Raw genomic sequence first — 56365 nt, forward strand, 5'->3', positions numbered from 1 at the left:
CCCCGCGCTGGCGGGCAGGGGGACTACTGCGACGGCAGGACATGCAAACTCCTCACCTCGCCCAGACCATCCAGCTGCAAAACCCACTCCAGTGCCAGCGGCGGCGCCAGCGCATCCCCGGACTGCATGGGGTCCGGCGCCCAGCTCTCGGGCCAGTTGCGCGTATCGATCGACACCCCGCGGCTGGCCGCGCCCAGGTTGCCGGGCTGGTCGAGGAAGAACAGGCGCAGACCGGTGACGCCCCCGAGCAGGCGTACCCGCTGCGCTTCGGTATTGCCGGCGCGATCGAGTACCGGGTAGCTCTCGCGCCACAGGGCGTCCTCCTCCCAGACGTAGTTGACCCGCTGCAGGTTGCTGCGCGGGTGGTTGTTCGGGTTGTGCCAGCCGCTGCGGGTCAGGCTGAAGGTAAAGCGCGCCGCCGGTCCGCCCATCAGGGCGGGCTCCGCCTCACCGAACTCGTCGCGCACCGGCCGGGGCACGACATGGCGCAGGTCGCGGGCGATGATGCGCAGGGCGCGGGTCAGTTCCCAGTGGCGCTCCGCTTCGGCGCGGCTGCGCTCCACCCCGTCGATGGCCGCGGACAGGCCAGCGTAGGCCGCCGCCGCGACAAAGGCGGTGATGGTCAGGGCAATCAATACCTCGACCAGGGTGAAACCGCGCTCAGCCCGCACCCGGCACCTCCGCCGCAGCGGGCGCATCGAGATCGGCGAGGAAGGCCACCAGGGTGTGCAGTGGCGAGCCCTCTGCTTCCGCCCCGGCGTAGACGCGAATTTCCACCCGCTGAAAACCCTGCACCGCGGTGTCCTCGGTACGCAGTTCCCAGGCCCAGTCGCGTCCGACCATCTGGCTGACGCCGCTGTCGCTGCCGCGGAACAGTCCCCCGCGGACCTGCTGCAACAGGCGCAGCTCACTGAGCTTGTTCCCCGCCACCAACTGGGCGTGGGTCTTGTCGCGCAGGTAGCCAGTACCGTCCAGCTGCTGGTGCAGGGTAAACAGCAGTGCCGGCAGCGCCAGGGCCACCACGGCCAGGGCCACCATGACCTCGACCAGGGTGAAGCCGCCCTCAACGCCCGATTTCACGCTCACCTCCCCCGCTGTCGTCCTCGGGCCGCCCCTCGGGCAACATTTCCCAGCGACCCAGGCCATCCCATTGCAGACGCCAGAGCAGTGTATTGCTCTCTCGATCGTAGATGTCCAGGGTGCCGGCGCTGACTTCTCCGCTGGCCTGGAACAGCACCTGCGGCGTGGCATCGGGGGCCACCGGAGCCGGCAGCGCCGGGGTGTCCGGCACCGACTCCAGGGTCAGCTCCAGCAGCAGGCCCTCCACCAGCGTGCGCGGGCGGAACAGCTCGCCGCCGATTTCCGGCCGGCGCCAGCCGCCCGGACGCTGCTCGCGCCAGTGGTATTGATAGACCGGTTCGCCGTCCACGCTGTCCAGTGCCAGCAGCAGGCCGTAGCTGCGACCGCTCAGCTCGGCCTCCTCCTGGGCGTGCCGGGCCAGGTTGCTCAGCTCCCGCAGCTGGGCCTCGAGGGTGCGCTCGCGGGTGCCGACATTCATGCCCAGGGTGGCCAGGGAAGTCATGATCACGATCACCAGCAGCACCACCAGCAGCTCGATCAGGCTGAAGCCCCGGGCGCGCCGCACGGCGCCGGGGGCCGGGCAGCCTGAAACAGGCAGGGCCGGAGGGCTCACGCTGCCTCAGTCCTCCGCCTTCCAGTTGCCGATGTCGGCGTTCTGATCTTCGCCGCCCGACAAACCATCGGCGCCGAGGGTGTAGATATCCACTTCGCCCTGTTCCCCGGGGCTGAGGTAGAGATAGGGCCGGCCCCAGGGGTCCACCGGCACCTCGGCGAGGTAACCGCCGGTCTTGAAGTTGCGCGGCTGGGGCTCCAGGCCACTGGGCTCCACCAGGGCCTGCAGGCCCTGTTCGGTAGTCGGGTAGGTGTAGTTGTCCAGGCGGTAGATTTTCAGGGCCGTCTCGATCGCCTTGAAATCCGCGTAGACTTTCTGCACCCGGGCTTCGTCGGCGCGGTTGAGCACCGTGGGGGCCACGACACTGATCAGCAGGCCCATGATTACCAGCACCACCAGGATTTCCACCAGGGAGAAACCGCCCTGGCGATTCGCCGTCACTCGCTTGTCTCGCATCACGCTATCGCACCATTGTGTTGAGATCGAAAATCGGCAGCAGGATGGCCATCACGATGATCAGCACCATCCCGCCCATGACCACCACCAGCAGGGGTTCGAGCAGACCCATCACCGTACCCAGGGTCATTTCCAGCTCGCGCTCCTGGTTGGTCGCGGAGCGCTGCAGCATGGTTTCCAGCTCGCCGCTGGCCTCGCCGCTGGCGACCATGTGCACCATCATCGGCGGAAAACGCCCGCTTTCGCGCAGGGCGCGGTTGAGGCTGCTGCCCTCCTGTACCCGCGCCGCCACCGCGGCACTGTCCTCCCGCAGCACCCGGTTGGTCAGCACCTGCCCGGCAATGCGCAAGGCCTCCAGCAGCGGCACGCCGCTGGCCATGAGGATACTCAGTGTCGAGGCGAAACGGGCCGTGTCCACCGCGGTGACCAGGCCCGACACACCGGGCAGGCGCAGCAGGAGCGCATGCCAGCGCCGGCGGTTGCGCGGCACCCGCAGCCAGTAGCGCAGACCGAACACCGCGAGGACAATGCCCGCCAGCAGCCACAGGGCGTAGTCGCGGAAGAAATCGCTGGTGGCGATCAGCCCCCGGGTCAGCAAGGGCAGCGCCTTCTGACTGTGGGCGAAAATTCCCACCAGTTCCGGCACCACAAAGACCATCAGCGCCACCACCACGGCGATGGCCACCGCGACCAGAATGAAGGGGTAGATCATCGCCATCTTCAACTTCTGCGCGGTGTACTGGCGCTGCTCGTTGTAGTCCGCCAGCTGTTCCAGCACCGGCCCCAGGAAACCGGCGTGCTCCCCGGCATTGACCATGGCGCGGTACATGTCGCTGAACACCTGGGGAAACTCCCCCATCGCGTAGGCCAGCGTGTGCCCCTCGGCCACCCGCGAGCGCACCTGCAGCAACAGGGCCTTGGTGCGCGGCCGCCGGCTCTGCTCGGCCGCGGCCTGCAGGCACTCGTCGAGGGGCAGGCTGGACTGGACCAGCGTCGCCAGCTGGCGGGTCAGCAGGGCCAGTTCGGCGGTACTGATGCGCGGCCGAAACAGGTTCAGGCGCAAACCGCGGCGCGGCAAGGCTTCGCGGTTGGCCTGGGCCACCTCCACCGGGCGCAGTTTCTGCTGGCGCAGCTGCTGGCGTACCTGGCGCTCGGAGTCCCCCTCGAGGACCCCCTTGACCAGCTTGCCGCCGGGATTGAGTGCGCGATAACGGAAGGCGGTCATGAGATCAGTTGACCGCGGTCACCCGCAGCACCTCCTCGATGCTGGTTTCCCCGGCCAGGATGCGGCGGCGGCCGTCCTCCTGAATACCCGGGTAGTGCTGACGCGCCAGCAGCAGCATTTGCTGCTCGCTGGCGCCCTCGTGAATGGCATTGCGCAGGGCGTCGTTGATCTCGATCAGCTCGTAGATCCCGGTGCGGCCGCGGTAACCGCTGTCGTTGCAGTGCTCGCAGTGGCCGGCGTGCCAGATCTGCGGCGCCTGCGCCGGGTCCACGCCGAGCAGCGCGCATTCACTGGCAGTGGCCGTCGCCGGCTGACGGCAGTGACTACAGAGCAGGCGCACCAGGCGCTGGGCCATTACGCCGATCAGGCTGGAGGAGAGCAGGAAGGGTTCGATCCCCATGTCCTGCAGGCGGGTCACCGCGCCGATGGCCGTATTGGTGTGCAGGGTGGAGAGCACCAGGTGGCCGGTGAGTGAGGCCTGCACCGCAATCTCCGCCGTCTCCAGGTCGCGGATCTCCCCCACCATCACCACGTCCGGGTCCTGGCGCAGGATGGCGCGCAGGCCGCGGGCGAAGGTCATCTCCACCTTGGGATTGACCTGGGTCTGGCCCACACCGGGAAGCATGTATTCGATCGGATCCTCGATGGTGAGGATGTTGCGGGTGCTCTGGTTGATGTGGGACAGCCCGGCGTAGAGTGTGGTGGTCTTGCCCGAACCGGTGGGGCCGGTGACCAGGATGATGCCGTGGGGGCTGTGCAGGGCCTTCTGGTAGGCCTGCAGCACCTGTGGGTTCATGTTCAGCTGCATCAGCTCCAGCTGTCCCGCCTGCTTGTCCAGCAAGCGCAGCACCACCCGCTCGCCGTGGGCGGAGGGAATGGTGGACATGCGGATGTCGATCGCGTGGCCGGCAATGCGCACCGAGATGCGGCCATCCTGGGGCACGCGCTTTTCGGCGATGTCCAGGCGGGCCATCACCTTGAGGCGCGATACCAGCAACGGCGCCAGCATGCGCTTGGGCGAAAGCACCTCGCTGAGCACGCCGTCGATGCGGTAGCGCACACTCAGGCGATCCTCGAAGGTCTCGATGTGGATGTCCGAGGCCTGTTCCCGCACCGCCTGGGAGAGGATGGCGTTAATCAGACGAATGATCGGCGCATCGTCCTCGGCATCCATCAGGTCGCCGGCCTCGGGAATTTCATCCGCCAGGCGGCTGAGATCGACATCCGCCGAAATGTCCTCGGCCATCTGCACCGCTTCGCTGTTGTCGCGCTGGTAGGCCCGGGTCAAACGCCGCTGGAATTCGGCTTCGCTCACCGCTTCAAGCTGGAAAGGCCCGCCCAGCCAGCGGCGCAGCTCCAGCAACACCGACAGCGGCGGCGCATCGCGGTGGGCGACTATCGGCGCATCCACCTCCGCTGCCTGCAACAGCACGCCGTGCTGCTTGGCAAAACCGAAGGGCAGCGGCCGCGGAGCCGGGCTGGCGGCAGCCAAGGTCACGGACCCGCGCCCTCGCGCTTGCCGGCATCCTGCTGCATCTGCTCAAGCTGGCGGACCTGATCCTCCCACTCCGGCAGCACCGGAATGTAACTGTCGTCCAGGAAGCGGATACCCCGGCGCTGGCGCTCCAGCTGCTGGTCGCGGATATAGCGGTATTTCTCCGCGGTGGCACCGTGCAGCTGGTGATCGTCGCGAATGATGGTCGGGCGGATGAAAATCAGCAGGTTGGTCTTCACCACCGAGGTGGCGTCGCTGCGAAACAGGCGGCCCAGCAGGGGAATATCACCCAGCAGGGGCACCTTCTGGCTGCCGTCCTGGACGTCGTCCTTGATCAGCCCGCCCAGCACCACCGTGCTCTGGTCCGCGGCCAGCACCTTGGTCTGCAGGATGCGCTCGTTGGTGATCAGGTCCGAGGCATCCAGCACCGCCGAGGTATTGCTGAGGCTGGAGACCTCCTGGGAGATATCCAGTACCACCGCATTGCCCTCGTTGATGTGCGGCGTCACCGTGAGCGTGATGCCGACGTTTTCCCGCTCGATGGTCTGGAAGGGATTCTGGGCACCGTCACTGGCGCCAGTACTGGTGTAGGAGCCAGTCACGAAGGGCACGTTCTGGCCCACGGTGATGTAGGCCTCCTGGTTGTCCAGGGTCAGCAGGCTCGGGGTGGAGAGGATATTGGCGTTGGACTGCTCGCGCAGGGCGTTGAGGATCACCGTCATCGACAGGTCGTCATCCACGACGCCCCAGCCCAGGGACAGCCCCGGCGACTGCGCCAGGGCGCCGGCCAGGGCACCGACATTGAAATCGCCCGTGGTGGTGCCGCCACTGCCATCCTCGCTATCGCTCGGCAGAATGGCACCGGCGATGCGCCGGGCCCGCAGGTCGTCGGGGTTGATGCTGCTGCCGTAGAAGCCGTCCTCATTGGCGAACAGCCACTGCAGGCCGAGATCCTGCCCGTCGCGCACCTCCATCTCGACGATGATGGCCTCCACCAGGACCTGGGCACGGCGGATGTCCAGCCGCGCAATCACCGACTCCAGGGACGCCATTTCATCGGGTTCGGCAGTAATGATCAGGGCGTTGGTGCCGGGATCGGCTTCGATGGTCGGGCCGTCCCCCCTGCGCGTGGTCGCGCTGCTCTCGCCGCTGTCGCGCCGGCGCACGTTCTGGACCACCCGGGAAAGCACCTCGGAAACCTCTTCGGCCTTGGCGTATTCCAGGTAGACCACCTTGACGTTGCCGGTCTGCTCCTGGGGGCTGTCGAGGAAGCGGATCAGACGGTTGATACGGGCCCGCTCCAGCTCATCGGCGCTGACCAGGATACTGTTGGTACGCTTGTCCGCCACCAGCAGGGTTTCGCTCTCACTGCCCTCGCCGCCCGCGACCTGCCGGTTCAGGGCATTGAGCTTCTCCACCACATCCTCGGCCACCCCGTAGCGCAGCTTGATCATCTCGGTTTCCTGCACCGCGCTGCGGTCCATGCGCTCGATGATCGCCGCGATGCGGGCAATATTCGCCGCCACGTCGGAGATAATGATCGCGTTGCTGGGCGCATAGGCGGCCATGTGGGCCTGCTGCGGCACCAGCGGGCGCAACACCGGAATCAGCTTGGCCGCGGAAATGTTCTCCAGGCGCATCACCTGGGTTACGTACTCGTCCCCCGAGGCCCCCTCCCGGGTGTCCCCGACCGCAACCGGAGCGGAGCGCGCATCCTTGTTCTGGATCACCCGGACCACACCGCCCGAGCGCACCGCGGTGTAGCCGTGGACTTCCAGGATGGACAGGAAAAGATCATAGAGCTCGCTGCGTGAAACCGGCTTGGTCGAGACGACCTTCACCCGGCCCTTCACCGCCGGATCGACCACGATGGTGGTATCCGTCGCCTCGGCGACAAACTTGATCAGCTCCTGGATATCGGTGTCCTTGAGATTGACCGTGAACTCCTGGGCATGGGCGGTGCCGATGGACAGGACGGCGCCCAGCAACAGGCAGTATGGCAGGGCGCACAGGGCGCGGATCTTGGCGGTCACTCGCGGCATATCCTCAGCAGTCGGTCATGTCAGGCATCCGGGGCAGCATCGCCCAGGCTGATACTCACTGCAAGCGGCTGGCCGTCACGCTGCAGTTCAAAGGTGGCTTCGATGGCCGTGCGCATCAACTGATACAGGCGCATGGCGTTCGCCGGGTCCGAGAGGGGCATGCCGTTGACCGCGACCACCAGGTCGCCGGCCCGAAAGCCCAGCTGCTCGAACTGCTGACGGTTTTCCCCCGGGGTGATCCGGTAGCCCTGCAGCTCCCCCGCCTGGCGAACCGGGGCGATGCGCACCAGGGAGGCCAGTGACTGCGGGTCGCGGTAGAGCTGTTCGCGGTAGCGACCGGCGAGATCGGCCACGCCGGCATCGTCGCGGCGATCCACGATCTGCGGTGCCGCCGCGGGCTCTCTGTTCGCCGCAGCACCGAGCTGCCGGTCCAGTTCGGACTCCGCATAGAGGCGCAGCAGTTCATAGGTGCCGGCGTTATCCAGTACCACCCGGTCGGGCAGTACCTTGGCCAGGGTCACGCGGCCGGGCAGCGGCAGCGCCTGGTCCACGCGAAACACATGCTGCTGGCCGCGCACCTCGATCACGGCACTGCCCTGCCCCTCCACCGGAGAGGCCGCCACGCCACGCAGCACCAGATCCAGCCGGGTCTCCCGGGCGCCCTCCTCGATGCCCTCACGCGCCTCGCGGGGCGTCGGGGCGGGCGTCGCCGCGACGTCAGAGGCATCGCGACGACCAAACAGCGCCGCGGCACGCAGGGCCTCCAGGTCCACGGCCGGGCCCGCCACGGCGCGGCGTGCGGCCCCCTGGGCCGGGTTGAGTGGCGCCGCCGCCGGCGTCACGTCCGGCTGCGGCCAGAAGGCCCAGAACAGCTGTGCCAGCGACGCCAGCAGCCACAGCGCGGCCAGAGCCAGGCAGAGTGCCTTGAGCCGGGCTACCTGACGGGGCTGGCGCAGACGTTGCCACAGTCCGGCGAGGGAGCGCGACCCCGGAAACTCGCGCAGACGCGCGCCGGATTCGCTGCCGCTGTGGAGCCAGGATATGGCCAAGAGGGTCTCCCGAACCTGTGCCGGGCAGAGATCTGTCCCGGTCGTTTTACTGCCCGATTATAGGGACCGCCATTAAAAGATAAAACCGTGACAGCGGGATGACAGTCAGATGACGAAACGATGACAGGGGCGCCGCAGGCGCAGGGAGAGGAGGTGCGACCACCGCGGAGGCGGTGGCCGCTGCAGGCGCATCAGGCGGACGCGGCGTCCTGACGCTGGTAGTAATCCATCAGGATCTGCGCGACTTCCGGGCGGGAGAACTCGGGGGGCGGCGCAATGCCGTTGCCGAGCATTTCTCGGACCTTGGTGCCGGAGAGCAGCACGAAGTCCTCAGGGCTGTGGTCCGGTGCGTCGCGCATCATCACCACCCGATCCAGCTTCTTGCTGTAGGCGGTGTGATCGGCGCGGTAGATCTCCAGCTCCAGGGCACCCGCGGGCACTTCCTCGTCGAAGATCGTCTGCGCGTCAAAGCCGCCGTAGTAGTCGCCGACACCGGCGTGGTCGCGACCCACGATCAGGTGGGTGCAGCCACAGTTCTGACGGAATACCGCGTGCAGCACCGCTTCCCGGGGACCGGCATAGAGCATGTCGAAACCGTAGCCGGTAATCATTACGGTGTTTTCCGGGAAATACACGTCGACCATCTTGCGGATGGCGGCGTCGCGCACGTCGGCGGGGATGTCGCCCGGCTTCAACTGGCCCAGCAGCATGTGGATCAGGATGCCGTCGGCACCCAGGTCCTGCATGGCCATGCGGCACAGTTCCTCGTGGGCGCGGTGCATCGGATTGCGGGTCTGGAAGGCCACCACCTTGTTCCAACCGCGCTGGGCGATCTCGTCGCGGATCTGGTAGGCGGTGCGGAAGGTCTCGGGGAAGTCCTTCTCGAAATAGGAGAAGTTCAGCACCTGGATGGGGCCGGAGAGCAGGGTGCGACCCAGGGCCTTGAAGGTCGCGACACCGGGGTGCTTGTCGTCCAGGGTGCGGAACACTTTCTCACAGATGAAATCCACCTGCTCTTCGCTGACCGTCTCCACGGCTTCGACGTCCATCACCGCCAGCACCGGGTTGCCGGCGACATTGGGATCGCGCAGGGCAATGCGGCTGCCGGCCTCAACGCCCGACTCCTTGGTCAGGTTGACGATGGGCACCGGCCAGAACAGGCCGTCGACTGTCTGCAGCTTCTCCGCCACGCTCAGGGTGTCGGCCAGGTTCATGTAGCCGTTCAGGGGGTTGAAGTAGCCCGCGCCGAGCATCACCGCGTTGGCGGCAGCGGCGGAATTCAGCAGCAGCGAGGGCAGGCCCTCGGCTTCCTGCTGCAGGGCGGCACGCGCCGCATCATCGGCCACGTAGAGCGGGTTCAGTTGTTCGGAACCGTGGGGTTTGATCATTGCAAAACTCCTTGAAACTGTTGTCGCCGGATCAGGCCGGGAGGATGCCGCGCTCGCGCAGTGCCGAGAGGATCACGTCCACTTCCTCGGCCACGCTCATCTGGTCGGAGCGCAAGTGTACCTCCGGCTTTGCCGGGGCCTCGTAGGGGTCGTCGATGCCGGTAAAGTTCTTGATCTCGCCGGCGCGGGCTTTCTTGTACAGGCCCTTGGGGTCGCGATCTTCGGCCTCGGACAGGGGGCAGTCGACGAAGACTTCGATGAAGTCCATGCCGGACGCTTCGTGCAGCGCACGCACCCCGTCGCGATCCGCGGCGTAGGGGCTGATGAAGCTGCTCAGGGCGATCACGCCGCAGTCGGCGAACAACTTGGCCACCTCGCCGATACGGCGGATGTTCTCGGTGCGGTCCTCGGCGGAAAAGCCCAGGTTCTTGTTGATGCCGAGGCGTACATTGTCGCCATCCAGGCGGTAGGCGAGGATACCCATCTCGTTCAGGCGCCCTTCCAGCTCTACTGCCACGGTGCTCTTGCCGCTGCCGGACAGGCCGGTGAACCACAGGGTTGCCCCCTTGTGGCCCAGCAGTTTCTGCCGGTGGTCCCGGGTGATGTCACCCTCGTGCCAATGTACGTTGGTCGCTTTCTGCTCTGCCATGTCGTCCTTTCTCACAGGTGAATGAAATTGCCGCGGGCCGCCGCTGTCAGTGGCCCTCGATGAATGCCTCGCGATAGTCGCGGAACTGCGCCTTCAGGCCGGCCTCGGTATAGCCGAACTGTTCCAGGGTGTACTCGTGGGGCGGGCGCAGCTCGCGGCGATTGAAGTCCTGCCACTTTTCCATCTCGGCGCGGGCCTCGGGGGTGAGATCCATGCCCAGGAAATCGTACACTTTGCCGATCTCGACCAGCGGCTGGCTGACCGTGTCGCGGAACCAGAGATCGAGAAAACGCTCCTCGCCCACCTGCTTGCGCACGGCCATGGTGTGGCGCATGCCGTTGGCGAACTTGCGCGCCCACTGCTCGCCGGCCTTGAGCGGGTCGGCCTGATCCGAGTAGATCTTCCAGACCGCGGTGATCATGCTGGCGATCGACGGAATGGTATCCAGCGGGTCGCGGTGGGATTGTACCACCTTCGCATCGGGAAAGACCTTGAACACCAGGTCCATGTAGTGCAGGTGGTGCGGTGCCTTGAGCGCCCAGCGCTCGCCCTGCTGACCGCTGCGCTTCTTCTGCCACTGCAGGAACTGCAGCAGCAGCTTGAGGTATTCGTAACCCGGGGTGTGGTCCTGTGCCTCGACCCAGGCATCAAAGGTGGGAATCCAGGCACAGGCCTGGGTATTGAAGCTGTAGAAGGACTGCTCCAGGAGCATGATGTCCTCGTCCGGCCCCAGGGCATCCATCGGGTGGATCTTGATCAGGTCGGGGCTGCCGTCGAGCATCTGCTGCACTTCGGCCTTGCCGTCGCGGATACGGCGGTCGTTCTCCAGGGTGAAATCCCAGTCCAGGTTCGGGCAGGGGAAGCGGGTTTCGTACCACAGCGGCGCATACATGCGATGGTCGGCGGCGATAGTGCGGTGCAGCATGGTGGTGCCGGTACGCGGCAGCCCCACGATCACCAGCGGCGCGTGCATTTCCTCGTCGCGGATCTCGGGGTAGCGCTTGAGCCACTCCTGCACCCGCAGCTGGGTAGCCAGTATGTCGCGCACGCGGTAGTACATGGCCGTGCGGCCGATGGCATTCAGTTGCGCCTCGTGCTCCAGGGACCAGAGCAGCTTTTCCAGGGGTTCGCGGTAGCTGTCGTCGCCGAAGTCTTCCAGACCGTCCACGGCCTTCGCGGCCGCTACCAGAGCATCCGCATCAAATTGAATCTCATCCTGCATGTTTGCTTCCTGTGCTTGTGTTGCTTGCTGTGCTTGTCTTACCCGGCGCTGCCCGCGGCGGCCAGTTCGTCCAGCGACACCACACGCGTGGCGATCGGCGGATGGTCCTGGGCTTCCACGTAACGCAACAGCAGACTGCCGCAGACATGGCCCGCAGTGGTCAGCCAGTTCGGCCAGGCCTCCCCGGGGTTGCCCTCGGACACCACGATGCGCACGGAGCCGTCGGCCTCGTAGTGGGCGTTGTGCCGATTGATGCAGATGCGGTGATAGCGGTAATCCAGCGACTCCATCCAGTAGTTGGACACCTGCAGGTTCCACACGCGGCACACTTTCGGCGGCGTGAACTCGATCAGCAGGGCCTGGTCGGGCGCCAGCTCCCAGTAGGTGTTGTGGTAATAGATGGACGGATCGCCCCCGGCCCGCAGGCACATGCTCTGGTCATTGGGGGGCAGCTGGTTGGTGTGGGTGCGGAAACCCGCCATCCACTCGCGGAACAGACCCGCCGTGCCGGTCACGAAGGGCACCACGCCCTCCAGCTGCGCGGCGAACTGCGCCGGGTCGAGCACGGCGCTGCCGCGGGGGTCCAGGCACTCGATCTGCAGCTCTGCCCGGCGCTCGCTGGCGCGGTCGCGGAAAGTCTGGCGCACCAGGATATTGTCGCTCTGCTCGCTCATCGACAGCCAGTTGCCGGGCTGTTCGCTGGCACTGACCAGCAGGGTAAAGTTGCCCTCGGCATCGGTGTCGATCTCGCCCAGGGCGATGTGACCGGTGGGCTGCATGTCACCGCCGCCGACGTAGGACCCGGCCTTGGTCTCGATACTCAGGTAGTCGACCGTACCCACATTGCCGCTGATGCGGTAGGTGCAGCGGCCGTCCACGGCGCAGTTCTGGTAGAAGTTGTCGGGGTTGTCGTTGCCGATCTTCGCCGTCTCGTGGGACAGGGAGTAGAACTGCGGGTGCCAGGGATCGCCAAACTCGAGGTTCTTCTCCAGGCTGAGACGCAGCAGCCGGGTCAGGTAGCGGAAGCCCTCGGCCCGGCTCAGCGGGTCGTCGGGAGTATCCTCGGCCAGCACCTGGTTGCCCGCCGCTTTCAGGGAGTCGCAGAATTCGTTCCACAGGTCGCCGCGGAGCAGCGCCTGCAATTTGTCATTATCGGACATGGGCCTTCACCTGTACTGTGGGAACGTGGGGGAGTATGGCAACCCGGGGCCCGGCGCACATCACCCTTGTGGGTGGTTGGCCGCGCGTCGGGCCCGGGCAGTGACGAGACTCAGTTGCCGAACGTGTGATTGAGCAGGGAAAGCACCAGCATCAGGCCCACCAGCGGCCACAGCCAGCGCTGCAGACGCGCCATGCGCTCCGGCTCCATCGGGGAGGCAAAGCGCTCCCCGAGGAAGACCATCAGGCCGACGCCGACGAAGATCAGCAGCAGGAGCAGTAACAGCGTCTCCACGGCGGCGATCCCTCAGCCTGCGTCGCGCAGCAACTCGGGGGCCAGGTTGGCCACCATGCGGCGGATGCCGTCTTTCCAGTCGACCCGGGTGGGGCCGATCAGCTCGTGCATGCGGGTGGGGTCGATGGCCAGGCTGCCGAAGGCCTTGGGGTTGTCCTGGAACACCGGCTCGAAGCCAGTCAGCTCCTGCAGGTAGGCGCACCACTCCTCGATGCTCACCGCCTGGGAGCCACCGAAGTTGACGGTCGGCACCTCGGTCCCGGCAGCGGCCAGCAGGCGCGGCAGCTTTTCCATGTAGTCGTCGACATGCAGCAAGTTGTAGGTGTTCGGTCGCTCCGGGTGTACATCGATCGGCACACCACCCTGCATCATCAGCAGGTGGTACCAGGGCCAGCCGCCGTTATCACCGTAGGGCACGCTGAGGCGGGCAATGATCGCGGGCACACCGAATTCCTTGGCGGCGTAGCGACATACCGCCTCCGCTGCGATCTTGCTGATGCTGTAAGTGGGGAACATGGACCGGTGGTTGTCCCCGAGGGGGGAGTCCTCGGCCCGCGGCTCGTGGCCGGCGTATTCATAGACCGCGGTGGACGAGAGGTGGAGGAAGGCTTTTGCCTTGCGACAGTGGGAAATCAGCCGCCCCACGCCCTCGGCGTTGGCGGCCAGGTCGTAGTCGAAACTGTCGGTCTTCACCACGGCAAAATTCAGCACATAGTCGAAGTCATCCGGCAGGCCGCGCAGGCCATCCGGTGCCGCGAGATCGGCCTTGAGGGTGTGCACCCCGGCCTGTTCCAGGGCCTCGCGCTGGGCCGGGTCGCTGAAGCGGGCCAGGGCGAAAATCTCGGCCTTGTCGGCCCAGGCCTGGACGACCGGCTGGGCCACCTGGCCGGTGGGCCCAGTGATGAGAATACGGGCTCCACTCAGGTCAACGGGTTCTGCGGGCATGCTGTGACTCCTTTATTGTCGCTGCTCGGGTTGCGGCCAGAAAGCATAGCGCGTTTGCCGCGGCGGGGAGTCACCCGTTCGGGGGGGAGGGACTAACCCCCCTCCAGACCGGGGATGACCCGGTAGACTTCGGAGATCTGATCGGCCTTGCTGACCGTGCATTGGAGATCGGTGATCAGGCCGTCCTTGAGACTGTAGACCCAGCCGTGCACCGACAGCGGTTGCCCGCGACTCCAGGCGTTCTGCACGATGGTGGTGTGGCAGACATTGGACACCTGGCTGATCACGTTCAACTCGCACAACAGGTCGACCCGGGCATCGTCGCTTTCCAGGGCGGCAATCCGCTTGTGATAGCGCTGCTGCACATCCTTGATGTTGCGCAGCCAGTTGTCGATCAGCCCGTTGTCGCGACCCTCGTAGGCAGCGCGGACACCACCACAGTTGTAGTGTCCCACGACCAGGATGTGCTTGACCTTGAGCACGTCCACCGCGAACTGCAGCACCGACAGGCAGTTGAAATCCGTGTGCACCACCATATTGGCGACATTCCGGTGCACAAAGACCTCACCCGGCAGCAGGCCGACGATCTGGTTGGCCGGCACGCGGCTGTCGGAGCAGCCGATCCACAGATACTCCGGACTCTGCTGGTTGGCCAGCTTCTCGAAAAAGTCCGGGTCGGAGGTCTTGATACTCTGGGCCCAGGCCCGGTTGTTGGCAAACAGCTCGTCGACACCGCTCACGGCCGTCAGTCCCCCTCGGTCAGATGATCAAAGTCGACAGCCGGGCCACCTTGACCTGGTTGCCGTTGTTGGCAGCCGCGGATTGTACCGCTTTTACACCGACACTTTGAATCTGTTTGGCCAGCTGGGCCATGTCCACCGCGGGATACTGCTGCGGCTCCCAGGTCACCAGGCCGGTACTCAGGGTGACCTGCAGCACGGCACCGCGCCCGTCATCGATCAGGAATTGCTCGATATCCCGGCGCAGGCGCTCGGCCACTTCACGTGCGCCCACCTCCCCGGTGCCGGTAAGCAGGACCGACAAACGGGCATCTCCCAGTCGCGCCAGGTAGTCCGTGGCCCGCAGGCTGGAGGAGACCCGCTCGGTGACTTTTTTCAGCACGAAACGCGCCGCGATTTCGCCGTAATGCTGGTAGAGGTCGACATATTCGTCGATCTCCATCATCAGCACGGTCAGGGGCTCCCGGGCGCGCCGGGCGCGGGCGATCTCGCGGGCAATATCTTTCTCAAAGCCGCGCAGATTGCTGATCTGGGTGAGCGGGTCGAGCATGGTCAGCTGGGAAATTTGCTGGCGACTGACTGCATTGCGGAAACAGCGGGAGACCAGGCGCCCCAGGTGCTCGATCATCTCGGCGTCCGCGGCATTGTGGGGCATCGGCGCCTCGACAAAACCGCAGTGCAGGCTGCCCATGAAGCGCCCGCCGTCCAGCAGGGGTATCAACAGGGCGTGCTGGATGCCCTCGTCCGACTTCAGCACCTGGAACATGCGGGAGTCGGTGGCATCCACCATCACCGACACCGGTTCCACCGGGTAGAGTTCCTGCATCTCGAAGACGTCGTGGTGCAGCTGCAGGGAGTGGCCGTAGCGCTGGGCCGAGGAGATCAGGCCGGAGAGGACGTGCTCGGGATCGTAGAGCCACAGCTCGGCGGCCCGAAAGCCGAAATAGCGCGGCGCCGCCACCAGCAACAGCTCGAGGAGCCCGTGGAGATCGGTGATCTCCATGAGTTGCAATTCCAGATCCCGTGCCACCTGGTAGAGAAAGCGGTTGAGGGTGACCGTCTCCTTGACGCGCTGCTCGCGGACCTCGCTTGCGGTCCCCACGGGCGGTGCCGCTTCAATCTCTTCGACAGGCAGACCGTCGTACTCAAAAGGCTCAGTCATCCGGGGTTCCCGCGGTAATGAGGCACTAACGCCAGCGATGGTTGCGAATCGTTATTGTCTCCGGAGTGTACTGCCGACTATACTGGCCGCGCAAATGCAGATGCATTTTGTGTGACCTAAGGGGTGGCTTCGGCCTGAGACGCCTGCGCGGCGAACCCTTTGAACCTGATCCGGTTAGAACCGGCGTAGGGATAGGTGTATCAACTCCTGTTTCCAGCCCGCTCTTCTCAACCGGTTCTCTTTATTGTTTGTTGAGGAGAACCCATGATCCACTGCTACACCCCCAAACGCACCGCCCTGGCGGCTCTGGTCCTCGCGGCATCCCTGCCCGCCACCGCCCAGCCCCTGGAAGAAATCGTTGTCACCGCCAGCCTGCGGGACACCCCCCTGCTCGACCAGGCGGCGAGTACCAGCGTGGTCAGTGCCCAGACCGTGCGCGAGCGTGCGGCCAACCACCTGGAAGATATCCTCCACGCGATTCCCAACCTGAACTTCGCCGGGGGCACCTCCCGTGCACGCTTCTTCCAGGTGCGCGGCATCGGCGAGCGCAGCCAGTACCAGGAGCCGCTGAATGCCTCCGTCGGCCTGCTGATGGACGGCGTGGATTTCAGCGGCCTCGGCACCGCCGGCGCTCTGTTCGACATCGAACAGGTGGAGGTCCTGCGCGGGCCCCAGGGCACGCTGCATGGGGCCAACGCCCTCGCCGGCCTGATCAGCATCCGCAGCGCCGCACCCGAGGCCGAACCGGGCCTACGCCTGGAAGCCGGGGTCGGCAACTACGACAGCCACACGCTGGGACTGGCGGGTACCGGTCCGCTGGTGCAGGACCGCCTGCTCTACCGCATCGCGGTGCACCAGCACCAGAGCGACGGTTTCTACCAGAACGACTTCCTCGACCGCGATGACACCAACAACCGCGACGAACGCGGGGCCCGCCTGCGCCTGCGCTGGCTGGCGGGAGACGCCGACACCCTCGATCTGACCCTGCTGCACACCGACATCGACAACGGCTTCGACGCCTTCTCCCTGGACAACAACCGCCGCACCCTGTCCGACCAGCCCGGACGGGACCGTCAGCAGTCCACCGCCCTGAGCCTGCACTGGCAGGCGGAGCGCGACAACGTCACCCTGGAATCCCGCCTCAGCGTGGCCCGCTCCGACACCGAATACAGCTTCGACGAGGACTGGAGCTTTGTGGGCATCGCCCCGGAGCTGGAGTACTCGTCCTTCGACCGCTACCTGCGTGACCGCGACAGCGTCAGCGCCGAGCTGCGTCTCCTCTCGAACGACAGCAGCCGGCTCTGGGGACACAGCGACTGGGTGCTGGGCGCCTACTACCTGGGGGACCGCGAGGACCTGCAGCGCCAGTACACCTACCTGGAGAGCGACTTCTTCAGCGACTACGACACCGACACCGGCGCCCTGTTTGGCCAGCTGGAGACACCCCTGACCGAGGCACTGACGCTGGTCAGCGGGCTGCGGGTCGAGCGCCGGCGCACCGACTACAGCGACAGCAATGGTGTCGCGGCCGACCCGGCGCGCACCCTCTGGGGCGGCCGCCTCGCCCTGGAGCATCAAACGGATGACGGCCCGCTTTATTACGCCAGTATCTCCCGGGGCTATCGCGCCAACGGCGTGAACGCCCGAATACTGTCGAGCCAGAGCATTTATGACGACCCGCGCCTCGACGGCCTGCAGACCTACGACGAAGAGGCCCTGGTCAACTACGAGCTGGGCTACAAGGCGCGCCTGCTCGAGGGCCGCCTGCAGCTGCGTGGGGCCCTGTTCTGGATGGACCGCCGGGACCAGCAGGTCAAGGGTTCACTGGTAATCCCGCGCGAGGACGGCAGCACCGCCTTTATCGACCACATCAACAACGCCGCCAGCGGCTTCAACCGCGGCCTGGAGCTGGAGCTGGACTGGCAGGCCAGCGAGCGCCTGCGACTCGACGCCAGCCTGGGCCTGCTGGATGCCCGCTTCGACCGCTACGTGAATGCCGATGGCGTCGATCTGGCCGACCGCGAGCAGGCCCACGCTCCGGACTACCAGGCAGCGATCGGTGCGCGCTACGCCTTCACCGAGGCCTGGTACCTGCGCCTGGACGCCGAGGCCCGGGACGACTTCTTCTTCTCCGACCGCCACCGCGCCCGCGCCGAAGGCTACGAACTGCTCCACCTGCGCCTGGGCTACACCGCAGAGCGCTGGGAAGTGGCACTCTGGGGGCGCAACCTGACCGACGAGGACTACGCCCAGCGCGGCTTCGGCTCCTTCGGCAACGACCCGCGCAAGGGCTACGCCCTGGAACCCTACTATTCCTTTGGCGAACCGCGCACCTTTGGTGTCAGCGCCAGCTACCAGTTCTAGAGGAGCAAAAGCATGCAAGTCACGGCGGAACTGAGCCTTTACCCCCTGCAGGATGACTACCTGCCGATCATCCAGGCCTTTATCGACTCCCTGCAGGGCCGGGAGGGGATCACGGTAGTGACCAACGCCATGAGCACCCAGCTCTGCGGCGAGGCGCAGGTCGTCTTCGACCTGGTGCGTGAGGCCCTGGAGGAAAGTGAACGACGCTGGGGTCGCCAGGTATTGGTCTGCAAGTTTATTCCCCGCGAACTGGAGATCGCCGGGTGAACCTGGAGACCCTGTGGCAGACCCTGGGCAACCTGCACGCCTGGGAGGCCTTGGCGGTGACCCTGGGCGTCGCCTACCTGCTGCTGGCCGTGCGCGAGAGCCTGTGGTGCTGGTACGCGGCCTTTTTCAGCACGGCCATCTACCTGTGGCTGTTCTGGCAGGTGCAGCTGCCCATGGAGTCCGCCCTGCAGCTGTACTACCTGGTGATGGCGGTCTATGGCTGGTACCAGTGGCGTCACGGTGGCAGCCAGGACAGCGCCCTGGGCATCTCCACCTGGGGCGCCCGGCAGCACCTGCTGGCCATCGCCTGCGTGCTCCTGGCCAGTGGCGTCAGTGGCGCGCTGCTGGCGCGCTACACCGAGGCCGCCCTGCCCTATCTGGACTCATTCACCACCTGGGGCAGCATCCTCACTACCTGGATGGTGGCGCGCAAGGTGCTGGAAAACTGGGTCTACTGGCTGGTGATCGACAGCGCCTCGATCTGGCTCTACCTGGAACGGGGCCTGCTGATGACCGCGGGGCTGTTCGCGGTCTACCTGGTCATCGTCTGCTTTGGCTGGCGGCAATGGTTGCTGCACTACCGCGCCCAGTACAGCTGAGGCTGGAACAGGCCCTGGCCCAGTGGCGCCACTGGCGCTTGCCGGGGCCGCCGCGGCCACCGGAGGTGGAGTGTGCTCTGGGCAACGGACTCAGCAACTACAACTTCTTGCTGCGAGCGGGGGAGCACCGGCTGGTACTGCGACTGGACCGTCTCGACCCCCTGCAGCACAGCCTCAACCGCCAGGCCGAGTGGCGCGTCCTGCAACAGGCCCACGCCGCCGGGCTGGCGCCGGCACCCCGCTGGCAGCACGCCGAGCTGGGTGCCCTCCTGTGCGACTACCTGCCACCCGACACGGCGCCCCCCGCCGAGGAGACCGAGGCTCTCGGCGCACTCCTGCGGCGCATCCACGCCCTGCCGGGAATTCATTTACGCCTGGATCTCGGCCTGCGACTGAGGCGCTACGAGCGCCAGACTCAAGCCGCCAGCCCCGGCCGCTGGGCGGCTCTCCAGGGGCTGCAAACCAGCCTGCAGCGCTGCCTGCAGGCTGCCTCGGCCGAGGACGGCCCGCCCCGCCTGTGCCACAACGACCTGTTGCGGGCCAACCGGCTCCACAGTGGCGGCCGGCTCTATGCCCTGGACTGGGAGTATGCGGCCATGGGGCCGGTCTGGTTTGAACTGGCGGCGCTGCTGGCGGGGGACGACTGGCCGGCAGCCGCCGAGGGGGCCCTGCTCGAGGCCTGGCTGCAGCGCCCTCCCAGCGGCGAGGAAGGCCGGCAGCTCAGGCGCTACCAGGTGATCTACCGCTATCTGGAACTGCTCTGGCACTGCCAACCTGGCGCGGAGATGTCGACCGCGGCCTGGGAACACCGGCGCCAGCAACTGGTCACCGGCCTGGCAGGCCTCAGTCGCGGAAGTTGCTGAACTGCAGCGGCACACCGATGTCGGTATCCCGCAACAGCGCGATGGCCTGCTGCAGGTCGTCGCGCTTCTTGCCGGTAACCCTGACCTGCTCGCCCTGAATCTGCGCCTGGACCTTGAGCTTACTGTCCTTGATCGCCTTGGCGATCTGCTTGGCCTGGGCGCTGTCGAGCCCGTGCTGGAAGGTCATGACCTGGCGCACGCCCTTGCCGGACGCCTCCGGGCTGCCCTCCGACATGGCCGCGGGCTCGATGGAGCACTTGATCAGGGTGCCGCGCAGGATATCCGCCATCTGCAGCAACTGGAACTCCGCCTCGGCGCGCAGAATGACCGTGCGCTCCTCGCGCTCGAAGCTGGCGTCGACGCCCTTGAAGTCAAAACGGTTGGTGATCACCCGCTGGGCCTGATCGACCGCGTTGGTCAACTGGTGCAAGTCGACTTCCGAAACCACGTCGAAAGATGGCATAGTCCGCATTCCCGCTGCTGAAAGAAGGAGCCCATGGTAATGGGCCGCACCCGCTTTGCAATCCCCCTCGTCCGCTGAACACCGACGCCACTGGTACATTCTGGGCGCCGGCGCCATCGGCAGCCTGTTCGCCAGCTTCTTCCTCGAGGCCGGTCGCCCGGTCACGCTGATTGGCCGGCGAGGTCGCGGCAAGGCCACGCTGCGGCTGCAACGCGGGGACTCGGTGCATCGCTACCCGCTGAACCTGCAGACCGCGGACAGTGACGGCCGGATTGACTACCTCCTGGTATGCACCAAGGCGGGCGAGGTGGAAGCGGCCCTGGCCGACCTGGCGCCGAGGCTGGCCAAGCATGCCACGGTGGTCGTGCTGGCCAATGGCATGGGCTACCAGGAGCGGCTGCAGCGTCGCTGGCCGGCGTGGCGCTTCACCTGGGGCACCACCACCGAAGGCGCCTGGCGGGAGGCGTCACTCGCGGTGCGCCACGCCGGCAGCGGTGAGACCCTGCTGGGCTCGCCCGGCCAAGCGATGCCCGGCTGGTTCGCCGACTGGCAGTCCCTGGGTATCCGCTGCCGCTGGGAAACGGAAATCCTGACGGCCCTGTGGCGCAAACTGGCCATCAATTGTGCCATCAACCCCCTCACTGCCCTGCACCAATGCGCCAACGGCACACTGCTGCAGCCGCCTCTCAGTCTCGAGGTCGCCGCCCTCTGTGAAGAAATCACTGCCATTGCCAGTGCCGAAGGCCAGGCCGCGGCGGTGAAGGACCTGCCGGCACGGGTCGACAGCGTGCTGCAGGGCACCGCCGCCAACCGCTCCTCCATGCTGCAGGACGTCATGGCCGGGCGCGCCACGGAAATTGACTACCTCAATGGCCACCTGGTCGAGGTCGCCCTTCGGCATGGCGTGGAAGCGCCGCGCAACCGCGAGATGCTGCAGGCGGTGCGCGAGCTCGTCCGCTGACGGAGATCAGGGCTCCCGGTAGAGCCTTGCCAGCGCCTCGCCTATCAGGCTCTCCCAGGCCGCGGCACCCGCGGCGGGGGGCAGCAGCGCCTGCTGATAGCGGCTGGCACCTCCTTCGACACGATCCCGTGTCATGCCCAGCAGACAGAGCCCTTCCTCGCACTGCAGAAACAGCTGCAGGGTCTCGTCGGCAGCCGCCCGCGGCTCCACCAGCAGACACAGCTCCAGCGCCTGAAGCTGCTCCCGCACGACCCCTCGCAACCAGGACGGGCCCGACGCCTCGGGTAGTGCGACGCCAGGCGCCAGGCTTAGCTGCAGGGGTTGGAGTTGCACCGCGGGAGGCGGCAGCTGCTGCCGGTAGAGCGCACCCGCCGCCACCAGTAGCAACACACTCAGCAGGGAGAAGGACAGGACCGCCGGGCGCGGTCCCGGCCACCACGCCAGGCGGCTCCGCCACCAGTCCCGATGACTGGCTCCCCGCCGCAACAGGTCCGCCGGCAGCGGCAGCGGCCGGTCGGCGGCGGTCTCCTCGCGAAAGACCGGCGTCGCCACCCGCAACAGACCGCCGTTCACCCGGCGCGGCAAGGCGCGACGCAACTGGTGCAAACGCTGTCGCAGGGCGGCGATGCTGCCGGGCCTCCGGGCCGGGTCGCGGGCCAGCAGTTGTGCCACCAGGGTCTGCAGTGCCGCGGGCACCGGCTCGCCGCAGGGGGTGAGAGGGGCGAGCGGCGGGTAATCGGCGCTCAACAGGGCCGCCCGGTCCAGTCGCCCGCCGCGGTAGAAGGGGTATTCCCCGTCGAGCAGGCGGTAGAGCAGACAACCCAGCGCAAACAGGTCGGTGCGCGTGTCCAGCGGCGCCCCCCGGGCCTGCTCCGGTGACAGGCAGGACAGGCTGCCGCGGCCGCCACGGGCCTCCCCAACCAGGCCGGCAATGCCAAAATCCGCCAGTTTGATATGCCCCTCCCGGTCCACCAGCACATTGGCGGTCTTGAGGTCGCCGTGAACAATCTGGCGGGAAGCCGCCGCCCCCAGGGCGGCGGCAATCCCTTCGATCACCTCCAGGCTTTCTGCCAGGCACAGATCCGTGTGTGCCAGCAATTCGTCCAGATCACAGCCCGAGACATACTCCATCACCATCGCCAGATGCTGCTCACTGGCGATGACATCGTGGATCTGCACCACGCCCGGATGTTGCAGCCGCGCCAGCAGGCGCGCTTCGGTAAGCACCTGCCGGCGCGCGGAGGGTGCGTCGGGCAGCGCGTGAATCTTCACCGCCACCGGTCGCTGCAGTCGGTCATCCTGCCCCAGGAACACGCGCCCCTGCCCGCCTTCATGCAGCAGCCGGAGCAGGCGGTAGGGACCAATGTGCGGCTCAGCCATGCCCGTCACTCACCCCTCTCGCGCCGCACAGCGCGCCTGCAGGGCCGCCCGGGAGACTTTCAGCGCACGGGCGGCAGCGGCCACATCACCGGATTCCGCCGCCAGTGCGCGTTCGATTTCCGCGCGGGGAATATCCCGGGCCAGGCGCAAGCCGAGACCGGGGAGGCGACGGTACAGGCTCCCGCGGCTGACACCCGCAGCCCGGGAGACAGCCGCCAGGTCATAGTCGTATTCCGCCAGCAGGGCGCGCAGTGCCGCATCGGTGAGCGGGGCCGCCGTCTGTTCGGGCCCAGGCTTGACCGGCACGGCGTCACTGTCCCTGTGGCGGGGCTCGTTCACCGCCCCGCCGCGGCCACTGGCCAGCATCGACGGCAGCATCGGCCCCCGCTCTGCGGCGAGTGCCAGTTGCCGTGCACAACTCTGCAGTTCGCGCACGTTGCCAGGCCAAGTGTGCTGCAGGCAGCGCGCAAACAGACTGGCCCAGCGGGCCGCCCGGCGCGGATCCTGTGTCAGGCGACCGAGGGGGAAAGCATGGCCCATCTCGGTACAACTCTGAGCCAGGGCGTGACAGAGCAGTTCACCGATGTCCTCCGGACGTTCCCGCAGCGCGGGAACCCGAACTTCGAGCCCTGCCAGTCGGTAACGCAGGGAGCTGCGAAAGCCGCGCTCCGCATCATCCAGATCCAGTTCCGTAGCGGCTATCACTCTCAGGTCCACCTGCCGGGCTTCGCCACCCACCGGCTGGATCTCACGCTCCTGCAGTGCCCGCAGCAGCAGTGGCTGCACCTCGGGCGGAGTGTCACCGACTTCGTCGAGGAACAGGGTGCCACCCTCCGCGCGCTGAAAGTAGCCCCGCCGTTGACGGTCAGCCCCGGTAAAAGCGCCGCGTTCGCTGCCAAACAGCTCCGCCGCCGCGACCCCCACCGGAACCGCCGACATGTTGACCGCCACCCAGGGACCACCGGACCGCGAACTGGCCCGGTGCAGGGCCCGGGCGACGCCCTCCTTGCCACTGCCGCTTTCTCCCAGCACCAGCACATCCCGATCGACCGCTGCGGCGCGATGGATCGCCTGGCGCAACTGACGCATGCTCTGGCTGCCACCCAGCAAGCCCTCCACTGCGGCGACCGCCGGTGCGCCCTCCTGACAGCGGGGCTGCTCGCGCAGCAGCAATACCACGCTGTGTGCCAGCTGCAGGGTAACCCCGGCGGCCAGACGCGTCGGTGACAGGGTCAGGCTGCCGCTCAGGGGCATGCCATCCACCAGACAGCGACTGGCGCCGTCCGGCCGGGACAATCGCAGCCCCTCGGGCCGAAGGTGCAATGAGAGTGCCAGCCGGCTGATATGCCGATCGCCCAGGGTGAACTCACTGGCGGCATCACCGTGGCGAAAGACCGGGTGTTCGCGCCCGATGTTCTGGCGTCGATCGGCGTCGGCAAACAGCGAGCAGGCGGCCCCGATAAGCTCGGGGTCGGGATGAAAGACCAGGGTCAGATAGAGGCCGCGCCACTCACCCGTGGTCGCATCGGCCGTGTCGATAGCGGGAAGCGTCCCGTCCCTGGACCAGGTATCTGGCATGGCGTGGCGGGGTGAGCCAGTTCACCCCCTCCCGTTAGTCCCTTTACAGGCAGTGTAGCAGCGCCTTCCGGACTGTACAGGTCAGCTCACGCGAGGATGGTCAGCAAGGCCACGACCGCCAGCCAGGCAACCTTGCTGCGCGACAGCAGCTCCGAGAGCGCGTCCACCCGCAGGGCCGCCTCGGCCCCGGCTCGCGGGGCCGGCCCCTGGCCCGCGGCTGCCAGGGCGAGCTCTCCCAGCCAGGCGGCGTGATCCAGGCGGGGGCTCAACAGACCCTCGGTCAGCGGTGCCCGGCTGCGGACGAAATCTCCCGCCAGGGCAAAGGCCAGGGCCAGCAACTGCACCGGCACCCAGTCCAGCAGATAGCGTGCGCGACGCGCCGTGTCACTTTCGACCTCGCGACCAAACCACTGCAGCAGGCGGTAGGCGAGCCCCCCCGCCGGCCCCAGCAGCAGAAACCAGAACACCACGGCGAACCAGCGCTGGTAACCCTCGTAGCAAAGACGCTTCTCCACCTCCCACTGCAGCGCCACAAAATCCGCCGCAGGCAGGTCGCCGCGGGCATTGAAAGCGGCCTGGGCATGCAGCCAGGCCCCCTCCGCATTGCCCTCGGCACAGAGGTCGCGATAGCGACGCAGGTCGGCCTGGAAATCCCCGCGTCCAAAACTGAACAAGAGCAGCCAGGTGGCCAGTGCCAGCCAGGGCAGGCCAAACAGCAGTGTGTCGATGGCCGCCAGCAGCCAGGCAAGCAGCAGCGCCGGCAGCGCCACCGCCATCAACAGCTGCAGGACCTCCCCGGAGACCTGCCGGCGGCACCAGGCCAGCCATCGCCACCAGGGCGTACTGCGATCCAGGGTCGCGGGGACGCCCCGGGACTGTCGAATCAACAGGGCAATGATCAGGGCCAGAAAATTCATGCCAGCTCCCCTTGCGCGGATGTCGGGTCCAGGCGCGACCAGTCAAAGGCCGGACCGGGGTCGGTCTTGCGCCCGGGAGCCACGTCCGCGTGCCCGGCCAGGCCTCGCGGGCCGATGCCCGGGTAATGCCTGCGCAGCAACTGGATCAGCCCCTGGAGGCCGAGGTACTGCGCCTCCGTGTAGGCATCCGTGTCGGTGCCCTCCAGCTCGACGCCGATACTGTAATCATTGCAGTTATCGCGCCCCTGCCAGGAGGAAACCCCCGCGTGCCAGGCACGTTCGTCGGTACTCACGAACTGCAGCAATTCGCCGTTGCGGCGCAGGAGGAAATGTGCAGAGACCCGCAGGCCGCGAATACTCTGGTAATAGGGGTGGGCGTCCCAGTCCAGGGTATTGGTGAACAGCTGTTCGATCGCCGGCCCACCGAATTCCCCCGGTGGCAGGGAGATGTTGTGTATTACCACCAGCTCCGGCGCAACCCCCAGCGGGCGCGGCTCACAGTTTGGCGAGGGCACGTGCCGGGCCGTACTGACCCAGCCGGCGACAAGTGTGGCGGACATGGCGGCCCCTGACCCTGATTCGGACCCCCATCATAGTGGCAGCGCCGCCGGGCCTCAATCGGCGCGCAGGCAGCGCAACCACCGCCGGGTGACCTGCGGCGAGCAAGCACTGACGCCGGCCCGGGCGCTTGCTACAATCCGCCCTCCCACAGCCAGCGAGACCCAGCCCAGCATGCCCGCCCTGACCGATACGGATATTGCCGACAACGTCCGCGCCGCCCTCGCCGAGGACATTGGCAGCGGCGACATCACCGCCGCCCTGATCGCTGCGGATACCCGTGCACAGGCCCGGGTGATCACCCGCGAGGACGGTGTGCTTTGCGGGCGCGCCTGGGTGGACGAGGTGTTCCGCCAGGTGGACGCCGACAGCCAGCTGGACTGGCACGCCGAGGACGGCCAGCAGATCGAGGCCGGCGCCACGCTGTTTGAGGTGCGTGGTCTGGCGCGCAGCCTGCTCACCGCCGAACGCGCCGCCCTGAACTTTCTGCAATTGCTGTCGGGCACGGCCACCCGTTGCCACCACTACGCCAGCCTGGTGGCGGGCACCGGCGTCAGACTGCTGGACACCCGCAAGACCATCCCCGGCCTGCGCCGGGCGCAGAAATACGCGGTACGCTGTGGCGGTTGCCACAATCACCGCATCGGGCTCTACGATGCCTTCCTGATCAAGGAAAACCACATCAGCGCCTGCGGGGGTATTGCCGCCGCCGTGCGCGAGGCCCGGCAGATCGCCCCCGGCAAGCCCGTGGAGGTGGAAGTGGAGAACCTCGTGGAGTTGCAGCAGGCCACCGAGGCCGGCGCCGACCGGGTGATGCTGGACAACTTCAGCCTGGAGGACATGCGCCAGGCGGTCGCCCTGGTGGCCCGCCGCCTGGAGCTGGAGGCCTCGGGCAACATCACCGAGCGCAATCTGCGCGACGTGGCGGAAACCGGTGTCGACTTTATCTCCATCGGCGCCCTGACCAAGGACTGCAAGGCGCTGGACCTGTCCATGCGCCTGTCGATCTGAGGCTACGCCGCCGCTACAGCCAGGCCTCGGGGATATCGGCAAGTTGCCCGCCGCTGCCCTTGACCGCGCCCGCGTGGGCGGCGCAGCGGGGCAGGATCAGTTCCCCATAGGCCACTGCGGTCGCCACCTTGCGCGGGTAGAAGGGATTGTCACTCCCCGCCGCCCGTGCGGCCGCCACCAGTGCGCCCCGGGCCAGCTGCCAGCCGCCGAACAGGTAGCCGCACTGCATCAGGAAATCGAAACTGCCCCCCAGCGCCCGGGCCGGGTCCTGCGCATGTCGCTGCAGCAACAGGTCGGCACTGGCCTCCAGGGCAGACCGCGCCTGTTCCAGGGCGCTGCCGAGCTGGCACAAGCCGGGATCGGCGTGCTCCGACAGCTGTGACGTGGTGCCCCCCACCGCCTCGAGGACGGTTGCGAGCGCGCCCCCCCCATCCCGGGCCAGCTTGCGGGCGACCAGGTCCGCCGCCTGGATACCGTTGGTCCCCTCGTAGATGGAGGTGATGCGCACATCCCGCAGGAACTGTGCCGCGCCGGTTTCCTCGATGTAGCCCATGCCACCGTGCACCTGGATACCCAGGGACGCCACCTCCTCCCCCAGTTCGGTCATCCAGGCCTTGATCACCGGAATCATCAGATCGATGCGCGCCTGCTGGGCCGGGCGCTCCGCCTCCGGTCCGCGATGCGCCAGGTCGAGGGTCAGGGCCTCGCTGCAGGCCAGGGCCCGCATGGCTTCCGTGAGCGCGCTCATGGTCAGCAGCATGCGCCGCACGTCGGGGTGATGAATGATCGCGACACCGCCCTGAACCCGCTCCCGGGCGTAACCCAGGGCCTGCTGGCGAGCGCCCTCGGCGGCGGCCAGCCCCTGCACGCCGACCTTGAGACGGGCCTCGTTCATCATGGTGAACATGCAGGCCAGACCGCGGTTTTCCTCCCCCACCAGGTAACCGATGGCCCCCTCCTTGTCGCCGAAGGCCATCACACAGGTGGGGCTGCCGTGGATACCCAGTTTGTGCTCGGTGGACACCGGCCACACATCATTGCGCTCGCCCAGGCTGCCGTCGTCATTGACTCGATACTTCGGCACCAGGAACAGCGAAATGCCGCGACTGCCCTCGGGGGCATCCGGCAGGCGCGCCAGCACCAGGTGAATGATGTTCTCCGCCGCCTCGTGGTCACCCCAGGTGATATAGATCTTCTGGCCGCGGATGCGGTAGTGGTCCCCCTCGGGCTCGGCCCGGGTCTTGAGAACTCCGAGATCCGAGCCGGCACCGCCCTCGGTGAGGTTCATGGTCCCGGTCCACTCGCCGCTGTGCAGTCGGGGCAAGTAGAGGCGCTTGAGCGCTTCGCTGCCGTGGGCGTGGAGTGCCAGGGCCGCCCCGGTGCTCAGCATGGGCGCCAGCCCGAAAGCCAGATCGGCTCCGTTCCACATTTCAAAGGCAGCCGTGTTGTACAGCTCCGGCAGGCCCTGGCCACCGTACTCCGGGTCCGCGGCCACCCCCAGCCAGCCACCCGCCGCCAGCTGCTGCAGCGCCTCGGCGTAACCCGGGGACAGGGTGATGCGCCCGTCGTCACAGGTCACCGGGTGCTGGTCCCCGGCCCGCCGCAGGGGCGCGACCACCTCGGCGGCAAGCCGCCCGGCCTCGGCGAGCAAGGCGCCAGTGAGATCCGGCCCGACCTCCAGTCCCGCGAACTCGGGCAGCCCACCGAGGGCGTCTTCCGCCCGCAGTACGTCATCGATCAGAAACTGCAGATCTTCCAGGGGGGCCTGGTACATGCCGGGATTCTCCTCTGCTTATTGGCGCTCTTTATTGGCGCTCTGCGGACACAACGGTGGGCTCCGCGGTCGACCGACAAGGCGCAACCCTCTCACCGCCCGCACGGATCGGGATTATGCGTCCAGTGTAGCGCCACACTGCCATCCGCCCAACAAATGCATTACATTGCCGACATTCTGTTCATGAATGGAGCCGCCCGTGAATCTCCACCGCATTGATCTGAACCTGCTGGTCTACCTGGATGCCCTGCTGCGGGAGCGCAATGTGACCCAGGCCGCCAATCAGCTGAACCTGTCGCAGCCGGCCATGAGCAACGGGCTGCGCCGGCTGCGTGAGCTTTTCGACGACCCCTTGCTGGTGCGCACCTCCGATGGCATGACACCCACTGACCGCGCTCTGGAACTGGAACCCCTGGTACGCGAAGTGCTCACCGGAGTCGAGCGGGCGGTACAGCCGCGCACCCCCTTTGAACCGGACAAGGCCCAGCGGGTGTTCCGCATCATGGCCAGCGACTACGCCGAATCGACGCTGCTGCCGGAGGTGCTGGCACTGCTCCGCCAGCAGGCGCCGGGTGTCACCCTGGACATCATGAACCCCTCGGATGTGAGTTTCCTGGACGTCGAGCGCGGCAAGGTGGACATGGCCATCAACCGCTTCGACAGCCTGCCCCAGTCTTTCCACCAGGTCCTGCTGTGGCGGGACAGCTTCAGCTGCCTGATGAGCCGCGACAATCCGGTGCTGGAAAACTTCACCCTCGACAGCTACCTCGAGGCCGGCCATGTCTGGGTCAGCAAGACCGGCATGGGCGTGGGTGTCGGCGTCGACCCGGACGACGTCCAGCGCCTGGGCTGGGTGGACAGTGCCCTGGCCCGGCTGGGCAAGAAGCGGCAGATTCGCGTGTTCACCCGCCACTACCAGACCGCGATGCTGCTGGCGGAGCAGCACGACCTGATCGTCACCCTGCCCTCCCGGGCGGCCCAGCTGCGCGCAGAAGATCCAAAGGTGGTCATGCGCGAGCCGCCACTGCCTATCCCGCCCCTGGAGCTGACCATGGCCTGGAGCCCCCTGCTGCAACACAACCCCGGCAACCGCTGGCTGCGCCGGCTGATCACCGACACCGCGCACCGGCTGGATGGGCGGGAGCCACTGCCGTGAATTCACGCAGCTGAGTCATGTTCGATATCCCAGCCAGGGAAAACCAGTACGGCCGGGTGACAACGCAAGGCCCTGGCAAGAACTTTAGCGCGCTCAACCCCGAGGCGAACGCGATCATTTTCAATGGCAGAAATGGTTGATTGCGGGATACCAGTGGCTTTAGCCAGTTCGTTCTGACTCATTTCCTGCAGTTCGCGCAGGATTCGTACCGAGTCACCGACAGATACATTGACCCTTTTTACCGATTTACGAGAGTTGCTCATTGATCTTCACCCTCAAACCTTTTGCGCCAGTAATGTGGCCTCCGGCTTTGGTGCGCAACGGCGAGTATCAATACGGCGCCAGCACGCTCCCGATAGATAAGTGAGAGAGGAAACCGCCGGAGAGGGACCATCCGAATATCGGGTTCGACTTCGACTCTCCAGGCACTGGGCTGCTCGCATATCAGTTCGATTAAAGTCTCGAACTCATCCAAAAATAACCGACCCAGACCAGGAGCCTCGGATTCATAATAGCCAACTGAATCCAGAAACTCGGACTCCGCAGCGGGATGAAAACTGAAGGTCACCCCACCATTGCTCGCGCCTTGGACAGAACTGCACTTCCAGGGACAGCCGAGAGGAGCTTGTCGTCGATTTCTTCCGCACGGCGAGCAGCCTCCTGCAGCCAGGCTTTCCGGAGTTCCTCTTTGGAGAGAGAATCCAGGCTCAGAATCAGTTGCTTAACCAGTCTGGCTCGCTCCTCCTTCGAGAGATGCAATGCCTCCTGTTCAATTTGTTGCAGATCCATTGCCTGCCTCCCAAGTAAACTATTATTCAATTTTGGCACGATTGAATAGAGTCTGCATGCCACAACGGCAATCAAATCAGCTCGCCAAAAGCTACCGCAGCATCTGGCGAAAACACGCACAGCCGTTCATGCAACAAATACCCGGGATCAAAACGATAAATTAGACGAATACCCACCCCTCCCCTAGACTCGCAGGCAACGCCCGCAATCTAAAGATACAGGAACCAGCCATGACCGAGCGCATCCGCCGCGGTGGCCTGCAGATCGCCGCCCCCCTGTTCCAGTTGCTTGAGGAGGAGATTAGCCCCGGCACCGGCGTGGAGGTGGCAACCTTCTGGCAGGGCCTGGAGGCCATCGTCAATGAACTGGCACCGCGCAACCGCGAGCTGCTGGCCAGCCGCGATCAGATGCAGGCGCAAATCGATGCCTGGCACCGGGAACACCCGGGTGCCGACTACGACCGCGCTGCCTATCGCAGGTTTCTCGAGGAGATCGGCTACCTGCTGCCCGAGCCCGACGATGTGCAGATCAGCACCGCCAATGTCGACCCCGAGATCGGTCAACTCGCCGGGCCACAGCTGGTGGTGCCGGTGATGAACGCCCGCTATGCCCTCAACGCCGCCAACGCCCGCTGGGGCAGCCTCTACGACGCCCTCTATGGCACCGATGTGATCCCCGAAAGCGAAGGCGCCACACGTTCCGGCGACTACAACCCGGTGCGTGGCCAGAAGGTCATAGACTGGGCCCGCGACTTCCTCGACCGTTTCTGTCCGCTGGCTAGCGGCAGCCACCGCGACGCACACCGCTACCAGGTCGTTGATCAGCAGCTCATGGTCAAACTGGCCAGTGGCGAATCCAGCGGGCTCCGGGACCCGGCACAGTTCCGCGGCTACTGCGGACTGCCCACCGCCCCGGGCAACCTGCTACTGCGCCACAACGGTCTGCACATCGACATCCAGGTCGACCCGCAGCACCCGGTCGGCGCCACCGACCCGGCCGGGGTCAAGGACCTGGTGCTGGAGGCCGCCCTGACCACCATCCAGGACTGCGAGGACTCGGTCGCCGCGGTGGACGCCGAGGACAAGACCCTGGTCTACCGCAACTGGCTGGGCCTGATGCGCGGTGACCTGGAAGAGCGTTTTGACAAGGGCGGCCGCCAGCTGACTCGCTGTCTGCACAAGGACCGTACATTTACCACCCCCGACGGCGGCGAGCTGGTGCTGCCGGGGCGCAGCATGATGTTCGTGCGCAACGTCGGCCACCTGATGACCAGCGATGCGATTCTCTGGGGCGACGGCCAGGAGATCCCCGAGGGCATCCTCGACGGCGCCTTCACTGCCCTGATCGCCCTGCACGACCTGCGCAAGAGCGCGGACAACACGCTGCGCAATTCGCGCACGGGCAGCGTCTATATCGTCAAACCGAAAATGCACGGACCCGAGGAAGTGGCCTTCACCTGTGACCTCTTCGCCCGCCTGGAAGACCTCCTGGGACTACCCCGCTACACCCTGAAGCTGGGCATCATGGATGAGGAACGGCGCACAACGGTCAATCTCAAGGCCTGCATCGCGGTGGCAAAAGAGCGGGTGGTCTTCATCAACACCGGCTTCCTCGACCGCACCGGCGACGAGATCCACACCAGCATGGAAGCCGGCGCCATGACCCCCAAGGGGGCGATGAAGCAGGAGGCCTGGATCCACGCCTACGAGGATCGCAATGTCGACGTCGGCCTGGCCTGCGGCCTGCCCGGACGCGCCCAGATCGGCAAGGGCATGTGGGCCATGCCCGACCTGATGGCGGACATGCTGGCCAACAAGGGCGCGCACCCCCGCGCCGGCGCCAGTACGGCCTGGGTTCCCTCACCCACGGCGGCGACCCTGCACGCCATCCACTACCACGAGACCGATGTCGCCGACCGCCAGCGCGAACTGCGGGCACGCCCTATGGCGGCCCTGGATGACATCCTTAGCATTCCCCTGAAGGGCGCCGCCGGGCTCTCCGAAGCGGACATCCAGCGGGAGCTGGACAACAATGCCCAGGGCATCCTCGGATACGTGGTGCGCTGGGTGAACCAGGGCGTCGGCTGCTCCAAGGTGCCGGACATCCACGACGTCGGCCTGATGGAAGACCGCGCTACCCTGCGCATCTCCAGCCAACACATCGCCAACTGGCTGCGCCACGGCGTGTGTAGCGAAGAACAGGTCAGGGAAACCCTGCAGCGCATGGCGGCAGTGGTGGACCGACAAAACGCCGGGGACCCGGCCTACCGGCCGATGGCCCCCGACTTCGACAGCAGCATCGCGTTTCAGGCAGCGCTGGACCTGGTGCTCAGGGGCCGCGAGCAGCCCAACGGCTATACCGAACCGGTACTGCACGCCCGGCGGCGGCAGGCCAAGGCGGCTCGAGCCGCCTCTGCTTGAGTGTGTCAGGTACCCAGCGCGCGCATGGGCTCCACGAAGTCATAGCCCAGGGCCTCCGCAACCGCCCGGTGGGTCACCTGGCCGGCATGCACGTTGAGACCATTGCGCAGGTGCTCGTCGTCTTTCAAGGCCTGCACCACGCCCTTGCGCGCCAGGTCCACCGCATAGGGTAGCGTGGCATTGGTCAGGGCGATGGTGGAGGTACGCGCCACACCGCCCGGCATGTTGGCCACGCAGTAGTGCACCACGCCGTCAACCACAAAGGTGGGATCCTGGTGAGTGGTGGGCTTGCTGGTCTCGAAGCAGCCGCCCTGGTCGATGGCCACGTCGACCATCACCGCGCCGCGTTTCATGCGCTCCACCAACTCGCGACTGATCAACTTGGGCGCCGCCGCCCCGGGAATCAGAACCGCGCCGATCACCAGGTCGGCCTCGAAGGCGTAGCGCTCGACCGCCTCCTTGGTGGAATACACGGTTTTCAGACGCCCGCCGAAGAACATGTCGAGCTCCTTCAGGCGACGCAGGTCCCGGTCCAGCAGGGTCACGTCGGCCTCCATACCCATGGCCATGCGTGCGGCGTTGATGCCCACCACGCCGCCGCCGATCACCAGCACCTTCGCCGGCTCGACGCCGGGCACGCCACCCAGCAGCACCCCGTTGCCGCCCTGGGCCTTTTCCAGGTTGTGGGCACCGGCCTGGATCGCCATGCGCCCAGCCACTTCACTCATCGGCGCCAGCAGGGGCAGCCCGTTGTTGGGGCCGGTCACCGTTTCGTAGGCAATGCAGGTGGCGCCCGAGGCAAGCAGGCCCTTGGCCTGCTCCGGGTCCGGGGCCAGGTGCAGGTAGGTGAACAGCACCTGTCCCTCGCGCAGGCGCGCATACTCCTCCGGCTGGGGCTCCTTGACCTTGATCAGCAGCTCGGCGCGCTCGAAGATCTCCTCCGCGCCGGCGACAATCTCCGCACCGGCATCGCGGTACTGGTCGTTGTCAAAACCGATCGCTGCGGCGCCATCCTTCTCCACCATCACCTGATGGCCGTCGTGCACCAGCTCGCGCACCCCGGCGGGGGTGAGGCCGATGCGGTATTCGTGATTCTTGATTTCCCTGGGTACCCCGATCAGCATGTCGACAAGCTCCTCGCTGAAAACGGTTGATGGATGTCCGGGACTAGGATGACACAGCAGGGGGGGCGACTTCATACCCCCGGGTGGGTAGGAGCGTCAGGCGGGTGGGTTATCCTCCTCCACATCCGAGTCGACATCCTTGTATTGCAGATTGGTCAGCTGCTCGGATAGCAGGCCGATGAAAAACACCACCATGCCCGCAAGCACCAGCAGTGAACTCATGTTGGAGAAGCGCAGCAAGCCGCTGCCGATGGCCCCGGCGACATAGTTCACCACCCCCATGCCCGCCAGCAGCACGGCCAGCGGAAAGTAGACCTTGAGGGGCGAATACAGGGTGCCGATCTTGAAGATGATCAGGAAGAAGCGCACCCCGTCGCGCAGGGCATTGATGTGGCTGCGACCCACCCGCTGGGCCGCCTTGATCGGCACGAAGCCCACGGAGTAGCCGGCGCGGAAGAAAGCCATGGTGGAGGTGGTCGGATAACTGAAGCCGTTCGGCAGCAGGTAGAGGAAACTCATGAACTTGCGGCGATTGACCAGACGAAAGCCGGAAGTGAGATCGTCGATGCGCCGGTTGACCATCCAGCTGGCGAAGCGATTGTAAAAGGTATTCGCGCTCCAGCGCGCCAGGCTGGCCTGGGAGTCGCGTCCGGCTCGGGCACCGACCACCAGGTCATAGCCCTCGCCCGCCTTTTCCCGCAGGCGCGGAATGTCCGCCGGGTCATGCTGGCCATCGCCGTCCATGAACAGGATCCAGTCGCCGCTCGCCGCCCGCGCGCCAGCCTTGATCGCGGCGCCGTTGCCCTTGGAGTAGGGGTGCGACAGCACGCGCACACCCGCCTCGCGGCAAATCGCCACCGTGGCATCCCGCGAGCCATCGTCGACCACGATGATCTCGCTGTCGGGACACTGCTCGCGCAGTCGGGGCAAGAGTCCGACGAGGGCTTCCGCCTCGTCCTTGGCGGGTATGACGATGGAAAGATCCACTCAGTCCTGCTCCGGTTCCAGATAAAGGGCCAGGGTCTGCCCGTCGCCGACACTCAGCTCACCGGCGGCCCGCTTCTCCAGCAGACGCGTCTTCAGAGCCTCGGCCTCCGCCACTTTACCCAAGGCGGTGGTGAAATGCAGCTGCATCAGCTGGCCGCGGGTGTTATCGGGCAGCATGGCCAGGTATTGATCGGCATAGCGATAGGCCATGTCATAGCGCTGCAGGGCATTTTCCAGCACCGCCAGGCTGAAGTAGATGTTCGGCGCGGCGCGGCGGCGGAAGTCCCCCACCAGGAACAGGCTGGCCATGTGGTTGGCGAAACGCACGCGGTCCAGACCCGGACAGCGGTCGTCCTGCAGCATGCGCACCAGGGTCAGCAGCGTGGTGACCGAGCTGACCGGGCGCTGGGGGTTGTGGCGCCCAATGCGCTCGATCTCCTCGGCCGGGATGGCACTTCCCGCCATGCAGCCCAGGGCGATGTTGCGCAGCGCCAGATCCGCCACCCGTTCACCACGACTGTGGGCGAAGGCCTGCTCGGAGTAGTGACGCGCCTCGGAATAGGCGCCGGCATCCGCCAGCAGCACCGCCATGTCGGTGTTGGCCCGGGGGGACGCGGGATGGCCGTTTAGCTGGTGCAGCGTCAACAATGGTCGGCTGGACCAGAGCTGCACCAGGGGCGAGGTCTGCAGGGCCAGCCAGCCCACCCACACCCCGAGGTAAACCAACAGTGGCAGAACCAGGGGGCGACCCAGCCGCATGGCCTGCGCCAGGAGCAGGCCGAGGATCAACCACAGACCCACCGCGGGAAAATAGTTGCGGTGCTCGAAATAGAGCTCCAGGGGCAATACGCTGCTTTCCACTGCGTGCCCCAACAGGTACCAGGCAAGCCCCGCGAGGAAGCAGCGCCCCGAGGTCGAGCGCCAGGCCGCGAGCCCGGCAAGCAGCAACAGCCCCCCCCACGCCAGAGCCGCCCAAAGCGTTGACAGCGGCTCGGTGAAGGACGTCGAGATAGCGATATCGTCATGGTAAATACCCAGCCGCTGTACATCGGGCCACCACAGTTGACCAAGATAGTCCCAGAGAATCCGCAGTTGAGTCAGCAACCGCTCTTCCAGCGTGAAAGGCCGGTGATCAAAGCGCGCCGCCAGGGACTCCCAGCGCAGCAGAGCAACAGCCACCAGACCCAGCGCACCCAGTCCGATACTGCCCCACACCGCGTTACGCAGACGCGGCATGACCCGCCCCGCCGCATCCCGGCACTCGAACCACAGGGCCTCCAGCACCAGCAGGACCGGAATCACCACCACGGCGTTTTCCTTGGCAAACGGGCCCGCGAGCGTCGCCAGCACCGCAAGTAACAGCCAGACATGGCGGGGACGGCCGCGCGCCAGTGACTGGCGCCAGAGGATCCATGCCAGCAGGGCCAACAGCATGCAGGTGGTCGCCAGCATGGCCATGCGCTGCACCACATAGAGCACACTGCTCACCTGCAGCGGCGCCAGCAGCCAGCCGCCAGCCAGCAATGCCGCCAGCACGGGCACCGCCGGAGCCCGGACGTGCCCAAGGAGCAGGCGCAGGACAAGGAACACCAGCAGACCGTTGCCGAGGTGCAGGGCCAGATTGACCCGCTTGCTGATCGTCAGGCTGTCCCCCAGCCAGAGCTTTTCCGCCACGAAGGTCGCCATGCTCAGCACGCGACCCAGGGGCCCCGAGTCGTCGCCGAGGATCGCGTCCATGGCGCGCTCCGGGTTGTCCTGCAGGTTGTCGATCACCAGCACGCTGGAGACATCATCCAGCAGCGCAGGCCCGCTGGTCCCCGGCCAGTACAACCAAGCTGTAAGCGCCAGCAGGGCCAGCAGCACGACACCCGCGGCCGCGTCCCGTCGGAGGAGATTGTGGGACGGCCTAGCCTTCATGGCTGGCTCCCGGCTGCGCGAAAAGCGCGCGCAGCCGGCTCAATTGACGAAAATCATCGTCAGCCGCCAGCACCGCGCGCATCTGCTCGTAGACGCTGCCGTAATCTCCCTGTTCCGCAGCTTCCTCCATGCGCCGGTAGCGCAGACCAATCGCGTGAGGGTGCTGGACCAGCGTTTCCTCCAGCATACTGACCCGCTGGTCACTCGCTACACCCCGCGCACGCAGGTAGCGATAGTGCAAATCGGCAATGCGGCTCGAGCCCGGGTAGCTGGCGCGCAGCAGAGCAATCAATTCCTCCGCCGCACCTGCGTCAGCACGGCAGCGCGCCTCCCCCAGGCAGGTCATCAGGGTGCGCAGGGCGATGTGATCGGACACCTGAAGCGGGCGCGCATCAATCGCCCTGCGAATCGGCTCCAGCCACTGGCGCGGCTCCGTCTGCGCGTGGAAGTAGGCACTGTCCAGCTGATAGAGCATCACCAGCGAACCGAGATCATGCGCGTCGCGGCTGGCATTCTCGGCATAGAGCCGTCGCGCCTCCACCAGGTAGGCCGCTCGCTCCTCGCCTTCCAGGCCATACTCCGCGGGATTCAGGTAGCGCTCCAGCAGGAGATTGGCCACCGCATGGCGAGCCCGCACCGACTCAGGGTGGTTGAGCATGTTCACCTGGGCCAGGCGCAACTCTTCCGACCAGGTGCTGGTGCGAATAAACAGGAAGCCCGCCAACAGCAGACACCAGGCCAGGGGCACGGCCACCGCGGGCAGTGGCCCCAGGCGACCGAGCCCGGCGACCAGTGCCCAGGCCAGCAGCAGCATCCAGCCCACGGAGGGGAAGTAATTGCGGTGCTCGAATACCATTTCCAGCGGCCACAACGTGGACTCCATGGCATGGCCGATCAGGTAGAACAGCACGGCAAGCAGCAATAGCGGCACACGTCCGCGGAGCCAGAGTGCGACCGCTACCAACAGAGGCCAGCCCAGCAGTGCCGGCAAGGTAGTCCAGGGTGCGAATGCGCCAGTGGAAAGGCGAATGTCATCGTGGTGCAAGCCCATCTCGCCGACCGCCGGTACCAGCAGCCAGTAGAGGTACTGCCACAACAGGCGAGCCTGGGTCAGCAGGCGCTCGTCGAGGCTGAAGTCGCGTCCACCATAACCGCGCAAAAAGAACTCGGGATGCAACCAAAGCAGCAGTCCCGCCAACAGGACCGGCGCCAATAGCGCCGCCCAGCTCAGCCGCGCCAGCCACATCGTGTCACGCCCCGCCCAGCGCCCCCGAAACAGGCTCACCTCGACCGCCACCAGCAGCCAGGGCAGCAGCAGGCCGTTTTCCTTGCCCAGCGCCGCCAGCCCGGTCAGGAGCCCGAGCCACAAGCCAGCCGCCACCACCTCCGCCACCCCGGCGCCCTGCTCGGCCCAGCGCTGTCGCAAATGCACAAACAACCAAAGGCCAGCCAGCATGAACAGCGCCGCGAGCTGGGCCATCCGCTGCACAGCGTAAAGGACCGTGGACACATGCAGCGGCTGCAGCAGCCAGAGCGCCGCGGCCAGCAGGGCAATCCAATGGTTGCGCTCCTCGCGCTCCGTGCCCGGCGCCACCACCCGCAGAATCGCGAGAGCCAAGCCACCCAGCAGCAGGCCTGCCAGCAGATGGATCCCCAGGTTGGTTGCTTTGACCGCCAGGGGTGATAGCCCGTCCCCCAGGGCGCTATTGGCGGCAAAGCTGAACATGGCCAGGGGGCGGCGCAGGGGACCGGCGTCGGAGCTCAGGGCTGCGGTGCGCCACTCGTCGGCTACCGTCGGGACAAAATCGAGATGACTGTTTTCCAGTAGGTTGGAGTGATCATCGAACAACCAAAGATCACCGAGACCCAAGCGATAGAGGGAAAAAACGAAAACCCCTAACAGAACGGAGATCAGTAAGCGTGAGGGGCGTCTGAAATGTAGATTAAGCATCCATGTAGGAAGAGTCAGGCAAATAAGGGCTGCAGCTTACACAGATAGCCACAAAAAAGCCCGGCATCTGCCGGGCTTTTCGAAGAGGCTTGAAATTTAGCCGCGGCAATTTGCCGGGAGCCATTTAGTTGGGATAGGAGTAGCACCAGGGCCAGCCCCAACTGCACCTTCGCCGGGCTTACACTTCCAAGCAATGGATCCATTGGATCGCGTCGTCCCTGAAAGCTGGAACGCAAGCGCATTGGTCTCACCCGGCATTACGGAAGCATGAACGAAAATACTAACGGCTGGTCCATTAGTGGTCACTTCCAAAGTCATCGACTCGACAATCTCTGTGCCGATATCCGCCTCAAGCCCTGCTAGACCAACGTCAGACAATGTGAGGCTTGTGGGAAGAGACCCATTCGCAACATAGTACTCCGCAATCGTCGCCTTACTCTCCGCCAGCTTCGCCATCGGCTCAGACATGCGCGCCCGTACCGTGTAATCCTGATAAGCCGGCAGCGCAATAGCCGCCAGAATGCCGACGATCGCGATCACGATCATCAGTTCGATCAGGGTAAAACCCTTCTGTACCTGTTTCATGCTTCTGCTCCTCTCCCCCGGGGGATTATGATCTGTTGCGATGCTCACGCGGCAACACACGTGCCTTCGTGTACCTGCACAATGTGTGCCAGTGGATACAGATCCGTCAAGGACTGACGTGCGAAATCCCTACTTTTTACAGGTTTCTCGCTATCAAAGCCCCGAATGCGCCGGCCAGCACTCGAGGTGGTCACGCAATGCTCAACTCATGCCGGGCCCGCGATCGCAGCAGCTGACAAAATACGTCACCCAACACCAAGAGCTGACACAAATCGTCACACAAGCCTGCCGATTGACGTCAGACCGGGGGCGAAACCGGCAGTAAATCATGCTTTTACAGCACAATACGGGGTATTAGCCTGAAGTCAGGGGGGGTATACTGGCGCTAATAACAGCTTGCCGGGTGCACGGGCTCAGTGATGACAGGGATGCACAATCATGAATGAGAGGGCAATTGGCCAGCTCAGCGGTCTCGCCGGGCGGCTGGTCATCGAAGGCCTGCTGACCGCCGACGAAGCCAAGGCGGCCCAGCGCGAAGCCGTCTATGAGCGCGTCCCGCTGGTCAAATACCTGGTCGACAAGCGCAATCTCGACAGCGAGCGCATTGCCGAAATCGCCTCCATGGAATTTGGCGTCCCGCTGTTCGATATCGGCGCCTTCAATATGGGCGCCCTCCCTGCCGGCCTGGTGGATGTCGCCCTGGTGCAGAAGCACCACGCCCTGCCCCTGTTCCGCCGCGGCAACCGCCTGTTTATCGCCGTGTCCGACCCCACCAACCTCGCGGCGCTGGATGAAATCAAGTTTCACACCGGCATCAATACCGACGCCGTGCTGGTGGAGGAACGCGCCCTCAGCAAGGTCATTGCCGAATGGATCGATGCCCAGGACACACTGGGCGACGGCCTCGGTGACCTGGAATCCGAGGACCTCGAGGGCATCGACATCAGCGCGGTGGAGGACCGCGAGGGCGAGGAGGCCAGCGACACCAGCAGCATCGATGAAACCCCCATCGTGCGCTTCGTCAACAAGGTGTTGATCGACGCCATCAAGCAGGGGGCCTCGGACATTCACTTCGAGCCCTACGAGAAGACCTACCGGGTGCGCTTTCGTACCGACGGCATCCTGCGCGAGGTGGTAAAGCCGCCGAAGACCCTGGCACCGCGTCTGGCCGCGCGCCTCAAGATCATGTCGCAGATGGACATCTCCGAGCGCCGCGTGCCCCAGGACGGGCGCATCCAGATGCGCCTCTCGCGCAACCGCAACATCGACTTCCGGGTCAACACCCTGCCGACCCTGTTCGGCGAAAAGGTGGTGCTGCGTATTCTCGATCCCTCCAGTGCCCAGATGGGCATTGATGCCCTGGGTTACGAGGAAGAGCAGAAGGCCATGTACCTGAACGCCCTGTCCAAGCCCCAGGGCATGATTCTGGTGACGGGCCCCACGGGCTCGGGTAAAACGGTCTCGCTCTACACCGGCCTCAACCTGCTAAACCAGCCCGAGCGCAACATCTCCACCGCGGAGGATCCGGTGGAAATCAACCTGGAAGGCATCAACCAGGTGCACGTGAACCACAAGGTGGGCCTGGGCTTTGCCGAAGCCCTGCGCGCCTTTCTGCGCCAGGACCCGGACGTCATCATGGTGGGGGAGATCCGGGACCTGGAAACCGCCGAGATCGCCATCAAGGCAGCCCAGACCGGCCACCTGGTGCTCTCGACCCTGCACACCAACAGTGCCGCGGAAACCGTGACCCGCCTGCTCAACATGGGGGTGCCCTCCTTCAACCTCGCCACCTCGGTCAACCTGATCATCGCCCAGCGTCTGGCGCGGCGCTTGTGCAAGGAGTGCAGCGAGCCCGCCGACCTGCCCCTCGACGTGCTGCTGGAAGAGGGTTTCACCGAAGAACAACTGCAAGACGCCGATATTCGCAAGGCAGTTGGCTGCGATCACTGCAAGGACGGCTACAAGGGCCGGGTTGGCATCTACGAGGTGGTACGCATCACTCCGACCATCTCGCAGTTGATCCTCGAGCAGGGGAATGCCCGCCAGATTCACGAGCAGGCGCGCAAGGAAGGCTTCAACGACATCCACACCTCCGCCCTGAGGAAGGTTGCCCAGGGGGTAACCAGCCTGGAGGAGGTCAACCGGGTCACGACCGACTAGACTAGGCGCAGGGCCGACAGGAACCACAGATGGCAACCTCCACAAGCGCAGCAGCCAAAAGCGACATCTTCGTCTGGCGCGGCACCGATCGTCAGGGCCGTGATACCCAGGGGGAAATCACCGCCCAGAATACCGCCGCCGCGCGGGCGCAGCTGCGCACCCAGGGCATCAAGCCCAAGAGCGTGCGCAAGAAACCCAAGCCCCTGTTCGGGGGCGGCAAGCCGATCAAGCCCGCGGACATCGCCATCTTTACCCGGCAGCTGGCCACCATGATGAAGGCCGGCGTGCCCCTGGTGCAGAGCTTTGATATCGTCGCCGAGGGCCTGGAAAAGCCCAAGATGCGCGACATGGTGGTCAACATCAAGAACGACGTCGCCACCGGCACCGGCCTGGCGCCCTCCCTGGCCAAGTACCCGCGCCACTTCGACGACCTGTTCATCAGCCTGGTGGCCTCGGGCGAGGGCTCGGGCACCCTCGAGGTCATGCTCGACCGCGTGGCCACCTACAAGGAAAAGACCGAGGCCCTGAAGGCGAAGATCAAGAAGGCCATGACCTACCCCACGGCGGTGGTCATCGTCGCCATCGTGGTCACTGCCATCCTGCTGATCAAGGTAGTGCCGCAGTTTGCCGAAACCTTCCGCAGCTTCGGTTCCGACCTGCCCGCTTTCACCCTGATGGTGGTGAGCCTGTCCAACTTCATGCAGGAGTGGTGGTTCATCATCCTGCTGGCACTGATCGCAATCGGCTACGCCTTCCGGGAGGCCAAGCACCGCTCGGTCGCCTTCGCGGAGTTTCTCGACCGCCTCGCCCTGCGCCTGCCGGTGATCGGTACCATCGTGCACGATGCGGTGATCGCGCGCTTCTCGCGCACCCTGGCCACCACCTTCGCCGCCGGGGTGCCGTTGGTAGACGCCTTGCAGTCCACTGCCGGGGCGGCGGGCAACTCGGTCTACGCCAAGGCGATCCTGCAGATCCGCGACGACGTCTCCACCGGTGCCACGCTGTACCAGTCGGTGCGCTCCACGGGCCTGTTTCCGAACATGTTGCTGCAAATGGTGTCGATCGGTGAGGAATCCGGCGCCCTGGACGAAATGCTGGACAAGGTGGCCAACTTCTACGAGGAAGCCGTGGACAACGCGGTGGACAGCCTGAGCTCGCTGATGGAGCCCATCATCATGTCGGTGCTGGGGATCCTGGTGGGCGGCCTGATGATCGCCATGTACCTGCCGATCTTCATGCTCGGCTCGGTTATCTAAGCCCCGGTCTTGGCGGATTTCACGGCACTCGTGGCGGAATACGGCTGGTGGCTGTACAGCAGCCTGTTGCTGCTGGGCCTGGTGGTCGGCAGTTTTCTCAATGTGGTGGCCTACCGGCTGCCGAAAATGCTCGAGGCCCAGTGGCGGCGGGACTGCTGCGAGCTGCTGGAGCAGCCCGACCCCGGGGCCGGCGATCCCCCGCTTAGCCTGGCCAGCCCCAACTCCCACTGCCCCCGCTGCAAGGCAGCGGTCAAGCCCTGGCACAATATTCCCGTCCTCAGCTGGCTGCTGCTGCGGGGGCGCTGCGCCAGCTGCGGCTGCGCCATCTCGCCGCGCTACCCGATCGTGGAACTGGCCTGTGGCCTGCTGACCCTGCTGCTGGGCCTGCACTTCGGCCTGTCACTGCAACTGCTCGGGGCCATGTTCCTCACCTGGGCCCTGCTGGCCCTGGCCCTGATTGACCTCGACACCCAACTGCTGCCGGACAATATCACCCTGCCCCTGCTCTGGCTGGGCCTGCTGTTCAACCTCACGGGCACCTTCGCGCCCCTGCCGGAGGCGGTACTCGGAGCGGTCTGCGGCTACCTGCTGCTGTGGAGTGTGTACTGGCTGTTCAAGCTGGCCACGGGCAAGGAGGGCATGGGCTACGGTGATTTCAAGCTGCTCGCGGCCCTCGGCGCCTGGCTCGGCTGGGAGGCGCTGCCGGTCATCATCCTGCTCTCCTCCCTGGTGGGCGCCGTGGTGGGCCTGGCACTGATGGCCCTCAGTGGTCGCGGCAAGGACGTGCCGCTGCCCTTCGGGCCCTGGCTGGCGGCCGCCGGCTGGCTGGCCCTGCTCTGGGGTGACGCCTGGATGGCAAGCTACCTGGGGGCGGTCGGCATCAGCCCCTGACAGCGCCGGCCCTCTCGACAGCGGCGCCAGAACGGGCAGCAACAACGGGCAACTCGGGAGAGTTTCAACGCATGAGCAAATTGATTGTGGGCATCACCGGCGGCATCGGCAGCGGCAAGACCGCCGTCACCGACCGCTTCGCTGCCCGCGGCATTACCGTGGTGGACGCAGACCTGGCGGCGCGCAAGGTGGTCGAGGGCGGCAGCCCCGCCCTCGCGGCGATTGCCAAGCATTTCGGCAGCGGGGTACTGACTGCCGAGGGCGAACTGGACCGCGCGGCCCTGCGCAAGATCGTTTTTGCCGAACCCGCCGAACGGCAGTGGCTGGAAGGGCTCACCCATCCCCTGATCGGGGAGGAAATCGAGGATCAGCTGGAAGCGGCCAGCTCCCCCTATGCGATCCTCGCCTCGCCGCTGCTGCTGGAGGGCCAGCAGCGCCTGCTGGTCGACCTGATCGTGGTGGTCGACGTACCCGAAGCCGTGCAGCTGGAGCGCACCATGGCCCGGGACAACAACGATGCGGAACAGGTCAAACGCATCATGGCCGCACAGCTCGCCCGGGAGGAGCGCCTGGCCCGGGCCGATATCGTGATCGACAACAGCCGCAGCCTGGAAGACCTGGACAACACGGTGGAGGAATTACACCGGGAGTTTCTGCAGCGGGCGGAGCGGACCTAGACCAGCGCCCGCAGGATCCGCTGGTTGGCCGCTGGGAAGGCGTAGCCTTCGAGTGCCGCGGGCGCGACCCAGGCCAGGGGCTGTCCCTCCAGCCCGCGGGGCTCGCCACTCCAGTCAGTAATGCGATGCACATCCAGCAGCACTGCCTTGTCGCCGTAATCGAAGGGCTGCAGCAACAAGGGCTGGGTCGCATGCACCGCAACGCCCAACTCTTCGGCGAACTCCCTCGCCAGGGCCTGCTGCACGCTCTCGCCGGGCTCCACCTTGCCACCGGGGAACTCCCACAGGCCGCCCTGGTGGGCCTTGGCCGCGCGCCGGGCGATCAGCACACGTCCGTCCGCGGCCGTGAGAACGCCCACCGCCACATGCAGCGCCGCCATCAGGTGCGGTACTCCGCATTGATGCGCACGTAATCATAGGAGAAATCCGTGGTCCAGACCTGTGCCTCGGCCGCGCCGCGGTCCAGCTCGACGCGGATAGTGATCTCCTCCGGCGCCATCGCGGCCACGCCCTGCTCCTCGGTGTAGCTGGCTGCGCGACAGCCGTTCTCGGCAATCAGAACGCCATTGAGAAATACCGATACCCGGTTGACGTCGAGCTCGGGCAGACCGGCGCGACCGATGGCGGCCAGCAGGCGCCCCCAGTTGGGGTCGGAGGCAAACAGCGCGGTCTTCACCAGCGGCGAGTGGGCGATGGTGAAAGCCACATCCAGGCATTCCTGCTCGTTGCGACCGCCGTTCACCGCGATGGTGACGAACTTGCTGGCGCCCTCGCCATCGCGCACCAGCCCCTGAGCCAGCTCGACACAGACGGCCTGCACCGCCTCCCGCAGGGCGTCGTAGAGCGCCCCCTCCAGGGTCTCCAGCAGTGGATTGCCGGCCGCGCCAGTCGCCGCCAGCACGCAGGCATCATTGGTGGAGGTGTCGCCGTCGACGCTGATGCGGTTGAAGGACAGTTCCGCCGCCTCGGTGATCAGCGCCTGCAGCACGGGCTGGCTGACCGCGGCATCGGTGGCCAGAAAGCCGAGCATGGTGGCCATGTTGGGCCGGATCATGCCGGCGCCCTTGGCGATGCCGGTGATGGTGTAGTCGCGACCCTCGCAGCTGAAACGCAGGGAGTGACCCTTGGGCCGCGTATCGGTGGTCATGATGCCGTGGGCGGCCTCCAGCCAGCCGTCGCCAGTGAGACCCTCTATCGCCAGGGGCAGGGCATCCGTGATCCGCCCCACCGGCAGCGGCTCGCCAATCACCCCGGTGGAAAAGGGTAATACGCCCTTCGCATCCACCCCGGCCATCTCGGCCAAGGCCTCGCAGCAGCGGCGAGCGTCGGCGAGGCCGCGCTCCCCGGTGCCGGCATTGGCATTGCCGGTATTCACCAGCAGGTAGTTCGGCCGACCACGACTCTGGCCCAGGTGCTCCCGGGCCACCACCACCGGCGCCGCGCAGAAAGCGTTGCGGGTAAACACACCGGCACAATGACTGCCGGGGGCCAGCTCCAGGACCACCAGGTCCCGGCGGCCCGGCTTCTTGATACCGGCACAGACCGTTGCCAGCCGGACGCCCGGCACCGGCAACAGCGTTACCAGCTTGTCTTCACCCACCGCCATGCGGCCATCTCCTGCTATCTATCGACTGGTGCTCAGCTCAAACGGCCGTGACACTGTTTGTACTTTTTCCCGCTGCCGCAGGGGCAGGGGTCGTTGCGGCCCACCTTGGGCTGGTCGCGCACCACGGTCTGGGGAGTCGCCGCCGCATCTCCCCGGGGTTCGCCCTGGCCCTCGTCGGACTGCGACTCCTCCGCGAGCGCCGAGGCCGCCGCGTGCTGGAAGGCCAGGCGTTCCTTCTCCGCCGCCTCGCGACGGCGCGCCTCGATCTGGGCCGCCTCGTCCTGGCGCTGAATCTGCACGTGGCTGAGGAACTTGATCACCTCGTACTTGAGATTCTGCAACAGTTGCTCGAACAGGGCGAAGGATTCGCGCTTGTATTCCTGCTTGGGGTTCTTCTGGGCGTAGGCGCGCAGGTGAATGCCCTGGCGCAGCTGGTCCATGGTGGCGAGGTGGTCCTTCCACAGGGTGTCCAGTACCTGCAGCATAATCTGCTTCTCGATCTTGCGCATGGCCGGGCCAACCGATTCGCACTTGGCGTCGTAGGCCGTCTGGATCTCGGCGACGATGCGCTCGCGCAGGTTTTCCTCGTGGAGGTTCTTGTCCTCGTCCAGCCACTGCTGCACCGGCAAGTGGATGGCGAACTCCGCCTCCAGCTGTTTTTCCAGCCCGGGAATATCCCACTGCTCTTCCACGCTCTGGGGCGGTATGTAGGAGGAGATCGCGTCGTTGACCACGTCCTCGCGGATCGCCGTGATCATCGGGCTGATGTCGCCCTCGTTGAGCAGCTCGTTGCGTTGCTTGTAGATGATCTGGCGCTGATCGTTGGCGACGTCATCGTACTCCAGCAACTGCTTGCGGATGTCGAAGTTGCGACCCTCCACCTTGCGCTGGGCCTTTTCGATGGCATTGGTGACCATGCGGTGCTCGATGGCTTCGCCCTTCTCCATGCCCAGGGCCTGCATGAAGCCCTTGACACGGTCCGAGGCGAAGATGCGCATCAGGTTGTCTTCCAGGGACAGGTAGAAACGGGACACACCCGGGTCACCCTGGCGCCCGGCACGGCCGCGCAGCTGGTTGTCGATGCGGCGCGACTCGTGGCGTTCGGTGCCCAGGATATGCAGGCCGCCGGCCTCCAGCACCTGATCGTGGCGCGCCTGCCAGGCCTTGCGCAATTCCTCCCGCTGCTCGGCGGTGACCTCGCCGAGGGACTCGATCTCGGCATCCAGGTTGCCACCCAGGACAATGTCGGTACCCCGCCCCGCCATGTTGGTGGCAATGGTAACCACGCCCGGCCGACCCGCCTGGGCAATGATCTCGGCTTCCTGCTCGTGGTATTTGGCGTTGAGTACCTTGTGCTCGATCTTGTCCTGGCGGAAGCGGTGGGACAGCTCTTCGGAGGTTTCCACCGAGGCGGTGCCGACCAGCACCGGCGCGCCCTTCTCCATGCAGGACTGCACGTCGGCGATGATCGCGTCGAACTTCTCCTCCCGGGTCAGATAGACCAGGTCGTTCAGGTCCACCCGCTGGGGCGGCTTGTTGGGCGGAATCACCAGCACTTCCAGGCCGTAGATCTGGCGGAATTCGAAGGCCTCGGTGTCCGCGGTCCCGGTCATCCCCGCCAGCTTGCCGTAGATGCGGAAATAGTTCTGGAAGGTGGTCGAGGCCAGGGTCTGGCTCTCGCTCTGGATCGGCACCCCTTCCTTGGCCTCGATGGCCTGGTGCAGGCCCTCGGACAGGCGCCGCCCGGGCATGGTGCGGCCGGTGTGCTCGTCGATCAGCACCACCTGGTTGTTCTGGACGATGTACTCCACGTCGCGGTTGAACAGCACGTGGGCGCGCAGGCCGGAGTAGACGTGCTGCAGCAGGCCCAGGTTGGTGGCGGCGTAGAGGCTGTCGCCCTCCTCCAGCAAGCCTTCCTTGACCAGCAGATCCTCGACAAACTCGTGGCCGGCTTCGTTGAGCTCGATGTGGCGCTGCTTCTCATCAACCGTGTAGTGGCCTTCCTGGCCCTCGCTGTCTTCCTTCAACAGGGGCACCAGCTTGTTGATGCGCTTGTAGAGGGCGGAGCTGTCCTCCGAGGCACCGGAGATGATCAGCGGGGTGCGCGCCTCGTCGATCAGGATGGAGTCCACCTCGTCGACAATGGCGAAGGCCAGCTCCCCCTGCATCTTGTCCTCCAGGCTGAAGGCCATGTTGTCGCGCAGGTAGTCGAAGCCGAACTCATTGTTGGTGCCGTAGATCACGTCGCAACGGTAGGCCTGGCGCTTCTCCTCCTGGGACTGTCCCGCGCGCACCACGCCGACACTCAGCCCGAGGAAGCGGTAGAGCGGGCCCATCCAGTGGGCGTCGCGGCCGGCCAGGTAATCGTTCACCGTCACCAGGTGCACGCTGTGGCCAGTCAGGGCGTTCAGGTAGGTGGGCAGGGTCGCCACCAGGGTCTTGCCCTCCCCGGTGCGCATCTCGGCAATCTTGCCCTCGTGCAGCGCCATGCCACCGATCAGCTGCACGTCGAAGTGACGCATCCCCAGGGTGCGCTCACTGGCCTCGCGGCAGACCGCGAAGGCCTCCGGCAGGATCCGGTCGAGACTTTCGCCCTGCTCCAGGCGCTGGCGGAACTCGTCGCTTTTTGCCGCCAGGGCAGTGTCGTCCAGCGCCTTGATCTCGTCGGCGAGGGCATTGATCTGGCGCACAACCTTGCGCAGGCGTTTCAGCTCCCGCTCGTTGCGGGTGCCGAAGATTTTTTTCATTGCATTGGTGATCATGTCATTGGTCGTCGCGATATACGGAACTGCCCGCCCGGATAGGTCTCGGACGGGGCCTTGGTACCTGCTGCGAGGAAGCTGTCAGCGTCGCGTGCGGCGCACGTAGCTGGAGGGGTCGACCGGGCGGCCGTGCTTGTACACTTCGAAGTGCACGTGGGAGCCGGTAGCGCGGCCGCTGGAGCCCATCAGGGCGATCGGCTCACCCTTGCGTACAACGTCCCCCGGCTGCACCAGGTTGTCCTGGTTATGGGCGTACAGCGTTACCAGCCCGTCGCCGTGGGACAGCTCGACCAGATTGCCGTAGCCGGGCTTGCGCCCCGACCAGGTCACCACACCGCTGGCCACGGCCACCACGTTGGACCCCGCGGGGCCGGCGAAATCAATGCCGTAGTGGCTGGAGCGCTTGCCGGTGAAGGGATCGGTGCGGACGCCGTAGCCCGAGGAGATGTAACCTTTCTCGACAGGGCGCCCGGAGACCCAGGCCTGGTCATCCAGTTTGCGGTGGGTCAGCAGCGATTCAAGGATATCCAGCTCGTGCTCGCGCCGACTGAGACGCTCGGCGAAAGCCTCCATGTCCTCGGTGAGACCGGGCGCCAGGAGGTCGACGCCGTAATCGGGGGCGAGCGGCCCACCCACGGCCGGTGTCTGGCTGAAATCAAACTCCCCGGCCTCGAGGTTCGCCATGCCGGCGAGGTGTTCGCCGAGGGCATCTAGTCGGGTCATCCGCGCCTGCAGCTCCGCCAAGCCCATGGACAGGGCCTGCAGCTTGCGTTCAGCCCGGGCTCTCAGGCCCTGAAGTTCGGAGGACTGTGAGGCCAGCTCATCCTGCATGCTGTCCAGGGAGCTTTCGCGCACGGCGCGGGCCTCGGCCTGCTGACCGACAAAATACCCCAGCGCCACCAGCCCCAGGGGAAGCCCGAGACAGCACAGGGATAGCAGGGCACGGGACCAGCGGCCCAATTCGACAGACCGCGAACCGCCATGCTTTCGGTGTATGAGGACGACCTTCATTGACAACCGGCTGCAGGATACAGGCGCGTGACTATGCCACAGGCGTGTAAATATTACCACTTCAGATTTGGCCACGGGCACCGCAGCTGGGGCCGATCCAGGGGCCCGGTCGGCGGTGAGCCGGCGCGACGCCGGGCCGATTGCGGATAGCGTGTGCTCAGGCGGCCGCGGGGGCCAGAGCGTAGGAGATCGGGGCGCTGGCCTCGTCCTCGAAAGTCACCATCTCCCAGCTGTCCGGCTGGGCGATCAGGCTGCGCACCACGGCATTATTGAGGGCGTGCCCGGACTTGTAGGCGCGGAACTCGCCGATCAGGCTGTAACCCATCAGGTAGAGATCACCGATGGCATCGAGGATCTTGTGGCGCACGAACTCGTCGTCGTAGCGCAAACCATCCTGGTTGAGAATGCGATATTCATCCACCACGATGGCGTTGTCGACACTGCCGCCGCGGGCCAGGCCGCGGGAGCGGAGGTACTCGATCTCGTGCATGAAACCGAAGGTCCGCGCACGGCTCACCTGCTTGACGAAGGAGCTGGTGGAAAAATCGATCTCCGCGTGGGGAGACCGATCGCGGAACACCGGATGGTCGAAGTCGATGGTGAAGGAGACCTTGAAGCCATCAAAGGGGAGGAAGCTGGCTCGCTTGTCTCCGTCCTCCACAACCAGCGGACGCTTGATGCGGATGAATTTCTTGGCCACTGCCTGTTCCTCGATTCCAGCGGACTGGATCAGGAACACGAAGGGCCCCGCACTGCCGTCCATGATCGGCACTTCGGAGGCGCTGACATCGACATAGGCATTGTCGATACCCAGCCCCGCCATCGCCGCCATCAGGTGTTCCACGGTCGACACCTTCTCGCCATTGGCGCAGAGGGTGGTGGACAGCGTGGTCTCGACGACGTTCTCCGCGCGCGCGGGGATCTCGACCACCGGGTCGAGGTCGGTGCGACGGAACACAATACCGGTGTTGACGGGCGCCGGACACAGGTTCAGATAGACCTTGTCGCCGGTGTGCAGGCCAATTCCGGTCGCCTGGATGGCATTGCGCAGAGTCCGCTGTCGAATCATAGGTCCGTCCGTTCGTGTCCATTACCTTGCCAGGGCCCCGGCAGCCTGAACTGTCCGGGGCACCCCTGGGGCCGCATCACGCAATGTGGCCCGAGCCAGGCAGCCGCGTCTGGACGGACTACCCGCTTAGTCGGCCTGTCGGCGCAGGAAGGCGGGAATATCGAAATACTCCTCGCCGCCGGCTTCGAGGGCCGCGGCAGCTGCCTGCCCTGCGCCGCCGCGTGCGCGACGCATCATGGTGGGGCGTTCGTAATCCCGGTAGTTGGGCTCGGAACCCGACTCCGCCTGGCGCTGTGCCGGCGCATCCACCACCTGCAGCGGCACCCGGGCCGCCTCCCCGCCGAGGCCCGTGGCCACGACAGTTACCTTGATCTCATCGCTCATGTCGGGGTCGATTACCGTGCCGACCACGACCGTCGCCTCGTCGGAGGCGAACTCCTCGATGGTGTCACCCACCTCGGAGAACTCACCCAGGGAAAGGTCGAGACCCGCGGTGATGTTGACCAGGATGCCGCGTGCGCCCTGCAGGTCGATATCGTCCAGCAGCGGGCTGTTGATCGCGCGCTCCGCAGCTTCCCGGGCACGGTTTTCACCGCGGGCACTGCCGGTTCCCATCATCGCCATGCCCATTTCGGACATCACCGTACGTACGTCGGCGAAGTCCACGTTGATCATGCCGGGGCGAATAATCAGGTCGGCAATACCCTGAACTGCGCCCAACAATACATCATTCGCTTCGCGGAAGGCATCCAATAAACTGGTACTTTTTCCGAGGACCTCGAGCAACTTTTCGTTGGGAATGGTGATCAGCGAATCGACGTATTGCTGCAGTTCCTGCACGCCGCGCTGGGCGATTGCCAGGCGCTTCTTGCCCTCGAAGGGGAAGGGCCGGGTCACCACCGCGACCGTCAGGATACCCATTTCCCGCGCCACTTCGGCAACGATCGGGGCGCCGCCGGTGCCGGTGCCACCGCCCATGCCGGCGGTGATGAACACCATATCGGCACCGCGCAGGGACTCGGCGATGCGATCGCGATCTTCCATCGCCGCGGCGCGACCCACCTCGGGGTTGGCGCCGGCACCCAGGCCCTTGGTGATGCTATTGCCCAGCTGCAGCACCGTGCGCGACTCGATGTCCGAGAGCGCCTGGGCGTCGGTGTTGGCGCAGATGAAATCGACGCCTTCCACCCGGTTGTCGATCATGTGTTTCACGGCATTGCCACCGCCGCCACCGATACCGATGACCTTGATGACCGCGTTCTGAGGTACGTTGTCAATCAGTTCAAACATGGTCTTTCTCCCCTTTCTCGTGTTTGCCGCGCTCGCGCGCGGCGATTTACCGCTTGAAAATCAGAAATTGCTCTGCAGCCAGCCGCGCAGGCGCGCGAACAGGCCTGTGCCATCGTCCAGGTCACCCCCCGCGGCGCTGCGTTCAGCCAGCTGGCGCTGCCCGTACTGCAGCAGGCCCACCCCGGTGGAGTAGATCGGGTTGCGCACGATGTCGTTCAGCCCCTTGACCGTCTGCGGGTAACCCACCCGCACCGGCATGTGAAAGATTTCCTCGGCCAGCTCGACCACGCCTTCCATCTTGGCGGTGCCGCCAGTCAGGACGATGCCCGCGGGCACCATGTCCTCGAAGCCACTGCGGCGCAGTTCGGCCTGCACCAGGGTGAAGAGCTCGTCATAGCGGGGCTCGACGACCTCTGCCAGCGCCTGGCGGGACAGGTCCCGCGGCGGGCGGTCACCCACGCTGGGCACCTTGATGGTCTCGTCCGGCCCGGCCAGCTGGGTCAGGGCGCAGGCGTACTTGATCTTGATCTCCTCGGCGTACTGGGTCGGCGTACGCAGGGCCATGGCGATGTCGTTGGTCACCTGGTCGCCGGCGATCGGGATCACCCCGGTGTGGCGGATGGAGCCCTCGGTGAACACGGCGATATCCGTGGTGCCGCCGCCGATATCCACCAGGCAGACCCCGAGTTCGCGCTCATCGTCGGTCAATACGGCGTGGCTGGAGGCCAGCTGTTCGAGAATGATTTCCTCGACATCCAGTCCGCAGCGGCGGATGCACTTCTCGATGTTCTGGGCCGCATTCTCGGCACAGGTGACCAGGTGCACCTTGACCTCCAGGCGTACACCCGACATGCCCAGGGGCTCCTTGATGCCCTCCTGGTTGTCGATGACATACTCCTGGGGAAGGATGTGCAGAATTTTCTGGTCCTGGGGGATGGCCACCGCCTTGGCGGCATCCAGCACACGCTCGATCTCCAGGTGAGACACCTCCCGCTCGCGGATCGCCACGATGCCGTGGGAGTTCAGGCTGCGGATGTGGCTGCCGGCGATCCCCGCGTAGACGGAGTGGATCTGGCAGCCGGCCATCAGCTCGGCCTCCTCCACCGCCCGCTGAATGGACTGCACGGTGGATTCGATGTTCACCACCACGCCCTTCTTCATGCCCTTGGAGGGGTGCGAGCCGATACCGACGATCTCGATGCCCCCGTCGCTGGTCAACTCGCCGACAATCGCCACCACCTTGGAGGTGCCGATGTCCAGTGCCACGATCATGCGTTTGTCCTGTGCGCTGCCCATGGCAGTCTCACTCCCCACCAGTCATATGTGTTGTTGTCTGTTGTGCGCTACCCAACTGGGCCAGCCCACCTGCCACCTCGGCCGGAGGCGCGCGGAACGCGACTGCCAGCCCCTGGCTGTAACGCAGGTCCACCTGCTCCACCCGCGCCGGATCCACCGACAGTTCGGCCCGCCATACCCGGGCGAAGCGCGACAGGCGCGCACGCAACTCGCGATCGCCCAGCACCAGCCGCACGCCGTTGGCCAGCTCCGCCGTCAGGTGGCCGCGCTCATCCCGGCGCAGTGCCGCCAGCTCGAGCTCCAGTGGCTGCAGCCACTCTCCCAGTTGCTGGAAGGAGACGATCAGCTCGCGGGCGCTGCCCGGGGGCCCCTCGAGCCGCGGCAGGTCGCTGCCGAGCTCCCGCGCCCGGCGGGATTCGAAAACCTCTCCCTCATGGTTGAGGAAGCCCCCCTCGCCCCAGCGGGCAATCGGCAGCTGCTCCACCACTGCGACCTCCAGGGCATTCGGCCAGCGGCGACGCACCGTGGCGCGGTAGATCCAGGGCAGGGCCTCCAGTTCACCGCGCACGGCCACGAGGTCGGCATTCAGGAAGCCCCCCGCCAGGGCCGGCTGCACCACCTCCTCCACTGCCGCAATCTGCGTGCGCTGCAGGTTGCCGCTGATAACCACCCGCTCCACCGGAATCGCCGCCAGGGCCAGCCAGGCCCGGGTGGCGGCCAGCCCAACCGCACACAGGCCCGCGACAATCAGCAGCCGGTTCAACCAGCCGCCCAGGCGCGGCCAGAGACCATTGCTGCGCGCTGCGGCCGTACGACGCCCGCGGCGACGCGGGGTCGCGGCAGCGCGGCGGCGGTGGGCCTTGCGACGCAGCTCAGCCATGGCGGTGACGCTCCTCCCAGCTCAGTTCCACGATCCGGCGCACCAGGGCCGGCATCTCCATACCCGCGGCCCGCGCCGCCATCGGCACCAGGCTGTGGGAGGTCATGCCGGGGATGGTGTTCACTTCCAGCACGTAGAAGCGGCCATCGGCATCGCGCATCAGGTCGGCGCGCCCCCAGACCGCGCAGCCCAGGCTGCGGAAGGCGGACAGTGCCAGCGCTGCGACCTCCGCCTCCTCAGTGGCATTCAGGCCACTGGGGCAGTGATAGCGGGTATCGTCTGACAGGTACTTGGCTTCGTAGTCGTAGAACTCGCGATCGGTCTCCATGCGAATGGACGGCAGCGCTCGCTCACCGAGGATGCCCACGGTGTATTCCGGGCCACGGATGAATTGCTCCGCCAGCACCGTGCCGTAGCCCGCCGCCGCCCGCCAGGCCGCCTCGAGCTGTTCAGCACTGGAGGCGGGGGACATACCCACGCTGGAACCTTCACAGGCCGGCTTCACGAACACCTTGCCAAAGCGGGCCATAACCGCCGACCAGTCGGTGTCCGCATCCAGGGTGACAAAGCCGGCCGTGGACACCCCGACGCCCTGCCACAACTGCTTGCTACGCTGCTTGTCCATGGCCAGGGCCGAGCCGAGTACCCCGGAACCGGAGTAGGCCACCCCCAGGCTCTCCAGGGCGCCCTGGATCACGCCGTCCTCGCCTCCGGGGCCGTGCAGGGCATTGAAGGCGAAGGACACGCCCTCCAGTTCGCGAACCCAGCCCGCCTGCGCCGGGTCTACCCGGCGCACCCGGCAGCCGAGTGACTGCAGGGCGTCGACAATGGTGGCGCCGGTCTGCAGGGAAATGTCCCGCTCGGCGGACTGTCCGCCCAGCAGAACGGCAACATCGGCGGCGGTAGCCAGCTCCCAGCTCATGCTTCGGCCTCCAGCGACCCCAGGGCCTGCAGGTCCTGGGCCAATCGTCCAATATTCCCCGCGCCCTGGGTGATCACCACATCGCCGTCGCGGAGGATATCGCGCAGCAGCGCCGGCACCATCTCCACCGACTCCACGAACACGGGCTCCACCTGGCCCCGCTGGCGGATACTGCGGGCGAGGCTGCGGCTGTCCGCACCGGGGATCGGATCTTCCCCCGCGGGGTAGACGTCCAGCAGCAGCAGAAGATCACAGCGGGACAGCACGGCTACAAAATCCTCGTAGAGATCGCGGGTGCGGGAGTAGCGGTGCGGCTGGTAGACCATCACCACCCGGCGATCCGGCCAGGCCTGGCGCGCCGACTCCAGGGTGGCGCGCACTTCGGTCGGGTGGTGGCCATAGTCGTCGACCAGCAGGGCGCTGCCCCCGGGCAGACCCAGCTCGCCGAGCTGGGTAAAGCGCCGACCGACGCCGGCAAAACCCGCCAGCCCGCCGAGAATGGCGGCATCCGGCACGCCCTCGTCGCAGGCCACCGCGATGGCCGCCGCGGCATTCAGCACGTTGTGTCGCCCCGGCATGTTCAGGTGCACAGCCAGTGGCGATTGCCCCGCCGGCCGGTGCAGGGTAAAGCGCGTAGTCAGGCCATCGGGGGACAGGTCGGTGACGCGATAGTCCGCCTCCTCGGCAAAGCCGTAGGTGACGAACTGGCGGGACAGGTCGGGGGTCAGCCCGGTCACCACGGGATCATCGGCACAGAGGACCGCCAGCCCGTAGAAGGGCAGGTTGTGCAGGAACTCCAGGAAGGTCCCCCGCAGGCGCGAGAAATCGCCGCCGTAGGTTTCCATATGGTCCGCCTCGATATTGGTAACCACGGCCACCATCGGCTGCAGGTGCAGGAAGGAAGCGTCGCTTTCATCGGCCTCGGCGATCAGGAAACGGCTGGCACCCAACTGGGCGTTGCTGCCGGCGCTGTTGACCAGACCGCCGATGACAAAAGTCGGATCCAGCCCCGCCTCGGCAAAGATCGCCGCAATCAAGCTGGTGGTGGTGGTCTTGCCGTGGGTACCGGCCACGGCGATGCCATGGCGGTAGCGCATCAGCTCCGCGAGCATCTCGGCGCGGGGCACCACCGGCACCCGCGCCTCCCGCGCGGCGCGGACCTCGGGGTTGTCATCCTTCACGGCACTGGAGCTGACCACGACATCCGCGGCGCCGATATTGTCGGCGGCGTGGCCGAAGTGAATCACGATGCCCTTGCGCTGCAAGCGCTCGGTTACCGAGGTGGGACGCAGGTCAGAGCCGGCGACCTGGTAGCCGAGGTTGACTAGGACTTCGGCGATCCCGCTCATGCCGGTGCCGCCG

General features: G+C 66.0%; 53 protein-coding genes and 1 riboswitch (2 of these 54 only partly in view). Of the genes, 12 read left to right on the forward strand and 41 right to left on the reverse strand.

Annotated elements, in window-relative coordinates:
- From gspK to ACYVGS_RS04055, 17 genes are all read right to left on the reverse strand, one after another.
- Nucleotides 1-43 carry the 5' portion of a type II secretion system minor pseudopilin gene (gspK, locus tag ACYVGS_RS03975; RefSeq protein ID WP_460587338.1) on the reverse strand. Its footprint begins 1013 nt before the window's first position, so 43 of the gene's 1056 nt are visible here — the first part of the coding sequence; its start codon is at nt 41-43; its stop codon lies off the left edge, out of view.
- Complete coding sequence (gene gspJ, locus ACYVGS_RS03980) at nt 24-671, reverse strand: type II secretion system minor pseudopilin GspJ (protein ID WP_460587339.1); 648 nt, start codon at nt 669-671, stop codon at nt 24-26. The genes gspK and gspJ overlap by 20 nt, the downstream gene beginning before the upstream one ends.
- On the reverse strand, nt 661-1080 hold the full coding sequence (gene gspI, locus ACYVGS_RS03985; RefSeq protein WP_460587340.1) for a type II secretion system protein GspI: 420 nt from the start codon (nt 1078-1080) through the stop codon (nt 661-663). The genes gspJ and gspI overlap by 11 nt, the downstream gene beginning before the upstream one ends.
- A complete protein-coding gene (locus tag ACYVGS_RS03990) occupies nt 1064-1693 on the reverse strand; it encodes a GspH/FimT family pseudopilin (RefSeq protein ID WP_460587341.1) in 630 nt (209 codons plus the stop codon). Before ACYVGS_RS03990 ends, gspI begins: the two co-directional genes overlap by 17 nt.
- A 6-nt stretch (nt 1694-1699) precedes the next feature.
- Complete coding sequence (gene gspG / locus ACYVGS_RS03995) at nt 1700-2149, reverse strand: type II secretion system protein GspG (protein ID WP_460587342.1); 450 nt, start codon at nt 2147-2149, stop codon at nt 1700-1702.
- Between the two features lie 4 nt (nt 2150-2153).
- Nucleotides 2154-3374 carry a type II secretion system F family protein gene (gene gspF, locus ACYVGS_RS04000; protein WP_460587343.1) on the reverse strand — a complete coding sequence of 407 codons (1221 nt, stop codon included), beginning with the start codon at nt 3372-3374 and terminating at the stop codon, nt 2154-2156.
- Between the two features lie 4 nt (nt 3375-3378).
- A complete protein-coding gene (gspE, locus tag ACYVGS_RS04005) occupies nt 3379-4872 on the reverse strand; it encodes a GspE/PulE family protein (RefSeq protein ID WP_460587344.1) in 1494 nt (497 codons plus the stop codon).
- Nucleotides 4869-6911, reverse strand: coding sequence for a type II secretion system secretin GspD (gspD, locus tag ACYVGS_RS04010; RefSeq protein WP_460587345.1), 2043 nt, complete (start codon nt 6909-6911; stop codon nt 4869-4871). Before gspD ends, gspE begins: the two co-directional genes overlap by 4 nt.
- A gap of 20 nt (nt 6912-6931) precedes the next feature.
- Entirely contained in the window at nt 6932-7960 is a 1029-nt protein-coding gene (gspC, locus tag ACYVGS_RS04015; protein WP_460587346.1) for a type II secretion system protein GspC, read from the reverse strand.
- Nucleotides 7961-8151: 191 nt separating this feature from the next.
- Nucleotides 8152-9348, reverse strand: coding sequence for a sulfate adenylyltransferase (gene sat, locus ACYVGS_RS04020; protein ID WP_460587347.1), 1197 nt, complete (start codon nt 9346-9348; stop codon nt 8152-8154).
- A gap of 31 nt (nt 9349-9379) precedes the next feature.
- Complete coding sequence (cysC, locus tag ACYVGS_RS04025; RefSeq protein ID WP_460587348.1) at nt 9380-9997, reverse strand: adenylyl-sulfate kinase; 618 nt, start codon at nt 9995-9997, stop codon at nt 9380-9382.
- A gap of 46 nt (nt 9998-10043) precedes the next feature.
- On the reverse strand, nt 10044-11219 hold the full coding sequence (locus tag ACYVGS_RS04030; RefSeq protein WP_460587349.1) for a sulfotransferase family protein: 1176 nt from the start codon (nt 11217-11219) through the stop codon (nt 10044-10046).
- Between the two features lie 38 nt (nt 11220-11257).
- Nucleotides 11258-12379, reverse strand: a complete 1122-nt coding sequence (locus ACYVGS_RS04035; protein WP_460587350.1) for a DUF1214 domain-containing protein — start codon at nt 12377-12379, stop codon at nt 11258-11260.
- Nucleotides 12380-12489: 110 nt separating this feature from the next.
- Nucleotides 12490-12672 (reverse strand): hypothetical protein, encoded by a 183-nt coding sequence (locus tag ACYVGS_RS04040; RefSeq protein ID WP_460587351.1) that lies wholly within the window; start codon nt 12670-12672, stop codon nt 12490-12492.
- Nucleotides 12673-12684: 12 nt separating this feature from the next.
- A complete protein-coding gene (locus ACYVGS_RS04045; protein ID WP_460587352.1) occupies nt 12685-13617 on the reverse strand; it encodes an NAD-dependent epimerase/dehydratase family protein in 933 nt (310 codons plus the stop codon).
- 92 nt (nt 13618-13709) lie between these two features.
- Nucleotides 13710-14357, reverse strand: coding sequence for a carbonic anhydrase (can, locus tag ACYVGS_RS04050; RefSeq protein ID WP_460587353.1), 648 nt, complete (start codon nt 14355-14357; stop codon nt 13710-13712).
- A 19-nt stretch (nt 14358-14376) separates the two neighbouring features.
- Nucleotides 14377-15519 (reverse strand): GGDEF domain-containing protein, encoded by a 1143-nt coding sequence (locus tag ACYVGS_RS04055; RefSeq protein ID WP_460587354.1) that lies wholly within the window; start codon nt 15517-15519, stop codon nt 14377-14379.
- Between the two features lie 109 nt (nt 15520-15628).
- Nucleotides 15629-15728: riboswitch (TPP riboswitch) on the forward strand.
- A gap of 55 nt (nt 15729-15783) precedes the next feature.
- Here ACYVGS_RS04055 and ACYVGS_RS04060 point away from each other — a divergent pair.
- The 4 genes from ACYVGS_RS04060 to ACYVGS_RS04075 are packed head-to-tail and all read left to right on the forward strand — an operon-like array spanning nt 15784 to nt 19612.
- Entirely contained in the window at nt 15784-17883 is a 2100-nt protein-coding gene (locus ACYVGS_RS04060) for a TonB-dependent receptor (protein WP_460587355.1), read from the forward strand.
- A gap of 12 nt (nt 17884-17895) precedes the next feature.
- Nucleotides 17896-18150 (forward strand): YkoF family thiamine/hydroxymethylpyrimidine-binding protein, encoded by a 255-nt coding sequence (locus ACYVGS_RS04065; RefSeq protein ID WP_460587356.1) that lies wholly within the window; start codon nt 17896-17898, stop codon nt 18148-18150.
- On the forward strand, nt 18147-18749 hold the full coding sequence (gene pnuC, locus ACYVGS_RS04070; RefSeq protein ID WP_460587357.1) for a nicotinamide mononucleotide transporter family protein: 603 nt from the start codon (nt 18147-18149) through the stop codon (nt 18747-18749). The genes ACYVGS_RS04065 and pnuC overlap by 4 nt, the downstream gene beginning before the upstream one ends.
- Nucleotides 18716-19612 (forward strand): choline/ethanolamine kinase family protein, encoded by an 897-nt coding sequence (locus ACYVGS_RS04075; protein WP_460587358.1) that lies wholly within the window; start codon nt 18716-18718, stop codon nt 19610-19612. Before pnuC ends, ACYVGS_RS04075 begins: the two co-directional genes overlap by 34 nt.
- Here the strand turns inward: ACYVGS_RS04075 and ACYVGS_RS04080 are convergent.
- On the reverse strand, nt 19593-20075 hold the full coding sequence (locus ACYVGS_RS04080) for a YajQ family nucleotide-binding protein (protein ID WP_460587359.1): 483 nt from the start codon (nt 20073-20075) through the stop codon (nt 19593-19595). The two genes, ACYVGS_RS04075 and ACYVGS_RS04080, sit on opposite strands and share 20 nt — an antisense overlap.
- 55 nt (nt 20076-20130) lie before the next feature.
- Between ACYVGS_RS04080 and ACYVGS_RS04085 the strand changes: the two genes are divergently transcribed.
- Nucleotides 20131-21036, forward strand: coding sequence for a 2-dehydropantoate 2-reductase (locus tag ACYVGS_RS04085; protein WP_460587360.1), 906 nt, complete (start codon nt 20131-20133; stop codon nt 21034-21036).
- Nucleotides 21037-21042: 6 nt separating this feature from the next.
- Here the strand turns inward: ACYVGS_RS04085 and ACYVGS_RS04090 are convergent, their stop codons facing one another.
- From ACYVGS_RS04090 to ampD, 4 genes are all read right to left on the reverse strand, one after another.
- The gene (locus ACYVGS_RS04090) at nt 21043-22416 is read right to left on the reverse strand and encodes a serine/threonine-protein kinase (RefSeq protein ID WP_460587361.1); all 1374 of its coding nucleotides are present in this window, start codon (nt 22414-22416) and stop codon (nt 21043-21045) included.
- A 9-nt stretch (nt 22417-22425) separates the two neighbouring features.
- Nucleotides 22426-23994, reverse strand: coding sequence for a transcriptional regulator (locus ACYVGS_RS04095; protein ID WP_460587362.1), 1569 nt, complete (start codon nt 23992-23994; stop codon nt 22426-22428).
- Between the two features lie 86 nt (nt 23995-24080).
- On the reverse strand, nt 24081-24911 hold the full coding sequence (ampE, locus tag ACYVGS_RS04100) for a regulatory signaling modulator protein AmpE (protein ID WP_460587363.1): 831 nt from the start codon (nt 24909-24911) through the stop codon (nt 24081-24083).
- A complete protein-coding gene (gene ampD / locus ACYVGS_RS04105; RefSeq protein WP_460587364.1) occupies nt 24908-25471 on the reverse strand; it encodes an N-acetylmuramoyl-L-alanine amidase in 564 nt (187 codons plus the stop codon). Before ampD ends, ampE begins: the two co-directional genes overlap by 4 nt.
- A 172-nt stretch (nt 25472-25643) precedes the next feature.
- Here ampD and nadC point away from each other — a divergent pair, with 172 nt between their 5' ends.
- Entirely contained in the window at nt 25644-26480 is an 837-nt protein-coding gene (gene nadC, locus ACYVGS_RS04110) for a carboxylating nicotinate-nucleotide diphosphorylase (protein ID WP_460587365.1), read from the forward strand.
- A 13-nt stretch (nt 26481-26493) separates the two neighbouring features.
- Here nadC and ACYVGS_RS04115 read toward each other — a convergent pair whose 3' ends face one another.
- Nucleotides 26494-28254 carry an acyl-CoA dehydrogenase gene (locus tag ACYVGS_RS04115; protein ID WP_460587366.1) on the reverse strand — a complete coding sequence of 587 codons (1761 nt, stop codon included), beginning with the start codon at nt 28252-28254 and terminating at the stop codon, nt 26494-26496.
- 199 nt (nt 28255-28453) lie between these two features.
- Between ACYVGS_RS04115 and ACYVGS_RS04120 the strand changes: the two genes are divergently transcribed.
- The gene (locus ACYVGS_RS04120; RefSeq protein ID WP_460587367.1) at nt 28454-29410 is read left to right on the forward strand and encodes a LysR family transcriptional regulator; all 957 of its coding nucleotides are present in this window, start codon (nt 28454-28456) and stop codon (nt 29408-29410) included.
- 2 nt (nt 29411-29412) lie between these two features.
- Here ACYVGS_RS04120 and ACYVGS_RS04125 read toward each other — a convergent pair whose 3' ends face one another.
- From ACYVGS_RS04125 to ACYVGS_RS04135, 3 genes are read right to left on the reverse strand one after another with little or no spacing between them, the layout of a single operon-like run.
- Nucleotides 29413-29673 carry a helix-turn-helix domain-containing protein gene (locus ACYVGS_RS04125; RefSeq protein WP_460587368.1) on the reverse strand — a complete coding sequence of 87 codons (261 nt, stop codon included), beginning with the start codon at nt 29671-29673 and terminating at the stop codon, nt 29413-29415.
- A complete protein-coding gene (locus tag ACYVGS_RS04130; RefSeq protein WP_460587369.1) occupies nt 29670-29978 on the reverse strand; it encodes a type II toxin-antitoxin system RelE/ParE family toxin in 309 nt (102 codons plus the stop codon). The genes ACYVGS_RS04125 and ACYVGS_RS04130 overlap by 4 nt, the downstream gene beginning before the upstream one ends.
- A complete protein-coding gene (locus tag ACYVGS_RS04135) occupies nt 29975-30199 on the reverse strand; it encodes an addiction module protein (protein WP_460587370.1) in 225 nt (74 codons plus the stop codon). Before ACYVGS_RS04135 ends, ACYVGS_RS04130 begins: the two co-directional genes overlap by 4 nt.
- Before the next feature lie 230 nt (nt 30200-30429).
- Between ACYVGS_RS04135 and ACYVGS_RS04140 the strand changes: the two genes are divergently transcribed.
- Nucleotides 30430-32619, forward strand: coding sequence for a malate synthase G (locus ACYVGS_RS04140; RefSeq protein WP_460587371.1), 2190 nt, complete (start codon nt 30430-30432; stop codon nt 32617-32619).
- Between the two features lie 5 nt (nt 32620-32624).
- Here the strand turns inward: ACYVGS_RS04140 and ald are convergent, their stop codons facing one another.
- The 5 genes from ald to ACYVGS_RS04165 form a co-directional block, all read right to left on the reverse strand.
- Nucleotides 32625-33743, reverse strand: coding sequence for an alanine dehydrogenase (ald, locus tag ACYVGS_RS04145; RefSeq protein ID WP_460587372.1), 1119 nt, complete (start codon nt 33741-33743; stop codon nt 32625-32627).
- Between the two features lie 96 nt (nt 33744-33839).
- The gene (locus ACYVGS_RS04150) at nt 33840-34730 is read right to left on the reverse strand and encodes a glycosyltransferase family 2 protein (protein ID WP_460587373.1); all 891 of its coding nucleotides are present in this window, start codon (nt 34728-34730) and stop codon (nt 33840-33842) included.
- Nucleotides 34731-36647 carry a hypothetical protein gene (locus tag ACYVGS_RS04155; protein WP_460587374.1) on the reverse strand — a complete coding sequence of 639 codons (1917 nt, stop codon included), beginning with the start codon at nt 36645-36647 and terminating at the stop codon, nt 34731-34733.
- Nucleotides 36637-38496, reverse strand: coding sequence for a hypothetical protein (locus ACYVGS_RS04160; RefSeq protein WP_460587375.1), 1860 nt, complete (start codon nt 38494-38496; stop codon nt 36637-36639). Before ACYVGS_RS04160 ends, ACYVGS_RS04155 begins: the two co-directional genes overlap by 11 nt.
- A 198-nt stretch (nt 38497-38694) precedes the next feature.
- Nucleotides 38695-39183: a pilin gene (locus ACYVGS_RS04165; protein WP_460587376.1), complete on the reverse strand. Its 489-nt coding sequence runs from the start codon at nt 39181-39183 to the stop codon at nt 38695-38697.
- 438 nt (nt 39184-39621) lie between these two features.
- Between ACYVGS_RS04165 and pilB the strand changes: the two genes are divergently transcribed.
- The 4 genes from pilB to coaE all read left to right on the forward strand — a co-directional run bounded on the left by pilB (nt 39622) and on the right by coaE (nt 44167).
- Nucleotides 39622-41343: a type IV pilus assembly protein gene (gene pilB / locus ACYVGS_RS04170; RefSeq protein ID WP_460587377.1), complete on the forward strand. Its 1722-nt coding sequence runs from the start codon at nt 39622-39624 to the stop codon at nt 41341-41343.
- A 29-nt stretch (nt 41344-41372) separates the two neighbouring features.
- Nucleotides 41373-42599 carry a type II secretion system F family protein gene (locus ACYVGS_RS04175; RefSeq protein ID WP_460587378.1) on the forward strand — a complete coding sequence of 409 codons (1227 nt, stop codon included), beginning with the start codon at nt 41373-41375 and terminating at the stop codon, nt 42597-42599.
- Nucleotides 42600-42608: 9 nt separating this feature from the next.
- A complete protein-coding gene (locus tag ACYVGS_RS04180; RefSeq protein ID WP_460587379.1) occupies nt 42609-43490 on the forward strand; it encodes a prepilin peptidase in 882 nt (293 codons plus the stop codon).
- 71 nt (nt 43491-43561) lie between these two features.
- Complete coding sequence (gene coaE / locus ACYVGS_RS04185; protein ID WP_460587380.1) at nt 43562-44167, forward strand: dephospho-CoA kinase; 606 nt, start codon at nt 43562-43564, stop codon at nt 44165-44167.
- On the opposite strand, the gene mutT is transcribed toward coaE, so the two are convergent.
- From mutT to murC, 10 genes are all read right to left on the reverse strand, one after another.
- Nucleotides 44164-44547, reverse strand: coding sequence for an 8-oxo-dGTP diphosphatase MutT (gene mutT / locus ACYVGS_RS04190; protein ID WP_460587381.1), 384 nt, complete (start codon nt 44545-44547; stop codon nt 44164-44166). The genes coaE and mutT overlap by 4 nt on opposite strands.
- On the reverse strand, nt 44547-45773 hold the full coding sequence (gene argJ, locus ACYVGS_RS04195; protein ID WP_460587382.1) for a bifunctional ornithine acetyltransferase/N-acetylglutamate synthase: 1227 nt from the start codon (nt 45771-45773) through the stop codon (nt 44547-44549). The genes mutT and argJ overlap by 1 nt, the downstream gene beginning before the upstream one ends.
- Nucleotides 45774-45805: 32 nt before the next feature.
- Nucleotides 45806-48535 carry a preprotein translocase subunit SecA gene (gene secA, locus ACYVGS_RS04200; RefSeq protein ID WP_460587383.1) on the reverse strand — a complete coding sequence of 910 codons (2730 nt, stop codon included), beginning with the start codon at nt 48533-48535 and terminating at the stop codon, nt 45806-45808.
- A gap of 81 nt (nt 48536-48616) precedes the next feature.
- A complete protein-coding gene (locus ACYVGS_RS04205; RefSeq protein ID WP_460587384.1) occupies nt 48617-49495 on the reverse strand; it encodes a M23 family metallopeptidase in 879 nt (292 codons plus the stop codon).
- A 208-nt stretch (nt 49496-49703) separates the two neighbouring features.
- Nucleotides 49704-50615: a UDP-3-O-acyl-N-acetylglucosamine deacetylase gene (lpxC, locus tag ACYVGS_RS04210; RefSeq protein WP_460587385.1), complete on the reverse strand. Its 912-nt coding sequence runs from the start codon at nt 50613-50615 to the stop codon at nt 49704-49706.
- 126 nt (nt 50616-50741) lie between these two features.
- On the reverse strand, nt 50742-51905 hold the full coding sequence (gene ftsZ, locus ACYVGS_RS04215; RefSeq protein WP_460587386.1) for a cell division protein FtsZ: 1164 nt from the start codon (nt 51903-51905) through the stop codon (nt 50742-50744).
- Nucleotides 51906-51965: 60 nt separating this feature from the next.
- Nucleotides 51966-53201, reverse strand: a complete 1236-nt coding sequence (gene ftsA, locus ACYVGS_RS04220; RefSeq protein WP_460587387.1) for a cell division protein FtsA — start codon at nt 53199-53201, stop codon at nt 51966-51968.
- Nucleotides 53202-53208: 7 nt separating this feature from the next.
- Entirely contained in the window at nt 53209-54081 is an 873-nt protein-coding gene (locus ACYVGS_RS04225) for a cell division protein FtsQ/DivIB (protein WP_460587388.1), read from the reverse strand.
- A complete protein-coding gene (locus tag ACYVGS_RS04230; RefSeq protein ID WP_460587389.1) occupies nt 54074-55003 on the reverse strand; it encodes a D-alanine--D-alanine ligase in 930 nt (309 codons plus the stop codon). The genes ACYVGS_RS04225 and ACYVGS_RS04230 overlap by 8 nt, the downstream gene beginning before the upstream one ends.
- A protein-coding gene (murC, locus tag ACYVGS_RS04235) for a UDP-N-acetylmuramate--L-alanine ligase (RefSeq protein WP_460587390.1) crosses the window boundary here: on the reverse strand, nt 55000-56365 show its 3' portion. The gene runs 68 nt beyond the window's last position; the window shows 1366 of its 1434 coding nt (coding positions 69-1434); its start codon lies off the right edge, out of view; it ends in the stop codon at nt 55000-55002. The genes ACYVGS_RS04230 and murC overlap by 4 nt, the downstream gene beginning before the upstream one ends.

The sequence above is a fragment of the Haliea atlantica genome, from assembly GCF_054779855.1.

Excerpts from the sequence above, each read along its gene's own strand:
- gspG (WP_460587342.1), bottom strand. The coding sequence starts at position 2,149 with ATGCGAGACAAGCGAGTGACGGCGAATCGCCAGGGCGGTTTCTCCCTG.
- gspF (WP_460587343.1), bottom strand. The coding sequence starts at position 3,374 with ATGACCGCCTTCCGTTATCGCGCACTCAATCCCGGCGGCAAGCTGGTC.
- gspD (WP_460587345.1), bottom strand. The coding sequence starts at position 6,911 with ATGCCGCGAGTGACCGCCAAGATCCGCGCCCTGTGCGCCCTGCCATAC.
- sat (WP_460587347.1), bottom strand. The coding sequence starts at position 9,348 with ATGATCAAACCCCACGGTTCCGAACAACTGAACCCGCTCTACGTGGCC.
- cysC (WP_460587348.1), bottom strand. The coding sequence starts at position 9,997 with ATGGCAGAGCAGAAAGCGACCAACGTACATTGGCACGAGGGTGACATC.
- ACYVGS_RS04030 (WP_460587349.1), bottom strand. The coding sequence starts at position 11,219 with ATGCAGGATGAGATTCAATTTGATGCGGATGCTCTGGTAGCGGCCGCG.
- ACYVGS_RS04035 (WP_460587350.1), bottom strand. The coding sequence starts at position 12,379 with ATGTCCGATAATGACAAATTGCAGGCGCTGCTCCGCGGCGACCTGTGG.
- ACYVGS_RS04045 (WP_460587352.1), bottom strand. The coding sequence starts at position 13,617 with ATGCCCGCAGAACCCGTTGACCTGAGTGGAGCCCGTATTCTCATCACT.
- ACYVGS_RS04055 (WP_460587354.1), bottom strand. The coding sequence starts at position 15,519 with ATGACTGAGCCTTTTGAGTACGACGGTCTGCCTGTCGAAGAGATTGAA.
- ACYVGS_RS04060 (WP_460587355.1), top strand. The coding sequence starts at position 15,784 with ATGATCCACTGCTACACCCCCAAACGCACCGCCCTGGCGGCTCTGGTC.
- ACYVGS_RS04065 (WP_460587356.1), top strand. The coding sequence starts at position 17,896 with ATGCAAGTCACGGCGGAACTGAGCCTTTACCCCCTGCAGGATGACTAC.
- ACYVGS_RS04075 (WP_460587358.1), top strand. The coding sequence starts at position 18,716 with ATGGTTGCTGCACTACCGCGCCCAGTACAGCTGAGGCTGGAACAGGCC.
- ACYVGS_RS04080 (WP_460587359.1), bottom strand. The coding sequence starts at position 20,075 with ATGCCATCTTTCGACGTGGTTTCGGAAGTCGACTTGCACCAGTTGACC.
- ACYVGS_RS04090 (WP_460587361.1), bottom strand. The coding sequence starts at position 22,416 with ATGGCTGAGCCGCACATTGGTCCCTACCGCCTGCTCCGGCTGCTGCAT.
- ACYVGS_RS04095 (WP_460587362.1), bottom strand. The coding sequence starts at position 23,994 with ATGCCAGATACCTGGTCCAGGGACGGGACGCTTCCCGCTATCGACACG.
- ampE (WP_460587363.1), bottom strand. The coding sequence starts at position 24,911 with ATGAATTTTCTGGCCCTGATCATTGCCCTGTTGATTCGACAGTCCCGG.
- ampD (WP_460587364.1), bottom strand. The coding sequence starts at position 25,471 with ATGTCCGCCACACTTGTCGCCGGCTGGGTCAGTACGGCCCGGCACGTG.
- nadC (WP_460587365.1), top strand. The coding sequence starts at position 25,644 with ATGCCCGCCCTGACCGATACGGATATTGCCGACAACGTCCGCGCCGCC.
- ACYVGS_RS04115 (WP_460587366.1), bottom strand. The coding sequence starts at position 28,254 with ATGTACCAGGCCCCCCTGGAAGATCTGCAGTTTCTGATCGATGACGTA.
- ACYVGS_RS04125 (WP_460587368.1), bottom strand. The coding sequence starts at position 29,673 with ATGAGCAACTCTCGTAAATCGGTAAAAAGGGTCAATGTATCTGTCGGT.
- ACYVGS_RS04135 (WP_460587370.1), bottom strand. The coding sequence starts at position 30,199 with ATGGATCTGCAACAAATTGAACAGGAGGCATTGCATCTCTCGAAGGAG.
- ACYVGS_RS04140 (WP_460587371.1), top strand. The coding sequence starts at position 30,430 with ATGACCGAGCGCATCCGCCGCGGTGGCCTGCAGATCGCCGCCCCCCTG.
- ald (WP_460587372.1), bottom strand. The coding sequence starts at position 33,743 with ATGCTGATCGGGGTACCCAGGGAAATCAAGAATCACGAATACCGCATC.
- ACYVGS_RS04155 (WP_460587374.1), bottom strand. The coding sequence starts at position 36,647 with ATGAAGGCTAGGCCGTCCCACAATCTCCTCCGACGGGACGCGGCCGCG.
- ACYVGS_RS04165 (WP_460587376.1), bottom strand. The coding sequence starts at position 39,183 with ATGAAACAGGTACAGAAGGGTTTTACCCTGATCGAACTGATGATCGTG.
- pilB (WP_460587377.1), top strand. The coding sequence starts at position 39,622 with ATGAATGAGAGGGCAATTGGCCAGCTCAGCGGTCTCGCCGGGCGGCTG.
- ACYVGS_RS04175 (WP_460587378.1), top strand. The coding sequence starts at position 41,373 with ATGGCAACCTCCACAAGCGCAGCAGCCAAAAGCGACATCTTCGTCTGG.
- coaE (WP_460587380.1), top strand. The coding sequence starts at position 43,562 with ATGAGCAAATTGATTGTGGGCATCACCGGCGGCATCGGCAGCGGCAAG.
- mutT (WP_460587381.1), bottom strand. The coding sequence starts at position 44,547 with ATGGCGGCGCTGCATGTGGCGGTGGGCGTTCTCACGGCCGCGGACGGA.
- argJ (WP_460587382.1), bottom strand. The coding sequence starts at position 45,773 with ATGGCGGTGGGTGAAGACAAGCTGGTAACGCTGTTGCCGGTGCCGGGC.
- secA (WP_460587383.1), bottom strand. The coding sequence starts at position 48,535 with ATGATCACCAATGCAATGAAAAAAATCTTCGGCACCCGCAACGAGCGG.
- lpxC (WP_460587385.1), bottom strand. The coding sequence starts at position 50,615 with ATGATTCGACAGCGGACTCTGCGCAATGCCATCCAGGCGACCGGAATT.
- ftsZ (WP_460587386.1), bottom strand. The coding sequence starts at position 51,905 with ATGTTTGAACTGATTGACAACGTACCTCAGAACGCGGTCATCAAGGTC.
- ftsA (WP_460587387.1), bottom strand. The coding sequence starts at position 53,201 with ATGGGCAGCGCACAGGACAAACGCATGATCGTGGCACTGGACATCGGC.
- ACYVGS_RS04225 (WP_460587388.1), bottom strand. The coding sequence starts at position 54,081 with ATGGCTGAGCTGCGTCGCAAGGCCCACCGCCGCCGCGCTGCCGCGACC.
- ACYVGS_RS04230 (WP_460587389.1), bottom strand. The coding sequence starts at position 55,003 with ATGAGCTGGGAGCTGGCTACCGCCGCCGATGTTGCCGTTCTGCTGGGC.